The 57,671-nt window shown below is 58.9% G+C and carries 49 protein-coding genes and 1 pseudogene (1 of these 50 running past the window's edge); 26 read left to right on the forward strand and 24 right to left on the reverse strand.

Going from position 1 to position 57,671, the window contains the following annotated elements; all coding sequences use genetic code 11:
* Positions 1-93 precede the first annotated feature (93 nt).
* The 4 genes from AC1D2P_RS01885 to AC1D2P_RS01900 all read left to right on the forward strand — a co-directional run bounded on the left by AC1D2P_RS01885 (position 94) and on the right by AC1D2P_RS01900 (position 8,204).
* Positions 94-1,092: an AraC family transcriptional regulator gene (locus AC1D2P_RS01885; RefSeq protein ID WP_109786779.1), complete on the forward strand. Its 999-nt coding sequence runs from the start codon at positions 94-96 to the stop codon at positions 1,090-1,092.
* Between the two features lie 265 nt (positions 1,093-1,357).
* Positions 1,358-2,389 carry a histone deacetylase family protein gene (locus AC1D2P_RS01890; RefSeq protein WP_109786781.1) on the forward strand — a complete coding sequence of 344 codons (1,032 nt, stop codon included), beginning with the start codon at positions 1,358-1,360 and terminating at the stop codon, positions 2,387-2,389.
* A 12-nt stretch (positions 2,390-2,401) separates the two neighbouring features.
* Complete coding sequence (locus AC1D2P_RS01895) at positions 2,402-3,502, forward strand: polyamine ABC transporter substrate-binding protein (RefSeq protein WP_109786782.1); 1,101 nt, start codon at positions 2,402-2,404, stop codon at positions 3,500-3,502.
* A gap of 151 nt (positions 3,503-3,653) precedes the next feature.
* Positions 3,654-8,204 carry a dermonecrotic toxin domain-containing protein gene (locus AC1D2P_RS01900; protein ID WP_109786783.1) on the forward strand — a complete coding sequence of 1,517 codons (4,551 nt, stop codon included), beginning with the start codon at positions 3,654-3,656 and terminating at the stop codon, positions 8,202-8,204.
* A gap of 21 nt (positions 8,205-8,225) precedes the next feature.
* Here the strand turns inward: AC1D2P_RS01900 and pdxR are convergent, their stop codons facing one another.
* Positions 8,226-9,776: a MocR-like pyridoxine biosynthesis transcription factor PdxR gene (pdxR, locus tag AC1D2P_RS01905; RefSeq protein ID WP_046030783.1), complete on the reverse strand. Its 1,551-nt coding sequence runs from the start codon at positions 9,774-9,776 to the stop codon at positions 8,226-8,228.
* A 90-nt stretch (positions 9,777-9,866) separates the two neighbouring features.
* Between pdxR and AC1D2P_RS01910 the strand changes: the two genes are divergently transcribed.
* The 3 genes from AC1D2P_RS01910 to AC1D2P_RS01920 are packed head-to-tail and all read left to right on the forward strand — an operon-like array spanning position 9,867 to position 11,635.
* Positions 9,867-10,490: an FMN-binding negative transcriptional regulator gene (locus tag AC1D2P_RS01910; protein WP_109786784.1), complete on the forward strand. Its 624-nt coding sequence runs from the start codon at positions 9,867-9,869 to the stop codon at positions 10,488-10,490.
* 9 nt (positions 10,491-10,499) lie between these two features.
* The gene (locus tag AC1D2P_RS01915) at positions 10,500-10,946 is read left to right on the forward strand and encodes a GNAT family N-acetyltransferase (RefSeq protein WP_109786785.1); all 447 of its coding nucleotides are present in this window, start codon (positions 10,500-10,502) and stop codon (positions 10,944-10,946) included.
* A 17-nt stretch (positions 10,947-10,963) separates the two neighbouring features.
* Complete coding sequence (locus tag AC1D2P_RS01920) at positions 10,964-11,635, forward strand: GNAT family N-acetyltransferase (protein WP_109786786.1); 672 nt, start codon at positions 10,964-10,966, stop codon at positions 11,633-11,635.
* Between the two features lie 117 nt (positions 11,636-11,752).
* Here AC1D2P_RS01920 and AC1D2P_RS01925 read toward each other — a convergent pair whose 3' ends face one another.
* Together AC1D2P_RS01925 and AC1D2P_RS01930 are read right to left on the reverse strand one after the other, a co-directional pair.
* On the reverse strand, positions 11,753-11,980 hold the full coding sequence (locus AC1D2P_RS01925) for a helix-turn-helix domain-containing protein (RefSeq protein ID WP_109786787.1): 228 nt from the start codon (positions 11,978-11,980) through the stop codon (positions 11,753-11,755).
* Positions 11,977-12,540 (reverse strand): annotated as a pseudogene (locus AC1D2P_RS01930) (HipA domain-containing protein); the annotation flags it as partial. The gene AC1D2P_RS01925 and the pseudogene AC1D2P_RS01930, both read right to left, overlap by 4 nt.
* A 450-nt stretch (positions 12,541-12,990) precedes the next feature.
* On the opposite strand from AC1D2P_RS01930, the gene AC1D2P_RS01935 reads away from it, so the two are divergent.
* Positions 12,991-15,147, forward strand: a complete 2,157-nt coding sequence (locus AC1D2P_RS01935) for an autotransporter outer membrane beta-barrel domain-containing protein (protein WP_109786788.1) — start codon at positions 12,991-12,993, stop codon at positions 15,145-15,147.
* Between the two features lie 78 nt (positions 15,148-15,225).
* Here AC1D2P_RS01935 and oadA read toward each other — a convergent pair whose 3' ends face one another.
* Positions 15,226-17,034, reverse strand: coding sequence for a sodium-extruding oxaloacetate decarboxylase subunit alpha (gene oadA / locus AC1D2P_RS01940; protein ID WP_046030796.1), 1,809 nt, complete (start codon positions 17,032-17,034; stop codon positions 15,226-15,228).
* An 11-nt stretch (positions 17,035-17,045) separates the two neighbouring features.
* Positions 17,046-18,461 (reverse strand): acetyl-CoA carboxylase biotin carboxylase subunit, encoded by a 1,416-nt coding sequence (locus AC1D2P_RS01945; protein WP_046030798.1) that lies wholly within the window; start codon positions 18,459-18,461, stop codon positions 17,046-17,048.
* A gap of 191 nt (positions 18,462-18,652) precedes the next feature.
* Here AC1D2P_RS01945 and AC1D2P_RS01950 point away from each other — a divergent pair, with 191 nt between their 5' ends.
* Positions 18,653-19,615, forward strand: coding sequence for a LysR family transcriptional regulator (locus AC1D2P_RS01950; RefSeq protein WP_046030800.1), 963 nt, complete (start codon positions 18,653-18,655; stop codon positions 19,613-19,615).
* On the opposite strand, the gene AC1D2P_RS01955 is transcribed toward AC1D2P_RS01950, so the two are convergent.
* The 3 genes from AC1D2P_RS01955 to AC1D2P_RS01965 form a co-directional block, all read right to left on the reverse strand.
* Positions 19,557-19,766, reverse strand: a complete 210-nt coding sequence (locus tag AC1D2P_RS01955; protein ID WP_077431000.1) for a PA3496 family putative envelope integrity protein — start codon at positions 19,764-19,766, stop codon at positions 19,557-19,559. The two genes, AC1D2P_RS01950 and AC1D2P_RS01955, sit on opposite strands and share 59 nt — an antisense overlap.
* A 207-nt stretch (positions 19,767-19,973) precedes the next feature.
* Positions 19,974-20,840, reverse strand: a complete 867-nt coding sequence (hexR, locus tag AC1D2P_RS01960) for a transcriptional regulator HexR (RefSeq protein WP_077430999.1) — start codon at positions 20,838-20,840, stop codon at positions 19,974-19,976.
* A gap of 157 nt (positions 20,841-20,997) precedes the next feature.
* Positions 20,998-23,868, reverse strand: a complete 2,871-nt coding sequence (locus tag AC1D2P_RS01965; protein WP_077430998.1) for an EAL domain-containing protein — start codon at positions 23,866-23,868, stop codon at positions 20,998-21,000.
* 258 nt (positions 23,869-24,126) lie between these two features.
* Between AC1D2P_RS01965 and uvrD the strand changes: the two genes are divergently transcribed.
* From uvrD to AC1D2P_RS01985, 4 genes are all read left to right on the forward strand, one after another.
* Positions 24,127-26,310 carry a DNA helicase II gene (uvrD, locus tag AC1D2P_RS01970; RefSeq protein WP_046030804.1) on the forward strand — a complete coding sequence of 728 codons (2,184 nt, stop codon included), beginning with the start codon at positions 24,127-24,129 and terminating at the stop codon, positions 26,308-26,310.
* Positions 26,311-26,460: 150 nt separating this feature from the next.
* Positions 26,461-26,901 carry an EamA family transporter gene (locus AC1D2P_RS01975; protein WP_109786789.1) on the forward strand — a complete coding sequence of 147 codons (441 nt, stop codon included), beginning with the start codon at positions 26,461-26,463 and terminating at the stop codon, positions 26,899-26,901.
* Between the two features lie 179 nt (positions 26,902-27,080).
* A complete protein-coding gene (locus tag AC1D2P_RS01980) occupies positions 27,081-27,956 on the forward strand; it encodes a Tim44 domain-containing protein (protein ID WP_046030807.1) in 876 nt (291 codons plus the stop codon).
* 137 nt (positions 27,957-28,093) lie between these two features.
* Positions 28,094-28,501 (forward strand): SMI1/KNR4 family protein, encoded by a 408-nt coding sequence (locus tag AC1D2P_RS01985; RefSeq protein ID WP_077430996.1) that lies wholly within the window; start codon positions 28,094-28,096, stop codon positions 28,499-28,501.
* A 151-nt stretch (positions 28,502-28,652) separates the two neighbouring features.
* Here AC1D2P_RS01985 and AC1D2P_RS01990 read toward each other — a convergent pair whose 3' ends face one another.
* Positions 28,653-30,416, reverse strand: a complete 1,764-nt coding sequence (locus AC1D2P_RS01990; protein WP_046030809.1) for a cation:proton antiporter — start codon at positions 30,414-30,416, stop codon at positions 28,653-28,655.
* Between the two features lie 202 nt (positions 30,417-30,618).
* On the opposite strand from AC1D2P_RS01990, the gene AC1D2P_RS01995 reads away from it, so the two are divergent.
* A complete protein-coding gene (locus AC1D2P_RS01995) occupies positions 30,619-31,101 on the forward strand; it encodes an acyl-CoA thioesterase (protein WP_046030810.1) in 483 nt (160 codons plus the stop codon).
* Positions 31,102-31,212: 111 nt separating this feature from the next.
* Here the strand turns inward: AC1D2P_RS01995 and pdxY are convergent, their stop codons facing one another.
* The gene (gene pdxY, locus AC1D2P_RS02000; protein WP_109786791.1) at positions 31,213-32,085 is read right to left on the reverse strand and encodes a pyridoxal kinase PdxY; all 873 of its coding nucleotides are present in this window, start codon (positions 32,083-32,085) and stop codon (positions 31,213-31,215) included.
* 120 nt (positions 32,086-32,205) lie between these two features.
* Between pdxY and AC1D2P_RS02005 the strand changes: the two genes are divergently transcribed.
* On the forward strand, positions 32,206-32,619 hold the full coding sequence (locus AC1D2P_RS02005) for a DUF3301 domain-containing protein (RefSeq protein ID WP_046030812.1): 414 nt from the start codon (positions 32,206-32,208) through the stop codon (positions 32,617-32,619).
* A 10-nt stretch (positions 32,620-32,629) separates the two neighbouring features.
* Here AC1D2P_RS02005 and AC1D2P_RS02010 read toward each other — a convergent pair whose 3' ends face one another.
* Entirely contained in the window at positions 32,630-33,595 is a 966-nt protein-coding gene (locus AC1D2P_RS02010) for a CobW family GTP-binding protein (RefSeq protein WP_109786792.1), read from the reverse strand.
* Between the two features lie 30 nt (positions 33,596-33,625).
* Between AC1D2P_RS02010 and AC1D2P_RS02015 the strand changes: the two genes are divergently transcribed.
* Entirely contained in the window at positions 33,626-33,982 is a 357-nt protein-coding gene (locus tag AC1D2P_RS02015; RefSeq protein WP_046030815.1) for a hypothetical protein, read from the forward strand.
* A 4-nt stretch (positions 33,983-33,986) separates the two neighbouring features.
* Here AC1D2P_RS02015 and AC1D2P_RS02020 read toward each other — a convergent pair whose 3' ends face one another.
* Positions 33,987-34,637 (reverse strand): DUF1826 domain-containing protein, encoded by a 651-nt coding sequence (locus AC1D2P_RS02020; protein ID WP_046030816.1) that lies wholly within the window; start codon positions 34,635-34,637, stop codon positions 33,987-33,989.
* Positions 34,637-35,845, reverse strand: coding sequence for a zinc metallochaperone GTPase ZigA (gene zigA / locus AC1D2P_RS02025; protein ID WP_109786793.1), 1,209 nt, complete (start codon positions 35,843-35,845; stop codon positions 34,637-34,639). The genes AC1D2P_RS02020 and zigA overlap by 1 nt, the downstream gene beginning before the upstream one ends.
* Before the next feature lie 143 nt (positions 35,846-35,988).
* Between zigA and AC1D2P_RS02030 the strand changes: the two genes are divergently transcribed.
* The 7 genes from AC1D2P_RS02030 (at position 35,989) to AC1D2P_RS02060 (ending at position 41,384) form a co-directional block, all read left to right on the forward strand.
* The gene (locus AC1D2P_RS02030) at positions 35,989-36,366 is read left to right on the forward strand and encodes a glutamine synthetase (RefSeq protein ID WP_109786794.1); all 378 of its coding nucleotides are present in this window, start codon (positions 35,989-35,991) and stop codon (positions 36,364-36,366) included.
* A gap of 92 nt (positions 36,367-36,458) precedes the next feature.
* On the forward strand, positions 36,459-37,355 hold the full coding sequence (folE2, locus tag AC1D2P_RS02035) for a GTP cyclohydrolase FolE2 (protein WP_046030824.1): 897 nt from the start codon (positions 36,459-36,461) through the stop codon (positions 37,353-37,355).
* Positions 37,352-38,020, forward strand: coding sequence for a metal ABC transporter ATP-binding protein (locus AC1D2P_RS02040; protein ID WP_477757423.1), 669 nt, complete (start codon positions 37,352-37,354; stop codon positions 38,018-38,020). The genes folE2 and AC1D2P_RS02040 overlap by 4 nt, the downstream gene beginning before the upstream one ends.
* Positions 38,020-38,886: a metal ABC transporter permease gene (locus AC1D2P_RS02045; protein WP_109786796.1), complete on the forward strand. Its 867-nt coding sequence runs from the start codon at positions 38,020-38,022 to the stop codon at positions 38,884-38,886. The genes AC1D2P_RS02040 and AC1D2P_RS02045 overlap by 1 nt, the downstream gene beginning before the upstream one ends.
* An 11-nt stretch (positions 38,887-38,897) precedes the next feature.
* A complete protein-coding gene (locus AC1D2P_RS02050; protein ID WP_109786797.1) occupies positions 38,898-39,773 on the forward strand; it encodes a metal ABC transporter substrate-binding protein in 876 nt (291 codons plus the stop codon).
* A complete protein-coding gene (locus AC1D2P_RS02055) occupies positions 39,770-40,330 on the forward strand; it encodes a gamma carbonic anhydrase family protein (protein ID WP_109786798.1) in 561 nt (186 codons plus the stop codon). Before AC1D2P_RS02050 ends, AC1D2P_RS02055 begins: the two co-directional genes overlap by 4 nt.
* A gap of 157 nt (positions 40,331-40,487) precedes the next feature.
* Entirely contained in the window at positions 40,488-41,384 is an 897-nt protein-coding gene (locus tag AC1D2P_RS02060) for a His/Gly/Thr/Pro-type tRNA ligase C-terminal domain-containing protein (RefSeq protein ID WP_046030830.1), read from the forward strand.
* A 24-nt stretch (positions 41,385-41,408) separates the two neighbouring features.
* Here AC1D2P_RS02060 and AC1D2P_RS02065 read toward each other — a convergent pair whose 3' ends face one another.
* Complete coding sequence (locus tag AC1D2P_RS02065) at positions 41,409-41,930, reverse strand: DUF3617 domain-containing protein (protein ID WP_046030831.1); 522 nt, start codon at positions 41,928-41,930, stop codon at positions 41,409-41,411.
* A gap of 133 nt (positions 41,931-42,063) precedes the next feature.
* On the opposite strand from AC1D2P_RS02065, the gene cls reads away from it, so the two are divergent.
* Complete coding sequence (cls, locus tag AC1D2P_RS02070) at positions 42,064-43,503, forward strand: cardiolipin synthase (RefSeq protein WP_109786799.1); 1,440 nt, start codon at positions 42,064-42,066, stop codon at positions 43,501-43,503.
* Here cls and cfaB read toward each other — a convergent pair.
* The 8 genes from cfaB to hflK (AC1D2P_RS02110) all read right to left on the reverse strand — a co-directional run bounded on the left by cfaB (position 43,500) and on the right by hflK (AC1D2P_RS02110) (position 52,804).
* Positions 43,500-44,687, reverse strand: coding sequence for a C17 cyclopropane fatty acid synthase CfaB (cfaB, locus tag AC1D2P_RS02075; RefSeq protein ID WP_477757424.1), 1,188 nt, complete (start codon positions 44,685-44,687; stop codon positions 43,500-43,502). The two genes, cls and cfaB, sit on opposite strands and share 4 nt — an antisense overlap.
* Positions 44,688-44,771: 84 nt before the next feature.
* Positions 44,772-45,560 carry an HvfC/BufC N-terminal domain-containing protein gene (locus tag AC1D2P_RS02080; RefSeq protein WP_109786801.1) on the reverse strand — a complete coding sequence of 263 codons (789 nt, stop codon included), beginning with the start codon at positions 45,558-45,560 and terminating at the stop codon, positions 44,772-44,774.
* Entirely contained in the window at positions 45,551-46,396 is an 846-nt protein-coding gene (bufB, locus tag AC1D2P_RS02085) for an MNIO family bufferin maturase (protein WP_477757425.1), read from the reverse strand. Before bufB ends, AC1D2P_RS02080 begins: the two co-directional genes overlap by 10 nt.
* A gap of 67 nt (positions 46,397-46,463) precedes the next feature.
* The gene (bufA2, locus tag AC1D2P_RS02090; RefSeq protein WP_046030837.1) at positions 46,464-46,718 is read right to left on the reverse strand and encodes a BufA2 family periplasmic bufferin-type metallophore; all 255 of its coding nucleotides are present in this window, start codon (positions 46,716-46,718) and stop codon (positions 46,464-46,466) included.
* A 119-nt stretch (positions 46,719-46,837) separates the two neighbouring features.
* On the reverse strand, positions 46,838-48,748 hold the full coding sequence (locus AC1D2P_RS02095) for a cation-translocating P-type ATPase (RefSeq protein ID WP_109786802.1): 1,911 nt from the start codon (positions 48,746-48,748) through the stop codon (positions 46,838-46,840).
* Positions 48,745-49,803 (reverse strand): protease modulator HflK, encoded by a 1,059-nt coding sequence (gene hflK / locus AC1D2P_RS02100; protein ID WP_477757426.1) that lies wholly within the window; start codon positions 49,801-49,803, stop codon positions 48,745-48,747. The genes AC1D2P_RS02095 and hflK (AC1D2P_RS02100) overlap by 4 nt, the downstream gene beginning before the upstream one ends.
* Positions 49,800-50,846: a protease modulator HflC gene (gene hflC / locus AC1D2P_RS02105; RefSeq protein WP_109786803.1), complete on the reverse strand. Its 1,047-nt coding sequence runs from the start codon at positions 50,844-50,846 to the stop codon at positions 49,800-49,802. Before hflC ends, hflK (AC1D2P_RS02100) begins: the two co-directional genes overlap by 4 nt.
* A complete protein-coding gene (hflK, locus tag AC1D2P_RS02110; protein WP_109786842.1) occupies positions 50,843-52,804 on the reverse strand; it encodes a protease modulator HflK in 1,962 nt (653 codons plus the stop codon). The genes hflC and hflK (AC1D2P_RS02110) overlap by 4 nt, the downstream gene beginning before the upstream one ends.
* 216 nt (positions 52,805-53,020) lie before the next feature.
* Between hflK (AC1D2P_RS02110) and lpdA the strand changes: the two genes are divergently transcribed.
* Positions 53,021-54,421, forward strand: coding sequence for a dihydrolipoyl dehydrogenase (gene lpdA, locus AC1D2P_RS02115; protein WP_477757427.1), 1,401 nt, complete (start codon positions 53,021-53,023; stop codon positions 54,419-54,421).
* A gap of 133 nt (positions 54,422-54,554) precedes the next feature.
* Here lpdA and AC1D2P_RS02120 read toward each other — a convergent pair whose 3' ends face one another.
* Positions 54,555-55,028: an Lrp/AsnC family transcriptional regulator gene (locus AC1D2P_RS02120; RefSeq protein ID WP_046030842.1), complete on the reverse strand. Its 474-nt coding sequence runs from the start codon at positions 55,026-55,028 to the stop codon at positions 54,555-54,557.
* A 144-nt stretch (positions 55,029-55,172) separates the two neighbouring features.
* On the opposite strand from AC1D2P_RS02120, the gene AC1D2P_RS02125 reads away from it, so the two are divergent.
* Positions 55,173-55,802: a LysE family translocator gene (locus AC1D2P_RS02125; RefSeq protein WP_109786805.1), complete on the forward strand. Its 630-nt coding sequence runs from the start codon at positions 55,173-55,175 to the stop codon at positions 55,800-55,802.
* Positions 55,803-55,805: 3 nt separating this feature from the next.
* Here AC1D2P_RS02125 and AC1D2P_RS02130 read toward each other — a convergent pair whose 3' ends face one another.
* Positions 55,806-57,671 carry the 3' portion of a hypothetical protein gene (locus AC1D2P_RS02130; protein WP_109786806.1) on the reverse strand. It continues 252 nt past the right edge of the window, so the window shows 1,866 of its 2,118 coding nt (coding positions 253-2,118); the start codon falls outside the window, past its right edge; the stop codon is at positions 55,806-55,808.

Here is a 57,671-nt window from a genome sequence, read left to right on the forward strand (position 1 = left end):
ATACCGCTATCGCGAGCAAGCTCGGCTCCTACAGGTCCTTCGCTCGGCATATAACTTGCTGCGTTCCAGCCATTCCACGGCTGGAAGACACCCATGCTCCACTCCCACCTCACTACCCTCAACGCTGTCTCTCTGGTGCTCAACACCTTCAAGGCCGAAGGCCTTTCCAGCGAGGCATTACTGGCCGGCAGCGGTATCAGCGCGGCAGACCTGAGTCGGGCGGACACGCGTATCACGACTAACCAAGAGATGCTGGTGTGCGCCAATGCTGTCGCTTTACGCCACGACATTGGCCTGGAGCTGGGCCGGCGAATGCACGTTTCGTCCTACGGTATGCTCGGGTACGCCTTACTCACCAGCGCCACTTTAGGTGACGCCTTGCAACTGGCCCTGCACTATCCGGCGCTGCTGGGAACACTGTTCGAACTGAGCCTGAAAGAAGATAACGAACGCATCTGGCTCACCGCTGGCGACTATCGGGAAAACCCGGCACTGGCACCGTTCAATGTGGAATTTTGCCTGGTGTCGATGAAAGTCATCTGCGAAGACCTGCTCGGCCGACCTTTGCCGCTACTGGGCGCACGCTTCGAGTACTCGGCACCGGACTATCAGGCACGCTACACCGAACGTTTCGACTGCCCCTTGCAGTTCGACGCCGCGTCCAACGCCTTTGCTTTCGACAAAAGCTGGCTGGATCAGCCCCTGCCGCTGGCCGACGCCATTACCCACCAGGCCATGGCCGAACGCTGCCGCAAGCAAAACACCGAATTCACCGGGCGTCAGGCCTGGCTGGGGCGTATCCGCCAACTCCTCGCCACCCAGTTGAGCGCGGCGCCGGGCCTGGACGGTCTGGCCGAACAGTTGAATTGTTCGGCGCGTACTTTGCGACGACATCTCAAGGACCTGGGATGCAGCTATCAGGAACTGCTCGATGAGCTGCGGTTCGAACAGGCCAAGCGAATGCTCTGCGAGGATCAACTGCCGATCTATCGGATTGCCGAGGCATTGGGGTTCAGCGAGACCGCGAGTTTCCGCCATGCGTTTGTGCGCTGGAGCGGCGTGGCGCCGAGTCAGTTCAGGCCACACCGATAACCCCTGTGGGAGCGGGCTTGCCCGCGAAGAGGCCAGTACATTCGACGCATCTCCATTGACTGGACCACCGCTTTCGCGGGCAAGCCCGCTCCCACAGGTTTGGCATTCCAAGCCCAATGTTGAAGCGTCGTCGCGCCATTAAGGGGCGAATTTCGGTCAAATCTTTTGGCCATATTTATCCCCTTTTGGCCTTTCCTGCCGTTCTCTCAAACCCCGCCTCCCGCAAGACTGTGATCAACCGAATCAGCCTGCGGAGAACAAGAAAATGCTGACGATCTACTCAGACGATCACCACCTTCACCATGGCCGTTGCGAATTGATCGACGGGCAACTCAAGCCGTGCTTTGAGATGCCGTCGCGCGCCGACCATGTGTTGCAACGCGTGAAAAAGCAGAATCTGGGCCCGGTCGAAGCACCCCAAGATTTCGGCCTTGAGCCGATCGCGCGCATTCACAGTCGCGACTACCTCGATTTTTTCAAAGGTGCCTGGGCACGCTGGACCGAATTCAACACCGACGGCGACTTGCTGCCCTACACCTGGCCGGCCCGAACCCTGCGCCGGATCATCCCCACCAGCCTGCACGGCCAGCTCGGTTATTACAGCTTCGACGGCGGCGCACCGATCACGGCCGGTACCTGGCAAGCGGCGTACAGCGCAGCGCAAGTGGCGTTGACCGCTCAAGCCGAAATCCAGCGTGGAGCGCGCAGTGCCTTCGCGCTGTGCCGCCCACCGGGACATCACGCTGCCAGCGATTTGATGGGTGGTTATTGCTACCTCAACAACGCCGCCATCGCCGCTCAAGCGTTCCTCGATCAGGGCCACAGGAAGGTCGCGATCCTCGACGTCGATTACCACCACGGCAACGGTACCCAATCGATTTTCTACGGGCGCAGCGACGTGCTGTTCGCCTCGATTCACGGCCACCCGGAAGCGGAATTTCCATTCTTCCTCGGCTATGAAGACGAATTCGGCGAAGGCCCGGGGGAAGGCTTCAACTTCAACTACCCGTTGCCCGCCGGCAGCGGCTGGGACACCTGGAGCGCAGCCCTGGATCAGGCCTGCCAAGAGATCGAAAAGTACGGCGCTGACATTGTCGTGGTTTCCCTGGGCGTCGATACGTTCAAGGACGACCCCATCTCCCAATTCAAACTCGACAGCCCGGATTACCTGGCCATGGGCGAGCGCATCGCGCGCCTCGGCAAGCCGACGCTGTTCGTGATGGAAGGCGGTTACGCGGTAGAAGAAATCGGCATCAATGCCGTCAACGTTCTCGAAGGTTTTGAAAGCGCCCACTGAGGAATTAGAACAATGAATCGACTCAAGCGTTTTATCATCCCCACCCTGTGCGCCACGGTGCTCAGCGGTGCGGTTCATGCTGAAGAACGAACGTTGCGCGTCTACAACTGGTTCGACTACATCACCCCCAAGGCGCTGGAAGACTTCAAGGCACAGAACACCCAGACCAAACTGGTCTACGACATTTTCGACACCAACGAAGCACTGGAGGCCAAGCTGCTGACCGGCAACTCCGGCTATGACGTCGTGGTGCCGTCCAACGTGTTCCTCGCCAAGCAGATCGAAGCCGGTGTGTTCCAGCCAGTGGATCGCAGCAAGTTGCCGAACTGGAACCACCTCGATCCGAAGCTGATGAAGCTGATTGAGGCCAACGATCCGGGCAACAAGTTCGCCGTGCCGTACATGTACGGCACCATCCTGATCGGTTTCAACCCGGACAAGGTCAAGGCTGCACTGGGCGCCGACGCGCCGGTGGACAGCTGGGATCTGATCTTCAAGGAAGAGAACATCAGCAAGCTCAAGCAATGCGGCGTCGCCCTGCTCGACTCACCGTCGGAGATCCTGCCGCTGGCCCTGCAACACCTCGGCCTGGACCCCAACAGCAAAAAGCCTGCGGACTACGACAAGGCTGAAGCGCTGCTGATGAAGATCCGCCCGTACGTCACTTACTTCCACTCGTCCAAGTACATGGCCGACATTGCCAACGGCGACATCTGCGTCGCGGTCGGTTATTCCGGCAGCTTCTCCCAGGCCGCCAACCGCGCCAAGGAAGCCAAGAACGGTGTGATCGTTGACATGCGCTTGCCCAAGGAAGGTGCGCCGATCTGGTTCGACATGCTCGCCATCCCCAAAGGTGCGAAGAATCCGGAAGACGCCTACACCTTCATCAACTACTTGCTGCAGCCGCAAGTGATTGCGCCGGTCAGCGACTTCGTCGGCTACCCGAACCCGAACAAGGACGCCACGCAATTGGTCGACCCGGCGATTCGCAACAATCCGAACCTGTACCCGACCGAAACGGCGATGAGCACGCTGTACACCCTGCAACCCCTGCCGCGCGATGCCGAACGTGCGCGGACACGGGCCTGGACCAAGATCAAGTCAGGCACCTGACACATTGATGAAATGGAAGACCCGCCAATAAGCGGGTCTTTTTTTGCCTGCAATAACTATCTACCACCTTTCACCTTCGACAGCCCTCTACCTTGCCCCGATACAACGCGGCCCAGTGGCCCGCGTCCTCATCGGCACAAAGGAAATGGCCATGCCCGACACCTCATCCACCCGCCCCGAAGATGTATTGACCCAACTGGTCACTGGCCCCTCGCTCAGGGAAGTGGCGTCGAACGCACTGCGCACCGTGCTCGACGCCGCGTACCCAAGCCTTGATATCGACCCGGTCCAGGCCATGGTCGTGACGCCAACCTGGACGGTCAGCGGCGACCAGGTCACGTCCGGCCCACATCGATACGAGTCACTGACCGACGCACTGGTGCGGCTCACGCTGTCGGCGCAGACCGCGACCTACATCGACGGGGAACACTTCCTGACCCTGCAACCAGGGGTGGAATCGGCGATCCAGTTGCCCGTCAAGATCGACGACATTGGCCGGTTGATCAACCAATTGATCCCGCTACTGTTCGTGTCCTATCAAGAGCAGCAGCTTGATTACTGGAACCAGCCAACAGAAGACGAAACACCACGCTGGCATCAACTTTCAGGCTCACTGCGCAACCTCTGGAACATCGAGCAGGTTTCAGACTGGGATGAGGATAAAAAGGCCATGGCGCTCGCCTTGTTCAACAACCCGGATAAAACCAGCCGAAACCGCAACGACGCCTATACATCGAGGGCCTGCCTGATCGACATCGATGAGCCGGACAAACATCTGTGGGTACTGGATGTGGCCGTGCTGGTGGGTACGCTGGGTACGCGCACGCTGGTGATCAGCCACTCGATCACCGAGGGCTTCAAGCGTTACGACTCACTGCAAGCATTCAGTGAAACGTTGTCCGCACGCGTTGCATCCACATCGGGTTCGCGTACTTTTCAATGGCGTTTGTATGAACCCGCTGGCCACTTTTTCGACCATCAAGCCTGTGCGCTGATTGCTCTCGAAGTCGCCGCTATCGGCCAGCTTCAAGGCACCATCACCAACGGTGGCCTTGCGCATCAAGCCATGACGGCTGCCAGAAACCGCAAAAACGTTGACGAAGGGCGCTTCAGCCGGATTGAGCGCTTGCTGCCTGAGTGGGTGCTCAGTGCTCAACCGGCGGACCTGACCTGCTATAGCCGACACTTGATGGACCTGGCTCAACTTCGGGAGCAACACGGCGGCAAATCCTTTCTGGATGACATTCCACCGCTCCCGGTATTTACGCTGCAAGCACTGAAAGACCAGGTGCTGAAAGATCACCCGGAGGCGACGGACGCCAGGCTCGAAACGATTGAACTCAGCATTACCAGCCAAGTGATCCTGGGCGCCATCGCGGTACCGGGTAAAACCGAAACCGTCACCCTGTCGCTGATCGATCTGGCCCTGCAGAACCTGATTGCCGTGCCGTTGGGCAACAAGACCGTGCGCCGTACCGATGGCAGCGCCGTTGAGTCCTGGATGACACCGGACTACCTGGAAAAGCTGGTCACCGAGGTCGACATCGGTGAAACCTATCCCACGCTGATCAAGCAAAAACTACTCGGTGACGCGAAGGAAACACAACGTCGGCAAAACCTGTTCGCCAGCCACCTGCGTATCCAGCTGCCGCTCCAGGCGTTGCAGTACAAAATTCGTGGCGAGGCAGGCATCGATGATCAGGGCTACCGATTCGTGGTCGCGGCGATGCAGGAAAAGCCCGGCGACCGCTTTGTGGACGGCCAGGAAATCATCATTCGTCCGCTGGCGTTCATTCCGGGGGGACGCACGGGCAACAAGGCTGACGAGGTTGCCAACATGTTCGTCATCGGCCCACGTCTCGCCGACAAGGGGCCCTGCCTGCTCTTTCGTCCGCTGCTTGATCCCCCGCTGTTGCAATATCCCCGCGAAACCAACCTGCTGTATGCAATCAAACATAACCAGACGCTTCGCCAATCCGTGCTGGCCTGGTTGCCGGACGATGTGCGCTTCAACTACTCACAGTACGTATTTACCGGCCAGTTGCCTTCCGTCTGGACACTGTCGCAATGGCTGGTTGATCCAGCATCGGTCCTCGGCATGATGGGGGCCGTCAGGCTGGCGGCAGTGCCACTGGCGCCACTCTCCCTGTCAGCCGTGTTCACCGCCAATGCCAACGCGATGATCACCCTGGCAGACCGGCAGTCAGTCTCCAATGCACAAAGTCGTTGGCAGACCCTCAAGCAAGGGGCGTGGGTGCTGTTCAACATTGCACTGCCATTTCTGGGCAAAACGGCTGCCAGTGCGGCCTGGATCTGGCAAATCATGAGCGACCTGGATCAAGCGAATGAAGCCAGCCAGAAAGGTGACAGTGGCGATGCATGGACGGCATTGACCGACCTGTTCCTGTCATTGGGTATGGTCCTGGCCCATTACGCCGCGACGCGCCACACGACAAGTCGCGCCATTGAAAAGCAGGCTTTGACGCTGAAGCAACAGCCCATACCGAGGCCGACAATCACCGTGATCCGGCTACCCGATATCACCGCTCAACGGCTGCCAGCGAATCACAAGTCCAGCGTTTACACCCAAGGCGCCCTGGCGCGAACGAGCCTGGTGACCCTGCTGGACGGGCTGTCCATTGCAAAACCTGAAGGCCTTTCAGCCCCCTCGACCCAAATCGGCCCCCATCGTTTTTTGAGCCCGCTCAACCAAAAATGGTACGCACAGGTTGGCCAGCGCTGGTTCGAAGTCATGGTCGACGACAACGAATTCGTGCAAATCATCGATACCCGTCAGTCCCCATCAGGGACTGGCCCCCTGCTGACCCGTACCGCGACGGGACAGTGGGTCGTCGACACACGTCTGAGGTTGCGCGGCGGAGGCCGTAGCCGAAAAGCGCTGATGCAGGAAAATACCCGGCGAAAAAACGAATTGCGAAATCAGCTGGAAACCTTCGATTCGAACAAAGCGGTATTGAAGACTGCACTCGAAACCGCAGAGAAAGCGGCTGTCTCTCTCCCTGCGGGAATCGATGATCCCAATGGACGCAGACTGATAGAAACACTGGAAAAACAGATCGCCGTCTACGGCGTCTACATTGAACAGCTCAGGGCATTCAACGCACTGGAGTCCATCATCAACTACCGCGCGGTCCTGGTCAGTTGCCTGGATCAACAGTTGTTGCTGACACAGATGTGGTTCCATCGACAAAACACGGTGTTTGGCACCTGCATGCGTCGCTCATTGGCCCTGCTTGACGCAGAGCCAATGAACGAATCCACCCTGACACGACACCAGACTCATCAACAGACCAGCGACCTGACCCAGAGGTTTATCGACAAAATCGAATTTGCCCAGGCCCGGATCGACGAGTTGAAACGGCTGGGCAGAGAAGCCACCGAAACCGCCAGGGAATACACGCGAGGACTACCCAGCTTCGACCTGCACGACCTGAAGCTGTTTCAGGTCAGCCTCGCTCAAGAGCTCTGTCTTAATGACACCGGCACAGTCACCACCGAACCTGCCCGTCGGGCACTGGCAAGCCTTGTCGAAGACGCGGGCCTCACCATCCAGTCGTCGCTGGACCTCGCCCAGGAAAATCCCCTGTCGCTACCCGAACGGATTGAGGGCTTCAGCGATCTGGTGGAGCAGTTCGCAACCATCGACCAACGTATTCTCGACTTGCCCGACGAGTACCCCGGGCAATTGCTGCAACCGTCAGTGGACCTGATGCGTCAGCGTATCGAAGCGTTCAATGAACGCGCCGTGAATCACCTGTCGGGGTTGCTGCTTGAACGCAAGACCCTCCAACCGGTGCCTGGCCCATCGCGACCGGCAATGGCCCCGCATCGCCTCATCAAAACGCGTTTCAAAGGCGCCGTCGTCGGCAAGTCCCGAACGCGCGCAAACTCTACCGACACCGATCTGGTCGACGTGACCTCCCCACTCACCGGGAAAGTGATCGCTACATTCCATGAGAAAACGCCCGGTGTCTGGGTCGAGCATGAGTCGGTCAAAACGGTCGTCCCCCCCGTCATACCTCCAACGCTGACGGTCAGCGTGCAAAACGGTGAATCGTTACTGACACAGCTGGAATCTTTCATCCGACGTACCGAGGCCCACTCAAAAGCCGATCGACGTATTCCGCTGGAAATCGAGGAGATGTTTCATCAGCAGGCCCGCCGAATGGATGCGGCAGCGGACACCATCGAAAATGCCCTGACCGATAGCAACTCCACCGAAGGCGGCCCGGGATCGGCGGTCACCGTGGCCAAAAGGCTAAACGATGAGGCGGTCGCGCTTTACAAAAAAGGCACCGATGTCCGTATCAGCATGACCAAGCGACAGCCGCCCACCGCGGGCCGCGTTGAATGGCTGCACAGCAGGGGCCAGGTGACCATCCACAGGATCGGTAAACCACTGCCGGAACATCAACGTTTGAAAGGACCACGCAAAGACTATCTGGACGAGTATGAGATTCGCGATCACGAAACCCGCAAAGTCCTTTGGTACGCGCACTTTCACTACCCGGCGTCTGACAGCCCACGAGCTGCCTTCTCTGCTGCACACTTGAAGACCGTCGAACAACGCGGTTTAGGGGGATCGCACGAAAAGCGTGATGAGTTGAACGCTCATCAGTCCATTGCCATCTATCGCTCTGAAATCAACCAACGACTGGCTGCTGCATTGTTCTTCAAGTAAACCCGGGAACCCAGGCACTGCTTATGGACGCCAGATCGCTTCCAAACGCCCGAGTGCAGCGCTGATCGCCGATTCCGGCACTGCCGCAAACCCCAGGACCAGCCCTGCGCGCTGGTCCACCGGTGTTTGCGAATCCGGCAGCCAGTAATTGCTTAATGCGTTGATCTCGACATCGGCGCTGGCCGCTTTTTCCACCAGTTCTTGCTCCCGGGCTTGAGAGTCGACCGCCACCGTCAAATGCAGCCCTGCCGCGACGCTCGGCAGGCTGCCAATCCCGGGAATGTTCTGCGGCCAACCGGCCAGCAACGTATTACGCCGGCTCAGGGCGGCACGGCGCATGCGGCGGATATGACGCTGAAAGTGCCCGGCAGCCATGAATTCGGCCATCACCGCTTGAGTGCTCACTTCGGAATGCCGCACGTCCACAGCGCGCCGTTGAGAGAATGCCTGCACCAGGGTCGGCGGCAACACCAGATAACCCAGACGCAGTGCCGGGAAAGCGACTTTGCCAAACGTCCCGACGTACAAAACCCGTCCCTGCCGATCGAGTGCCGCCAGCGGCGCCAGCGGCGCACCGCTGTATCGGTACTCACCATCGTAATCGTCCTCGACGATCCAGCCTTGGGTGCGTTCGGCCCATGCCAATAATTCCAGGCGCCGTGCCAGGCTCATCACCACACCGGTCGGGTATTGATGCGACGGCGTGACATAAGCGAGGCGACAATCCTTGAGCCCTGCCAATTCGCGACAATCGATACCCTCGCTGTCCACCGCCACACCGTGCAATCGCGCACCGGCCACGGCGAACGCATGGCCCGCTGCCCGATACCCCGGATTCTCGATCGCCACCCCATCACCCGGCTCCACCAGCAGCTGTGCACAAAGGCTAATTCCCTGTTGCGCGCCACTGGTGATCACTATTTGCTCAGCCGAACACTGCATGCCCCGCGAGCTGCGCAAATACGCAGCAATCAGACCGCGCAAACGCGCATCGCCCGCCGGATCGCCGTAACACAACTGCTGTAAATCCGGTTTGCGCCAGAAAGCCGCGTTCAGCTTGGCCCAGACTTCGAAAGGAAACAGATCAAATGCCGGAACACCGACCCGGAAGGCACGCGGCGGTCCACTCGGCGGCAGGGCTAAATGGTTCTTTTCAACGCGACCCAATGCGCCGCTGTGGATAACTTTACTGGATGGAATCACAGGTAAATCCAGCCAATTTGTGGATAAAGCTGTGGGTAACCCTGTTGAAAACCCTGTGGATACTTTTGTGGATAATTTTTTCGACGGTAACGCGGCCTGGGGCAGTTGCGCGACGTAAGTCCCGTCGCCCACTCGGCCTTCGATAAAGCCTTCGGCATAGAGTTGATCGTAAGCGCGGACCACACTGTTTCGGGAAATCGCCAGCGCCGCCGCCAGATCCCGACTGGCCGGCAGTCGCGTGCCGCTGGCCAGTCGCCCGTCGAGCACTCGCACCCGTAACGCCTGATACAGCTGGCGACTGAGGCCCTGGCGACGATCGAGTTCGATGCCTGCCGGGTTGAATGAGAGGGAAAGCGGCGCGTCCGTCATGGTAATGGACCTATGAAATTGGTCGGTAATGGCTCTTACAACAGACCAATAGCCTGCCTAGGATGGAGGCATTCGCCAAGGGATATTTCCATGTACAACCCCAGCAGCTTTGCCATCAAAGATTTGGATGAACTGCGCCAGCAGATCCTCGGCACCCGCCTCGCCATGGTGGTTACCCACGGCGAGCAAGGCCTGCAAGCCAGCCACCTGCCGTTGCTATTCAATCCTGACCAAGGCCCGAAGGGCACGCTCTACGGCCACTTCGCCCGGGCCAATCCACAGTGGAAGGCATTGCAGGACGGCGCTGAAGCCCTGGTGATCTTTGCCGGTGCCGATGCCTACGTCAGCCCGGGGTTTTATCCGAGCAAAGCCGAGCACGGCAAAGTCGTGCCAACCTGGAACTACGTCGCGGTACACGCCTACGGTACCGCCGAAGTGTTCAGCGATACGGATCGCCTGCTCGACCTGGTCAGCGCGCTGACCGATCGCCACGAAGCCAGCCGCGCGCAACCCTGGAAAGTCGCCGACGCCCCCGCTGATTACATCGACGGCATGCTCAAAGCCATTGTCGGGTTTGCCCTGCCGATCCAGCGCCTGGAAGGCAAACGCAAACTCAGCCAGAACCGCAGCCCTGAAGACATTGCCGGTGTGCGCGAGGGGCTCACCGCCAGCCCTGATGTACACGACCAGGCCCTCGCCCACTTGATGCGTTAAGGAATAAACATGAGTCAGATTGAAATCCGCCAGGTCAGCGCCGACGATCACGCCGCCTGGCTGCCGCTGTGGCAAGCCTACCTGCGTTTCTATAACACCGAGTTACCCGAGGCGGTCACTGACAGCACTTGGCAGCGCTTGCTTGACCCGAGCGAACCGACCCACGCCGCACTGGCCTGGGCCGATGGCAAAGCCGTCGGCATGGTGCATTTCATCTACCATCGCTCGAACTGGAGCATCGAAAACTCCTGCTACCTGCAAGACTTGCTGGTGTCGCCTGAAACCCGTGGCACCGGGGTCGGCCGCCAGCTCATTGAATTCGTCTACACCACTGCCAAAGTGGACGGTTGCTGCAAAGTCCACTGGCTGACACACGAAACCAACGCCACCGCGATCCAGCTCTACGAGCGCATCGCCGAGCGCCCCGGTTTCATTCAGTTTCGCAAAGCCCTTTAAGGTTCAAGGAGAACACCATGTCGACTTCACTCGCAGACTGGAAAGGCGTCCCGGCGCCCACCGTTAAAGCTCTCGAAGGGCGCTTCATTCGCTTGGAAAAACTCGACCCGGTGCGTCATGCCGACGGTTTGTTCAAGGCCTTGCAAGGCCCCGGTGCCGACCCGAAGCTCTGGGACTATTTGCCCTACGGACCGTTCCCGGAACGGAGCGTGTTTAACGATTGGTTGAACAACCATGCAGCCAATAGCGATCCGTATTTCTTCAGCGTGATCGACCGTGCCAGCGGTGAGGTGCAGGGCATTCTCAGCCTGATGTCGATCGTCCCGGCGCAAGGACGCATCGAAATCGGCCACGTGACCTTCGGCGCCCCCATGCAGCGCTCGCCGAAAAGTACCGAGGCGATTTACCTGCTGGCCAAGGAGTCGTTTGCACTGGGATACCGACGCCTGGAGTGGAAATGCAACAACGGCAATGCCCGCTCGAAGTACGCCGCCGAGCGATTGGGGTTCAGTTTTGAGGGGGTCTTCCGCCAGCACATGGTGGTGAAAGGACAGAACCGGGATACCGCCTGGTATTCGATTCTGGACTCGGAATGGCCGGCGATTGGCGCCGGGTTCGAGCGGTGGTTGAGCGATGAAAACCAGACGGATTCGGGGCAGCTGAAAACGTTGGTGGAGTGCCGCGCGTAATCCTCGTGTCTGCCAGCACGCCTTCGCGGGCACGCTAGCCCGCGAAGCTTTTGATGTGCGTTAGTTTCAGCTCAAATCGCGCCGAATCCGCACGACGCCCATCTTCAGCCCAAATGGTCAAAACACTGCATTCAGCGATTTCAGCGTTTGATTCCCTTCCCCAAGTTCGATATGCACCAGCGTGCGCACTGAGATTTTGCACATTTTTGCAAATTGAGTCTGGTGCAGGCCTGTGACTTCTACCCGTAATCGACGAACCGCCTCGCCTATTTCAAGAGTGCATTGAGCCAACCCTTCTTGAATACTTTCGATGAGCACGGTGCGCTCTGCAACGGTCATGCTCATGTCAGGTCCCACTCTTTCAAACGCTGCTCCAGATTTTTCAAGGCAATCGCCGGGTGATTCATTGTCGCGTCGGGCAAGCCACTGGCAGTCAAAATATCGGGGAGTGCCGCCAGGCGTTTGGCATCCTCGCGCAATCGTGCGAAGGGTTCCGACAGGTCACTCAATGCGGCCAGCGGATCATTCGGATCGGCGATGTCAGCCAGTGCTCGACATACTCCTCGCCAATCAACATCACCCGCTCTCTCCAACTCTTTTGGCCACTTGGTGGTTCGTGTGACACCCTCGTCGTCCATTGCCATCGGTGCCAGGTCATAGATAGGTGCCAAGCGGAACGAGGCGGTGTCGTGAATGATTGCGGTGTTGCGCCCGTGGTTATCTGAGTTACCAAGGATTTTATTGAGCAGATCACGTCGCAGATAGTCAGCCACGAGATTCGGGATTTGGTCCATCTGCCCAGCATCACGCCAGAGTCCGGCACGCATCCGGATGACGTCCATGTGGTCCATCAGGCTACCGGGCGTGGTTATTTGTGCCAGAGAGTAGATCGACTCAACTGCAAAGTGCATTCAACTTCTCAAAAGCACTTTGTAAAATGCATTAAATTGCGCATAAAGGACGGCGGATGGTTAAAAACCGCAGAATAATGCAGATTTCAACTGCATACATCATTCTGTAAAAACCCTCCGGCATGCCATCCGAAGCACGCAACCTCAATGACCAAAATGCGCCAGGCCGACTCTGGCTGTAAGCCATCGGCGGCTATGGCAAGCCGTAATCATGGGCTGATAGGACCGTGGCGGATAAGTTTCTACATTGCGAAAGCCAGCCACGTCTCGATTAGCTGTAAGAAAGGTCTTCATTTCAAACGGCTAAAAATTGCCGAATTCCAACGGTGGGTAATTTTCTACTTATCTATCTGACACCGCCTGCATACCCGCCGGAAGCGGCTGACATCGGTATCCAGGCGCTCTCCATAGAGTTTGGTCTTCTTTTCATGAAGGCTAAATTCAATGTCTGTTCAGCACAAATACCGACCCCATCACTTGGCGCTGGCCATCGCACTTGCGCTGGGTTGCACTGAAGTTTTTGCCCAACAAAGTCCTGTCGAAAACACGGCCCCCGCGCTTGAAACGCCGGATCAGGTCTTGGCAGCGCTTGATGTGTTCATCAGTGCCCCTGACACCAATAAGGTCATCATCGGCAAAACAGTGGACGGTGTTAACCGAGTCTTCAGTGACGACAATGATCTGGTCACCGTATCCCGCCACGGGAGCATCACCGGATTGATTGACGGTGGTGGCGGCACCAATATTCTGCAACTGGATACGGCGAGCGCTGGCACGTTAGGCGACAGTCGAAATTTCGAAGGACTGGATCTCAAACGTGGCACCTGGACCTTGAATGGTGCCGAGGGTGACTTCAACTCAGGCGCCTTGGTGCGCCCCAAAACGAAGCTAGTCAATAACAGTAACGTCCTGGGAGATGCCTTGACCCAAGGCACGCTCGTCAACAACGGCAGGATTGGCGGCGGAGTCACCGTGCAATCAGGTGGCATCCTGAATAACCCGGGTACGATCGAAGGCGACGTCTTTATTCACGAAAAAGGGGTATTTGCGGGCGGTGGTCGCACGGGTTCGCTGGAGGTAAACGGAAAATTTTTGGTGGATAAGGTGCACGGCGCCCCAAAAGTTAAGGGTGACCTGAAGCTTTCCAACACTGCCGAACTGGTCTACGAGGTCCACCCTGAACGCAAAAGTGAAACGATAGTAGTCGATGGCACCGCCACGCTCGGTGGCGCCACACTGAACATCGCTGCCGCACCCGGTGACTACCCGACAATCAGCGCAAACAGCATTCTTGTGGCCGATAAAATCGAGGGCCGATTTGGCAATGTGATCAACAACCTTGTCTTTTTGACGCCTGTTGTCCTATACGACGATCCTAAGAAAGTCGACTTGGTCTTGACCCGAAACGATGTACCTATCGAAAGCATCGCGACTTCGAAGAACGGACAGGAATTAGGAGCAAGTATTGAGGAGCCGAGAGGGCAGACGCCATCTGAAAACACCTCCCCCGTTACTGCCAATGAATCATCTTCGACCCCAACGCCATCCAGCCCCAAAAACGCCGCAGTCGTGGCCCTGCTGGCCAGCGACAAGACAACCGCATCCCATGCCATCGAGCAACTGGCCGGCGGCACCACCGCCAATCTCGCCAAGGCAACGCTCTCCAGCGCCAACCCGGTGAGCACAACCATGCTCTCGGCCATGCGCCAACTGGACAGCGCCAGCAACTACAACTCCGGCAGAAACCGCAACAACGCTCCACGGTTGGCCGCGGGCAGCGAAGACAACGGCAGGGTCTGGCTTCAAGCGTTAGGTCATGGCGGAACACTGGATCGTGAAGTTGACCCCTTGAAACACGCCACCCAAGGCCTGGTGCTGGGCGCCGATTGGGGCATCGATGATGAATGGCGTATCGGGATGATGGGTGGCAAATCCGAAACACGCCTCGATAGCCGCGACCTCGATGGCGATCTCGACAGCTGGTATCTGGGCGCCTATGCCTTGCGCCAGAACGGCCCCATGTCGCTGCGATTGGGCGCGACTTATGGCAATCACGACGGCAACACCAAACGCCGGGTGGCCTTCAAAGGTTTCAGCGATCGCCCGGAAGGCCGTTACGACGCCAACACCCAGCAGGCTTTCGCTGAAGTGGGTTACAACCTGGGGCGTGCCAACGTCAGCATCGAACCGTTCGCCAGCCTTGGCTACGAACGCTATCAGCGTGACAGCTACACGGAAAAAGGTGGCGCTGCGGCGCTGAAAGTTCAGGGCCAGACCCAGAACAATATGAGCACCACGTTCGGCCTGCGCCTGGCGAAACTCAATGTGCTGAATAACGGCATGCAACTGACGCCGCGATTCAGTGCCAGCTGGAAACACACCTACGGTGATGTCGCCAGCGATTCCCGTCAACGACTGGCAACGGGCGGTAGAAACTACACCGTTTCCGGTGCGCCGCTGGACCGTAACAACCTGGCAGTCGATGCAGGACTGGACCTTGGATTATCAGCAAGACATACGCTGGGTGTCGGCGTTAACGGCGAGATGGGCACCGACAGTCGAAGCCATGGTGTCACCGGCCAATGGCGGATGAATTTCTGACCACCACAAATTAGCGGCGAAAAAAAAGGGGAGCACATGCCCCCCCGAGGTTTAAAGCGGTCAATCGAGGCTGTTAAATCAGCCTTCGATTTCGATCAGGATTTCGCCCGGATTGACCCGGTCGCCCTTGGCCACGTGAATGGCGGTGACTTTGCCGGCGATGGCCGATTGGACTTCGGTTTCCATCTTCATCGCTTCGGTGATCAGCACGGCCTGGCCGGCTTTCACGGTATCGCCTTCCTTGACCAGCACATCGACGATGTTGCCCGGCATGGTGGTGCTGACGTGGCCCGGCGCAGTGGCTTGCTTGCGCTTGCTGCTGCCGCCGCCGACGAATTCGTTGAGCGGCTCGAACACCACTTCTTCCGGCATGCCGTCGATGGACAGGTAGAAGTGACGCTTGCCCTCAGCCTTGACGCCGACACCGGTGATGTCGACGCGGTAGGTCTCGCCGTGAACGTCGATGACGAACTCGGTCGGCACGCCTTCGCCACCGGCCGAGGTCACGCGACCGGCTTCAGGAATCGGTAGCAGCACTTCAGGGGTCAGGGTGCCGGCAGCGCGTTCTTCGAGGAACTTGCGACCGATGTCCGGGAACATTGCGTAGGTCAGCACGTCTTCTTCGGACTTGGCCACGGTGCCAATTTCAGCACGCAGTTTGGCCATTTCCGGCTTGAGCAGATCGGCTGGACGAACGTCGATCACTTCTTCGCTACCGATTGCCTGGCGACGCAGTTGTTCGTTAACAGTGCCCGGCGCCTTGCCGTAGCCGCCTTGCAAGTAGAGCTTCACTTCGTTGGTGATGGTTTTGTAGCGCTCGCCAGCCAGCACGTTGAAGAACGCCTGGGTGCCGACGATTTGCGAGGTCGGCGTTACCAGCGGCGGGAAGCCGAGGTCTTCGCGAACGCGCGGGATTTCAGCCAGCACTTCGCTCATGCGGTTCAGCGCGCCCTGCTCTTTCAACTGGTTGGCCAGGTTGGAAATCATCCCGCCCGGTACCTGGTTGACTTGAACTCGGGTGTCGACGGCGGTGAACTCACTTTCGAACTGGTGGTACTTCTTGCGCACGGCGTAGAAGTACAGACCGATCTCTTGCAGCAGCTCCAGGTTCAGGCCGGTATCGAACTCGCTGCCTTTAAGGGCGGCGACCATCGATTCGGTGCCAGGGTGGCTGGTGCCCCAGGCGAAGCTGGAGATCGCGGTGTCGATGTGGTCGGCACCGTTTTCGATGGCCTTCATTTGGCACATCGCGGCCAGACCGGCCGTGTCGTGCGAGTGGATGAACACTGGCAGCGACTGCTCGGATTTCAATGCCTTGACCAGCTCACCGGTCGCGTACGGTGTCAGCAGGCCGGCCATGTCCTTGATCGCCACCGAGTCGCAACCCATGGCTTCCATTTGCTTGGCTTGCGCCACGAATGCCTCAATGGTGTGCACTGGGCTGGTGGTGTAAGCGATGGTGCCTTGAGCGTGTTTGCCCGACGCTTTCACCGCTTCGATGGCCACGCGCAGGTTACGCACGTCGTTCATTGCATCGAAGATACGGAACACGTCGATACCGTTGACCGCGGCTTTGGCGACGAAGGCTTTGACCACGTCGTCGCTGTAGTGGCGGTAACCCAGCAGGTTCTGGCCACGCAGGAGCATTTGCAGACGAGTGTTAGGCAGTGCCGCGCGCAGCTGGCGCAGACGCTCCCACGGGTCTTCTTTCAGAAAGCGTACGCAGGCGTCGAAGGTCGCGCCGCCCCAGCATTCCAGCGACCAGTAGCCGACTTTGTCGAGCTTGTCGCAGATCGGCAGCATGTCTTCGGTGCGCATGCGGGTGGCGAGCAGCGATTGGTGGGCGTCGCGCAGGATGGTGTCGGTTACGTGAATCTTCTTAGTCATTGTTATATTCCTCACAGGCCTGCGTGGGCGGCGATGGCGGCGGCGATGGCCAGGGCCAGCTCTTCGGGTTTGCGCTTGATCGAGTAGTTGGTCAGTTCAGGATGGCTTTCAACGAAGCTGGTATTGAACTGGCCGCTACGGAATTCCGGGTTACGCAGGATTTCCTGGTAGTACGCGGCGGTGGTCTTGACCCCTTGCAGACGCATGTCGTCCAAGGCACGCAAGCCACGGTCCATCGCTTCTTCCCAGGTCAACGCCCACACCACCAGTTTCAGGCACATGGAGTCGTAGAACGGCGGAATGGTGTAACCGGTGTAGATCGCCGTGTCGGTACGCACACCGGGGCCGCCGGGTGCGTAGTAACGGGTGATCTTGCCGAAGCTCGGCAGGAAGTTGTTTTTCGGGTCTTCGGCGTTGATCCGGAACTGCAGCGCGAAACCGCGGTGCTGGATGTCTTCCTGTTTCACCGAAAGCGGCAGGCCCGATGCGATGCGGATCTGCTCACGCACGATATCGATGCCGGTGATTTCTTCGGTGATGGTGTGTTCCACCTGCACCCGGGTGTTCATTTCCATGAAGTACACCTCGCCCTCGGCGAGCAAGAACTCCACGGTGCCGGCGTTCTCGTAACCCACGGCCTTGGCTGCACGCACCGACAGGTCGCCGATGTAGGCGCGCTGTTCAGGGGTCAGCTGCGGGCTCGGGGCGATCTCGATCAGTTTCTGGTTGCGACGCTGGATCGAGCAATCACGCTCGAACAGGTGCACCACGTTGCCAAAGCTGTCGCCGAGAATCTGCGCTTCGATGTGCTTTGGATTGACGATGCATTTTTCCAGAAACACTTCCGCCGAACCGAAGGCCTTGGTGGCTTCAGAGATCACGCGCGGGAAGGCTTGTTCAAGTTCTTCGCGGCTGTCGCAGCGACGGATACCACGACCACCACCACCGGAGGTTGCCTTGAGCATCACCGGGTAACCAATACGGTCGCCTTCGACCAAAGCTTCGGCGATGTCCGCGACGTTGCCTTCGGTGCCAGGCGTAACCGGCACGCCGGCCTTGATCATGCTGCGGCGGGCTTCTGTCTTGTCGCCCATACGGCGTATGACTTCAGCCGATGGACCAATGAACTTGATGCCGCGCTCTGCGCAGATATCGGCCAGTTCAGCGTTTTCCGAGAGGAAGCCGTAACCGGGATGCAACGCATCACAACCGGTTTCCACGGCCAGGTTCACCAATTTTCGCGCATTCAGGTAGCCGGCCAATGGCTCGGCACCAATGCTGTGGGCCTCATCCGCACGCTTCACATGCAAGGCATGACGGTCGGCGTCTGAATAGATCGCGACCGAGCGAATGCCCATCTCGGCGCAGGCACGTACGATTCGTACGGCAATCTCACCACGGTTGGCGATCAGGATCTTTTTTATCACTTTTGGAGGTTCCCTTGAGCCTGTGGTACCCACGACCTGCTAGACCAGGTCGACGCGTGACCAAATGTTTCAATTCAGTCGCGGCCCCACACTAGCCCCCACAAGGGATTAACAAAAATGATTAATAATTGGGTTAGGCATAAGTAAAGACTTATAGTTAAGGCATCAGCCTTTGGCGAGAGTCCTTAGATATGCGTAAGTCCTTGATGCGTATGACATTGCGTCAGTTGCAGATTTTCAATGAAGTCTGCGACCTGAGGTCCTACAGCCGAGCAGCCGACGAAATGTCACTCACACAACCAGCCGTCAGCCTACAGATTCGGCAACTTGAGGAGCTGATTGGTCAGCCCTTGTTCGATTATGTCGGCAAAAAACTCTACATGACCGAGGCCGCCGAAGCACTCCAACGTGCCAGCCGGGACATTTTCGGGCGCCTGGAAAACCTCGACATGCAACTCTCGGACATGCAGGGATCTCTTCAAGGGCAGTTGAAGCTGGCGGTGGAATCCAGCGCCAAGTATTTCGTCCCGCACCTGTTTGCCGCGTTCAAGCGCCAGCATCCAGAAGTGAATCTGCAACTGACAGTGGTCAACCGAGGACAGGTGATTCGTCGACTGTCCGATAACCGCGACGACCTGGTGATCATGTCCATGGTGCCCCAGGACATGGGGCTGGAGTTTCTGCCCTTCCTCAACAATCCGATCGTGGCCGTGGCGCCACCGGATCATCCGCTCAGCCACATGGGGCCTCTACGCCTGCAGGACCTTGAGCCTTACACCCTCTTGCTGCGCGAACCCGGTTCCGGAACGCGACTGGCGTGCGAAGAGTATTTCAAGGAAAAGCGCGTGCACTTCAACCAGACCCAGGAAGTCTCGTCAGCCGAAGCCCAGCGTGAATGTGTGTTGGCGGGTCTGGGCGTAGCGCTGTTGACGCGTCACGCCCTGAACCTTGAGTTGGCGACCGGCGGACTGATTGAGTTGCCGGTCGAAGAGCTGCCGCTGTACCGCAGTTGGTGCCTGGTGCAGGCCAAGGCCAAACGGCTGTCACCGGTGGCGCACGCATTCCTTGCGTTTATCCGCAGCGAGCGGATACAGATCAGCGCCCTGGTTGAGCGTTTCGACGGGAAGCTGTCGGCGCGGCCTGCCAGTAGTTGAGCTCCAGCTCAGGAAAATCACCAATCTCGGCCAACAACTGGCGGCGCTCGCAGCGATCTTCGATCGCGCGGCGAAATTCCATGCGGCGCTGATCTTCTTGCTGACGGCGAGTTTTGGCAGCGCTGTTGCGTTCTTCGTAGGGCTGGGCCATTTCGAGTCTCCCAAGGCGATTACGGGAGTTTCAAGATAGGCGCGGGGGATGACGGGCTGGCGGCGGGTGGGTTACAGGCAGATGAAAGTTGTCATGTTTGAGGGCGCCTTCGCGAGCAGGCTCGCACACAGGAGAACGCGATCAAATGTGCGACCCTGGTCCGGGCGGCGTTCCGACGATTAAGGTCGGTACGACCTTACGACGACGTCAGTCGTCCAGCGCTTTCACCGACTTGGGTGACAGCCGCAAGCTGCGAAGGCTGCGCTTGACGCTCTTGAGGTGATTGACCAGGCTCGGCCCGCGCGCCATGGCCACGCCCATCGCCAACACATCGATCACCACCAGGTGAGCGATACGCGAGGTCAGCGGCGTATAGATTTCGGTGTCTTCGTGCACATCGATCGCCAGGTTGACGGTCGACAGCTCAGCCAACGGTGTCTGGCTCGGGCACAAGGTGATGAGCGAGGCGCCACTTTCACGCACGATGTTGGCCGTGATCAGCAGGTCTTTGGAGCGCCCCGACTGGGAAATACAGATCGCCACGTCCGAGGGCTTCAACGTCACTGCCGACATCGCCTGCATATGCGGGTCGGAATACGCCGCCGCTGTCAGCAGCAAACGGAAGAACTTGTGCTGGGCATCCGCCGCCACTGCACCCGATGCGCCAAAGCCATAGAACTCGACACGCTGGGCCTGGGACATGAGCGTGACCGCACGCTGCAACTCCACCGGATCGAGTTTCTCGCGAACCTCCATCAAGGTGTGCAGGGTGGTGTCGAAAATTTTCAGGCTGTAGTCAGCGACGGAGTCGTCTTCATGGATCGCGAACTGGCCGAAGCTCGCACCGGCCGCCAGACTCTGCGCCAGCTTCAGTTTCAAGTCCTGGAACCCGGAGCAACCGATGGCGCGGCAAAAGCGCACGATGGTCGGCTCGCTGATGCCAACGCTGTGGGCCAGGTCGGCCATGGAACTGTGCATCACCGCCGCAGGATCAAGCAGCACGTGGTCTGCGACCTTGAGCTCCGACTTGCGTAAGAGGTGGCGTGACTGGGCGATGTGTTGCAGCAGATTCAAAGGGCTGGACTCTTTGTTATTGGCAGGTGCCGGGGATGTAGCAAGCTTGTAGTTATACTACAAGAATTGGCTTTTTGCCTGCTCAATGCGTAACTCGATGCCCCCATTCCACGCGACATGCGTTCCATGTAGCACTGTGGCCCGAGTTTCGGAGCTGCTACTGGGAATTTGTGTCGTTGCGTAAAAGCGTAGCCAGGTCGTCGGCCTCGACTGGGCGACTGATCAGATAACCTTGCACTTCATCGCAGTGCTCGGTTTTCAGAAACTCCAACTGTTCCTGCCGCTCCACGCCTTCGGCCACCACTTTGAGCGACAAACCGTGCGCCATCGCAATGATCGCCCGGGTAATCGCCGCATCCTCGCTGCCCTCCCCCAGGCCGCGGATAAACGCCTGATCGATCTTCACGTAGTCCACCGGGATGCGTTTGAGGTAGCTCAGGGACGAATACCCGGTGCCGAAATCATCAATCGCCAGCTTCACGCCCAGATTTCGCAGTTGCTGGAAGGTCGCGATGATGTGCTCGACGCTGTCCAGCAACTGGCTTTCAGTAAGTTCGAGTTCCAGGTAGTGCGGCGCCAGGCCGGTTTCTTCCAACACTTGACGCACCAGGCTGACCAGCTTGCCCTGGCGCAATTGATGCACGGACAGATTGACTGACACGCGAATCGGGTCCAGCCCCTGCCGCTGCCACTCGCAGGCTTGCCAACAGGCCTGACGCAAGACGAATTCGCCGATCGGGCCGATCAGGCCGGTTTCCTCGGCCAGGCCGATAAAGTCTCCCGGCGGTACCCGGCCCATGGTCGGGTGATCCCAGCGAACCAACGCTTCAGCGGCATTCAAGCGCCCCGTGGCAAGGCAGAGTTTGGGTTGGTAAAAGACCTTCAGCTGCTTTTCGTCGATGGCTTTGCGCAACTGGTTTTCAAGCTGCAAGCGCTCAAGGGTGCTGGCTTGCAGGCTTTCGGTATAGAACTGGAAGTTGTCTCCGCCCAAGTGCTTGGCGTGCTGCATGGCCATGTTCGACTGACTGACCAACGCGGATATTTCCCGTGCGTTGTCCGGCAGCATGCTGATGCCCATGGACGCACTCACCACCAACTCATGGCCATCAATGGTGACGGGCAACCGCAGTTTGGTCGACAAACGCGTCGCCACTCGCGCCAGGCTGGACAAGTTGCCGTAAGCATCGAACAGCACCGCAAATTCGTCGCCGGAAAGCCTGGCGATCGTGTCAGCCTCTGGCAACGCGTTGACCAGGCGCCGGGACATTTTCTGCAGCAATTGGTCGGCGACGTCATGCCCCAGGCTGTCATTGAGTAGTTTGAAGCGATCCAGATTGATGTGCAGCAATGCCAGGCTACGTCCGCCCTGACGCACCCGTTGATGGGCTTCGTGCAGCCGTTCCCGGAACAGCGAGCGGTTCGCCAGGCCCGTCAATTCGTCGTAGTGAGTCAGATAGCGCATGCGTTCTTCGGATTCGCGGCGGGCCGACAGATCGGCGAAGAAGCCGACGATATGACTCACATTTCCCCGCGAATCGCGCACTGCGTTCAGTTGCAGCCACTGCGGATAGAGTTCGCCGTTTTTCCTGGTCTCCACCAACTCGCCTTGCCACGTCCCGTGCTGCTCCAGCGCCTGATGAATCGCGCCGTAGTGCCGGCGAGCATCGCGACTGCACGGGAGTTCGACAACATTGCGCCCCAGCATGTCGCCGATGTCATAACCGGTGAGGCGGCTGAACGCCTGATTCACAGCGATCAAGGCGTAATTCGGATCGAAAATCATGATGCCTTCGCTGGCGGCTTCGAACACCGTCGCCGCCAGTTGGCGCTGCTCTTCCTGACCTTTGGTTGCGCTGATGTCGCGACGGGTGCCGACCATGCGGATCACCCGGCCGCTTTTACTGCGCTCGACGGCCCGGCCACGGTCTTCGATCCATACCCAATGACCGTCGCCATGCCGCACGCGGTACTCGATCTGGTAATCCTCGGTGCGGCCTTTCAAATGCTCGACCAGTGTGTGCTTCAACACCGGCAGGTCTTCCGGGTGCAGGCGCGGCTTGAGATGGCGCAGCATGGCCGTTACATACTCCGGCGCCAGGCCGAACAATTCCTGAATCTGCGTGTGGTGGACTTCATCGGTTTGCAGGTTCCAGTCCCACAGACCCAGTTCGCTGGCCTTCAGCGCCAATGCCAGGCGCGCTTCACTCTTGCTCAGGGCCTGATTCGCGGCGTCCAGCTCCATGCTGCGCTGGGCCACACGGTTTTCCAACTCGACCTGGGCTTCACGCAATCGGTCTTCGGCGCAGCGGCGCTGGTCGATTTCCTTGGCCAGTTCGTGATTGAGTTGATCGCTGCGGCTTTGCGCTTGCTGCAAGTGCTCGATCAGCGCCTGATTCTGGAAGCGGCGCAGCAACCCGCTGTCGATCAGCCGATTGACCTGCCAGGCGATCACGCTCAACGCGCCCAATAAAATCAACCCGAACCAACCCCAGCCCTGATCCTGTTTATCACCGCCCCAAAATAGATAGGCGATGGCCGGCAACAGGCAGGGCAAGGTAAAGGACAGGAATGCTGGCAGGCTGACGGCGTACGCAACGCTGGCGGAAAGGGCGGCGGCACCGATCAGGCCAAACACCCACGCTTGCTGCATGAAGTTGTCGGCGGGCACCAACGCAATCCCGGCCCCGGCCAGGGTCAGGCCGGTGAGGCCAGAGCCCAGCAAAAACATACGCCACCAAATCGGATGTGCCTGCCGGTCAGGAATCGCCGAATCGAAGGCTGCCACTTGAATTACCCGCAACGCCACCAGCGACAACAGCCACACCAGCCAGATGCTGACCAGGAAATAGCGCTGTGGGCTCCAGAGCAAACCGGCACAGACCAGACCATTGATTAACATGAACAACGTGGGCAGCAGCGACCCCTGGTAAAGCAGTCGCGTGCGTTCGACCGCCATTTCCATTGCGTACTGCTTGCGGATAACCCGAGGCTCCACTGTGGGGCCCGACAGGTCGGTGCTGAGGGTCATAGGCAATGTTCTTGTTCTTATAATGATGAGCATGGGCCCGAAACGTCGACGGAGCATACACAAGCCGATGCACTTGCCAAACTGCTCCAGATCATAAATTCGACAATATTTACGCACCCCGCCACCCCTCCAAAACCCTTGGAGCGCGGCCCGCCAACGCCTGCAGCCAGTGACTGACCGGTCGTCCTTCGTGCATCTTTCATCGGCTAATGCAAAGCTCGGTTTGCCCGGTGTGACGGCGCACCCTAGAATGCCCCGATGCGCGATGATCTCTCCCTTCTGCTGAACTCCCTCAACGATGCCCAACGCCAGGCCGTAGCTGCCTCCGTGGGTCGTCAGTTGGTCCTGGCCGGTGCTGGCTCCGGTAAAACCCGAGTGCTGGTGCACCGTATCGCCTGGTTGATCCAGGTCGAAAACGCCTCGCCCCACTCAATCCTGTCGGTGACCTTCACCAACAAGGCCGCCGCCGAGATGCGTCATCGCATCGAGCAGCTGATGGGTATCAACCCGGCCGGCATGTGGGTAGGTACCTTCCACGGCCTGGCGCACCGCTTGCTGCGGGCGCATTGGCAGGAGGCCGGGCTGAGCCAGACGTTCCAGATTCTCGACAGCGACGATCAGCAACGACTGGTCAAGCGCGTGATCCGCGAGCTGGGGCTGGACGAACAACGCTGGCCGGCCCGGCAGGCCCAGTGGTTCATCAACGGGCAGAAAGACGAAGGTCTGCGTCCGCAACACATTCAAGCCAGCGGCGACCTGTTTCTGGCGACCATGCGCAGCATTTATGAGGCCTATGAGGCCGCGTGCCTGCGCGCCGGCGTGATCGACTTCTCCGAATTGCTCCTGCGTGCCCTCGACCTGTGGCGCGACCATCCGGGCTTGCTGGCTCACTATCAGAAGCGTTTCCGCCACATTCTGGTGGACGAGTTCCAGGACACCAACGCCGTGCAGTACGCCTGGTTGCGTTTGCTGGCCAAGGGCGGCGACAGCCTGATGGTGGTGGGCGACGACGATCAGTCGATCTACGGCTGGCGTGGCGCGAAAATCGAGAACATTTATCAGTATTCCGATGACTTTCCGGATGCCCAAACCATTCGTCTGGAGCAGAACTACCGCTCCACCGCAGGCATTCTCAAAGCCGCCAACGCCCTGATCGCCAACAACACCGGGCGCATGGGCAAAGAGCTGTGGACCGATGGCGGCGAAGGCGAAGCAATCAATCTGTACGCGGCGTTCAACGAACACGACGAAGCACGCTACGTGGTGGAAACCATCGAAAGCGCGCTGAAAACCGGCTTGGCCCGCAGCGATATCGCGATTTTATACCGCTCTAACGCCCAATCGCGCGTTTTGGAAGAAGCCTTGTTGCGCGAGCGCATTCCGTACCGCATCTATGGCGGTCAGCGCTTCTTCGAACGGGCAGAAATCAAGAACGCCATGGCCTACCTGCGTTTGCTGGAAGGCCGGGGTAACGATGCGGCGCTGGAACGGGTGATCAACGTGCCGGCCCGAGGCATCGGCGAGAAAACGGTCGAAGCGATCCGCGACCATGCGCGGCACAGTGATGTGTCGATGTGGGAAGCCATGCGCCTCCTGGTGGCGAACAAAGGCCTGACCGGTCGTGCCGCTGGCGCACTCGGCGCCTTTATCGAGCTGATCGAAAACCTCGCTGCCAAGTGCATGGAAATGCCCCTGCACCTGATGACTCAGACGGTCATTGAGCAATCGGGACTGATTGCTTATCACCAGGCGGAAAAAGGCGAAAAGGGCCAGGCTCGGGTAGAAAACCTTGAGGAACTGGTCAGCGCCGCGCGCAACTTCGAAAACGCTGAAGAAGATGAAGAGCTCACGCCTCTGGCGGCGTTCCTCGGCCATGCGTCGCTGGAAGCCGGGGATACTCAGGCCGACGAGCACGAAGACAGTATTCAGTTGATGACGCTGCACAGCGCCAAGGGCCTGGAATTCCCTTACGTGTTCCTGGTGGGCATGGAAGAAGGCCTGTTCCCACACAAGATGAGCCTGGAAGAGCCTGGCCGTCTCGAGGAAGAACGTCGCCTGGCTTACGTTGGCATCACCCGTGCGATGCAAAACCTGGTGATGACCTACGCTGAAACCCGACGCCTGTACGGCAGCGAAACTTACAACAAGGTCTCGCGTTTCGTACGGGAAGTACCGAAAGGCCTGATCCAGGAAGTGCGGCTGTCCAACAGTGTCAGCCGTCCGTTCGGTGGCAATCAATCGATGAGCGGCAGCAACCTGTTCAGCGGCAGCGAGATTCCGGAAACCGGCTTCAGCCTGGGTCAGACTGTAAGGCACTCGATCTTTGGTGACGGCGTGATCCTCAACTTCGAGGGTTCCGGCGCGCAGGCACGGGTGCAGGTGAACTTCAGCGAAGGCAGCAAGTGGCTGATGCTGGGTTACGCGAAGCTGGAAGCTATCTAATAGCTTTTCTGTGGGAGCGAGCTTGCTCGCGATTGAGATCGCTGCGGTGTATCTGTTAAATCGCGGTGTGGCTATCGCGAGCAAGCTCGCTCCCACAGGGTTTTGTGTTGAGCCTGCCTCAACGGGTTGATCTGACATAAGGCGTAAATCATGGGCTCAGGCTTTTTTTCTTCCTGGACATTCTGGGCCCTGATGTCGGCGGCGTTTGCAGCCATGACCGCGATCTTCGCCAAAATCGGCATCGAAAACGTCAATTCCGACTTCGCCACCCTGCTACGCACCGTAGTGGTATTGGTCAGCCTGGCCTTGATTTTGTACGCCACGGGCCAATATCAGTCATTAGGATCAATCTCTGCCAGGAGCTATCTGTTCCTGTTGCTCTCGGGACTGGCGACGGGCGCCTCCTGGATCTGCTACTTCCGCGCGCTGAAATTGGGGCCGGCCTCGTTGGTCGCTCCGGTGGACAAGCTCAGCGTGGTGCTGGTGGCAGTGCTGGGCGTGATCCTGCTGGACGAAAAACTCGACCTGCGCCAATGGAGCGGGATCGGCCTGATCACGGCCGGTGTGGTCATGCTGGCGCTACGACGCTAGGCAAATCTCCAACAGACCCTATCCACTCGTCCGACGGACCGACATCAAAAGGCCTTATTGCGCTGACCGAAGCTGAACGCAACCTGTCAGGCAAAAGCCCGAAACACTCTGCCGCTAGCCAGTAACACTTCAGCTGTGCAACATGGCGCGCGTGCCATCCACAAATGGGATTACCCTTTATGAAACGTTTTCTTAGCATCGCCATGGCGTTGTGCATCGGCCTGACGATGAGCCTCGACGCCAACGCCAAGCGCTTTGGTGGCGGCAAAAGCGTCGGCGCTGCGCCGACCCACCAAACCAGCCAAATGGCGCCTTCTTCTCCAGGCATGGGCGGCGCTGCGGCGACCGCTGGTGCTGCCGGTGCCGCGGGCGCAGCTGCCAAGGCTGGCGGTGCTTCGCGCTGGCTCGGCCCTCTGGCCGGCATCGCCGCCGGTGGCCTGCTGGCCTCCATGTTCATGGGCGGCGGCTTCCAGGGCATGCAGATCTTCGACATCCTGATCATGGCGGTCATCGCCTTCCTGGTCTTCCGCTTCATCGCCGCTCGTCGTCGCAAGCAGCAGGAGCACATGGCGCCGGCTGGCCACGCGCCGATGCAGCGTGAAGTATTCGAGAACAAGCCTGCGGGCGGTTCGATCTTCGGTGGCTCGGCAGCACCTGCCGCCGCTCGTCCAGTGATCAACGCGCCGGCCTGGTTCAATGAAAAGAACTTCATTGAAGCGGCACGCAACCACTTCCAGTCCCTGCAGCAGCACTGGGACGCCAACGAAATGGACAAGATCGCCGAGTTCGTGACCCCGCAAATGCTCGAGTTCCTCAAGCGCGAACGTGCGGACCTGGGCGACGGTTTCCAGTCCACTTACATTGATAACCTCAATGTTCAGCTGGACGGCGTGGATGATCGTGCCGACAAGACCATCGCCACCCTGACCTTCAGTGGTGTGTCGAAGACCTCGCGTTTCGACCAGGGTGAAGTGTTCAGCGAAAGCTGGAACATGGAGCGTCCACAGGGCGAAAACCAGCCTTGGCTGGTGGCCGGTATCCGCCAGAACGGCTGATCTCCGCTGCGTTAAGCATGCGGCATAAAAAAACCCCAGCTTCGGCTGGGGTTTTCTATTTCGCGGTTGCATCTATAGCGAGCTACTGTATAAACCGCCCCAACTAAACCGCGCCATCAAGCAAGAGGATCCCGGACGTGGAAGAAATCATCGAACAACTGCGTGAAGCCAACGAACCGGTACCGGTCCCCTTGGAGCTGCCTGACGAAGACCTGCTGGTTGAAATCGAAGAACAGCTGTTCATCGACATTCCTTTCGTCTTCAGAGAATTTTTGCTGACCGTCAGCGACGTCGTCTACGGCAGCCTGGAGCCGGTGACCGTCACCGACCCACAATCCCACACCTATCTGCCGGACGTTGCCGCCAACGCCTGGGACGCTGGCGTTGACCGCAGCATGATCCCGATCTGCCAGGACGGTGATGACTATTACCTCGTCGAAGAAGACGGCACCGTGGTGCTGTGGCAAGCCGAAGAAGAACTGATTGCCGAAGAGACTTGGGAATCGGTATGGCACTGGGCGCGGGACGTCTGGCTGGAAAGCTGATTTAGCCTATCCCGACTTTGTAGCAGCTGGCGTAGCCTGCGTTCGGCTGCGCAGCGGCCGCAATATCAGACAACGAGGTGCTGCAGGAAAACCGAGTCATCCGGGTTTACGACTGCTTCGCAGCCGGACGCAGGCTGCTACAGGTCAAATGTCAGTGGCCAGATGCATCGCTGTGGTTGTCCAGGGTTTCAAGCAAGGCCACTTGCATGCGCGTGTGGACGCGGATGAACCAGCGCCAAAGCAGTGCAGCTACGGCGGCAGCCACCACGATGATCAATACCAGCAACTTGTTGGTCGGCAAAATGCTGGCCGACAAGGCTGCCAGTAGCAGGAAAATCACCAGCAGCGAGAGGATCGGAATCACTTCGGCGATCACCCGACGCACTCGCTGTGTGTGGCGGCCGGCCATCTCCGGTTTCACTCCCATCTCTGCCAATAGCATCGACAGCGCCTTGAGCTTGCGATAGGCGGCAATCAGAAACGGCAGCGACAACAGCAGCGCTCCACCCCAGATCAATGCTTTTTGCCAACTCGGGTCGATGATCCAGTCTTGCAGCCAGGTGGACATGTGCCCGGCGAAATACGCGCCAGAGAAGAAGATCGCAACCACCAGCGCCAGATTGACTCCCACCTGCAACAAAATCCGCCGAATCATCGACGCCAGCAATGCACCCTCTCCTTGCGGCTGGATGCTGCGCAGCCATTCGCCGTACATCCCCATCACTCTGCCCAGCCGTTGTGGCATTACGGCAGCCAACTTGAGCGACAGCGGATCGGCTGCGCGAATCAGATACGGTGTCAGCAGTGTGGTAATCACCGAAACAGCCACAGCGACCGGATAGAGAAAGTTGCTGGTGACCTGCAGCGTCATCCCCAGCGCGGCGATGATGAAAGAAAATTCGCCAATCTGCGAAAGTCCCATCCCCACGCGCAGTGAGGTGCGTCCGTCATTCCCGGCGATAAAAGCACCGAGGCCGCAGGACAGCATCTTGCCGAGGACCACCGCCACGGTAATCACGGCGATCGGCCAGGCGTATTGCAGGAGGATCATCGGATCAAGCATCAGGCCGATGGCGACAAAAAAGATCGCACTGAACAAGTCGCGAACCGGCTCGATCAAGCGCTCTATTTTCAGCAATTGCCGAGATTCGGCCATGATCGCGCCAATCAAAAATGCACCCAGCACCATGCTGTATTCCAGCTTCACTACCAGCAGACAGAACCCGAAACACAGCCCCAACACGGTGATCAGCAGCATCTCGTTGCTTTCAAACCTGGCCACGTAAGCCAGCAGCCGCGGCACTAGCAGAATCCCGATGACCAGGGCGACAATCATGAACAGCGAGAGCTTGCCGACCGTGGAAAACACTTCACCGGAGCTGACTGTGCCACTGACCGCGATGCTCGACAGCAACGCAATGATGCCAATACCCAGGATGTCTTCGACAATCAGCACACCGAAAATAAGCTGGGCGAAACGCTCGTTTTTCATCTTCAGGTCGTTGAGCGCCTTGACGATGATGGTGGTCGAGGAAATCGCCAGGATCGCGCCGAGAAACAACGAATCCATGGTGTTCCAGTCAAACCATCGGCCGATCTCGTAGCCGATCCAGATCATCAGCACGATTTCCAGGAACGCAGCGATGAATGCAGTGGCGCCCACTTTGAACAGCTTGCGCAGGCTGAACTCCAGGCCGAGGCAGAACATCAGGAAAATCACCCCCAACTCCGCCAGGGTCTTGATGGTTTCTTCGTCGTGGATCAGGCCGAAGGGCGGTGTGTGCGGACCGATGATGAAGCCGGCGACGATATAGCCCAGCACTACCGGTTGCTTGAGCCGATGGAACAGCACGGTCACCACGCCCGCGATCAGCATGATCACTGCCAGATCCTGAATGAAACTGATGGCATGCATGGGTAGGCCTCCTTGAGCTGGGCTTTTTGGAGGTTAACACCACGACTTGCGCTGCAAAGGCGGTGCAATATATGGAAACAGATGGATGCGGGCGTGACGGCAGCCGCTTGCCCGGCGTCCCGATAACTGTTGGTTTGAAAAAGCTGACAAGGCACCCGCAGAGGTGCGCCCCTGAAATTCTGCCTTGAACCGTGAGAGCGCTATGGAACCCGGAAACGCACAACTGTCGATGACGGTATTGATGACCCCCGACATGGCCAACTTCTCTGGCAATGTCCACGGAGGCACCCTGCTCAAATACCTCGACGAAGTGGCCTACGCGTGCGCCAGCCGTTATGCCGGCCGGTACGTGGTGACCCTGTCGGTGGACCAGGTGATTTTCCGCGAGCCGATTCATGTCGGCGAACTGGTGACCTTTCTGGCTTCGGTCAACTACACCGGCAACACGTCCATGGAGGTGGGCATCAAGGTGGTGACCGAGAACATTCGCGAGCGCTCGGTGCGCCACACCAATAGCTGCTTTTTCACCATGGTCGCGGTGGATGACAACCGCAAGCCCGCAGCCGTCCCGCCGCTGCAACCGCACAACAGCGAAGAAAAACGCCGCTACATCCAGGCGCAGCAGCGTCGGCAGATTCGTCAGGAGCTGGAAAAGCGGTATCAGGAAATCAAGGGTGATGCCTGAGGTCTGTGACCTGCTTTAGATAGCCATCGCGAGCACGCTCCCACATTTGATCTGTGTCGTTCACACATTCAATCTGGGAGTGAGCCTGCTCGCGATGAGGTCAACGCGGAATCAGAGGCTGATCGCCGTCGCTTCGAAACGCACTCGCGGATGCGCAATCCGGTCCTGCGCCCGCACCAGTTCCAGTTCATAGCTGGCACAGGCCTGAGTCTCCAGCAGCACTTCATGCACCGCCGCCGCTGTGAATTCGAAGGCGGCAACCAGACTGTCGCCCAACAACACACGCGCCAGGAACAACCCGGAAGTCAGGTCGCCCACACCCACCGGCTGGCGCGGAAACGCCAACAATGGACGGCGCAGGTGCCAACTGCCCTCGTTTGTCACCAGCAACATCTCGAAGCCATCTGCCGGTTTGCCGGGATAGTCCAGATGCTTGACCAGTATCGCCTTCGGCCCACGCGCCAACAACGCTCGCGCCATGGCCAGGCAATCGAACAACGATTGCGGTTTGCGCCCCGAAAAGCTGTCCAGCTCCAACTGGTTCGGGCACATGAAGTCAGCCACCGAGGCCGCCTCTTCCAGTAGAAAATCGCTCACTTCCGCCGGTACGCTGCAGCCTTTCTCGGGATGCCCCATCACGGGATCGCACAAATACAGCGCTTTGGGATTCATCGACTTGATGCGCGCCACGCCGGTCAGGATCGCCCGCCCCTGAGCCGCACTGCCGAGGTAGCCGGACAGCACGGCATCGCAATTACCCAATTCGCCAATCGCGGCAATGCCTTCTACCAGATCGGGAATCTGGTGCGGTGCCAACACTTCGCCAGCCCACTGACCGTACTGGGTGTGGTTGGAGAACTGCACGGTGTTGAGCGGCCAGACATTCACCCCGACCCGCTGCATCGGGAAAACCGCGGCGCTGTTGCCAGCGTGGCCGAACACCACGTGGGACTGAATGGCGAGCAGATGGGGCGTACGTTTCATGCGGTGAGTTTTCCGTAAAACGATTGAAATTCGAGCCGCGCAGTATGCGACGAAACACAGCCTGTACGACAGACCGGCGACGCAGTTAAGCTGGCACTCTCAAGTTGGAGCAACCTGTTGATGCTGACCCTCGGAAATATCTTCGTGCTTATGTTGCTCGCCACCGGTGGCGCGTGGCTGTGGCACAACCACGGCTTGCGCGAGCGTGCGCTGGAGCGGGTCAAACAGCATTGTGCCAAGCTCGGCATCGAGTTGCTGGACGGCAACGTGGCCTTGAAAAAGATTGCGTTCATCAAAGACGCCAATGGCCGTCGGCGCCTGGCCCGGGTGTATAACTTCGAATTTACCGTGACCGGCGAAACCCGTCACAACGGCACCATCACTCAATTCGGCGCCCATAGCGCGCAGATCGAACTGGCGCCCTATCCGATGCCGTTCGATGACACGCCTGTCGTAGTCGATGTAGCGAAGCCGCGCGCAGAAGTCATCGAGTTGAGCCAATGGCGGCAGGAACACACCAAGTGGCGTCCTTGAATCAAAGGCCTTAACGCACCCGGCAGTCATTCAGGTTTTTTTGCAGCACTTCAACATCTTGCTGCTCACTGAAAATCAGCTCGATCCGCGAATCACCGCGCCATTCGCTGGGCTGCCATTGCAGCGCCGAGTTATCCAAGGCGTTCGCCGATACCCACCCGTCGATGCTGTGGATAACCAGCTTCGCCCGCCGCCAGGCGAGACGTTCAAGCCACTGGCCAATGAGTGCCTTATCAAACGTCTGGCCAGGATGCCAACGCCAACCAATACTCCACCCCCCAGCCTGTTCCTGACTCAAACAAATCGGTAGCGCAGGATCAGTCCAGATAGCCGGCAACTGCGCCAATCCCTTGGGTAAAACGAAGTTATCCACACCCTCTACAGCCTGGGCCTTGAGACCGGGCAATTGGCTCAACGGCAATTGCGCCTGCTGCGTCCAGTACAGAGGAAGGGAAGGCAACTGCGCTGTGATTCGCTGGCGATCATTGTCGTCGAGACCTTCCGCCTTGTTCAGCAACAGCAAACCGGCGCTGTTTAACGCCTCCTGTTGCGCCGCAGGCAGCGGTTTACCGGCGGCGAGCGATTGGGCATCCAGCACCAGTACGCAACGCTGTACCGACAGTACACCGGTCCACGGAGCCTCACTCAACTGCTCAAGCAACCGGGCCGGATGTCCCAGGCCAGAGGGTTCTATGAACAACCGATCCGGCTTCGCCTTGCGCAACAACCGTCCGAGTCCGATCTGAAACGGTGCACCATTGACGCAGCACAAACAGCCGCCGGCCACTTCACCCAGTGCGATACCATCGGCATCCGAGGTCAGTAGCGCAGCATCCAGGCCAATCTGGCCGAACTCGTTAATCAACACCGCCCAACGCTCATTGAGCGGCCGCTGCATCAGCAGGTGCTTGATCAGACTGGTTTTGCCGGCACCCAAAGGGCCTGCAATGACATGAGTGGGAATGTTCTGCAACATGGTCGGCGTTTTCTGAAGAGGAGGTAAATGATGCGTTTGATGGGGTTGTCGTTGCTGCTGGCGCTCAGTTCAGGTGAAGCATTGGCTCAAGCCTGCGTAGTACATAGCACAGCTGAGAGACTCGACGTAAAAGTGTGCCAGCAAAACCGCACCATCCCGGAAAAACTCTTCGCCGACGGTTTCTGCCAGCCCAACCTTCCGGGCCAGAAGGTCGACGTGCAGTACGTCGACCAATGCCCCAGTGGCAGTTTCGGCGTATGCAGCAACGCCCAAGTCGCCAATATGCCTTACCGTCAGGATATTCACTATTACGGCGTGGCCACCGATGCGGCGTATCTGAAGCCTTTTTGCGAAACACAGAGCCAGGGAAACTGGCTCAAGCCGTGAGGCATCAGCTCAGCCAGTCAAGGGTCAGGATCAAACGACGCTCACCCAATGCGGGTTGCGGCGAGCGGTGAATCAGGCCGAAACCTTCGTTGCCGTGCCACTTCTCGCCCTTAAACAGTGCCACATGCCCGCTGGCGATTTGCTCGATCAGCGAATCCTGTACAGGCTCAGCCTGAGGTTGGCTCAATTGGCGACGATCCATAACACCCTCTCGCAGCCACTGACTGCCGATGCCGGAATACGTAGTGATTAACCGCACCGGCACATGATCGACGTGGAAACGCGGGCACATGGCCTTGTCCAGTGCCCGTAAACGCAGGCCGATGCGCTTGGCGCCCAACAAACAGGCAAACGCGCTGACCAGCCAGGACACGTCGGCGACGAACGCTCCATACCCTTCCAGATCGCTGAAGCCCGAAGCTAATCCTCGCAGATCGGGTTCAGTCTCATCGTCGAGTAATTCCAGAACCCGTGATTCGGCCAGCGGCTGATTCTGCGACAGCAGCAAGTGGCCGAAATCGGCGATATGTACCGGTAATTGACGCTGCCAAGTGGCTAGATTGACCCCGTCATCAAGAATTCGGGTTAGCGTTTTCGGCGTTTCACCCTGGACTTGTTGAACGACAGAACGCCGCTTCAGAGTCGGCGCCAGCATCAGGCAGCCGCCTCGTCATGCCATGGACCAAACGGATCGTGCAGCGCTCGCCAACCCTCGGCTCCCAAAGCCATCTCCGCGTCGGTCAGCAGGCAATCGTCTAGTTCAGCGGTGAGTTGTGCGAAGTCGATGTTTTGGCCGATGAACACCAGTTCCTGGCGGCAATCGCCGGTGGCGGCGCTCCAGTTTTCCATGATTCCAGCGGTGCTTTCTTCATCTTGCGGCCACTGGGTTTTCGGCACAAACCGCCACCAGCGCCCGGCGAAACCGTGACGCATCAAGCCGCCGGCCTGAGACCAACTGCCGGCGTCCAAAGGTTTGCTGGCCAGCCAGAAAAAACCCTTGGAGCGCAGCAGCTTTCCATTCGTCCATGGACGGTCGATGAAGCTGAAAAAACGCTGCGGGTGAAAGGGGCGGCGGGCTCGATAAGCGGTCGAAGCGATCCCGTATTCCTCGGTTTCCGGCACGTGCTCGCCACGTAGCTCCTGCAACCAGCCTGGCGCCTGAGCCGCTTTTTCGAAATCGAAGCGACCGGTGTTGAGGATGCTCTGCAGTGGAACTTCACCCATGACCATCGGGATGATCTGCGCCTGTGCATTGAGGCGCTGAAGAATCTCGATCAGCTCCTGGCGCTCACGACTGCTGATCAAATCGATTTTGCTGATCAGGATGACGTCAGCGAACTCGACCTGCTCGATCAACAGGTCGGTGATCGAGCGCTCGTCCTCCTCACCCAGGGTTTCTCCACGGGTGGCGAGGCTTTCGGCGGCTTGATAGTCGAGCAAGAAATTCATGCCATCGACCACGGTGACCATGGTGTCGAGCCGCGCGATGTCGGCCAGGCTTTGCCCTTGTTCATCACGAAAGGTGAACGTTTCGGCCACGGGCAGCGGTTCGGAAATGCCGGTGGATTCGATCAGCAGATAGTCAAATCGCCCGTCCTTGGCGAGCTTGCTGACCTCTTCGAGCAAGTCTTCGCGCAAAGTGCAGCAAATGCAGCCGTTGCTCATTTCAATGAGCTTCTCTTGCGCACGATTCAGGCTGACATCACGCTGGACTTCGCTGCCATCGATATTGATTTCACTCATATCGTTGACGATGACGGCGACTCGCAGGTTGTCGCGATTACGCAGCACGTAGTTGAGCAGCGTACTTTTTCCGGCACCGAGAAAGCCCGACAGGACGGTCACGGGAAGTCGATTGGGCATCAGGATTTCCTCACAGGGATGCCCGGTCGCAGTGTCGGGCTTAATTTGATGTTATAGTATAACAATGCAATCAAGCCACCCTCCTATTGCTCGTGACGACAAAGCGTCCGATGCTGAACCCCATTCAATCCCCGAGAAATCCTATGCGTATCGCCCTGAGATCGGCGCTGATGTGCGTTTCGCTGATGGCTGCTACACAAGTCCCGGCGCAGACTCCGAGCCTGGCTAAATGCACACGCAGCGCCAATCTGCTCGCCTGCGTGGATGCCGATGGCAATGCGTATAGCGTCAACACCGTCGGTAGCACGATCTATCTGCGCGGCTTCGAAATGGCGGGCAACCGCTACTGGGCGCAGACCAACAGTCGCTATGGGCAGCTGACGTTCTTCACCGGTATCGCTTCCGACGGCGAAGCCTGGGTTGGCTACAACCGTCGGGTTGGCTGGACAACGATCAACCGCTTTTCCAGTTCTGGAGGCAGTAGCGCCACATTCACCTGTAGCAGGATGACCGGTTGCTAGGCCTGAAGTGACCAAGCGTCGTGAAAAAGGCGTAGTCGAATTTTATGTAATAACATAACATATAAAATCGATTCCCCTCGACGGACCTGCTCATGAATGCGCTGACCTTGCCCGATATCGCCGCGCAAGCTTCTCGCCAAGCCCTGCCACTCGACTGGGTAGGCATGTGCGGCATTGCTCTTCCTGTTGTATTCGATGGCCAACGCATAAGCGCGAAAGTGGACGCGGGCGTGAGCCTCGATGATGGCGCAGCTCGCGGGATTCATATGTCGCGGTTGTACCTGGCACTGGAGATGCTCGAGCAGCAAGACCTGAGCCCCGCACTGTTGCGACGAGTCTTGCAGTGCTTTCTCGACACTCACCAAGGACTGTCTACTTGCGCGTACTTAAGAATTCATGGCGATCTACTGCTAAAAAGGCCGGCGTTGATCAGCCCATTGGCCGGCTGGAAAACGTATCCAGTGAGCATCGAAGCGCGGCTGAAAAACGCGATGTTCCACGTGGAACTAAAAATCGACGTTGCTTATTCCTCCACCTGCCCCTGTTCAGCCGCACTTTCCCGGCAGTTGATTCAGCAACAATTCGTCGATGATTTCGCCAACAAGTCGCTGCAACACGCCGAAGTATTGGCATGGCTCGGTTCCACAAAAGGCATCGTTGCGACGCCCCATAGCCAACGCAGCAACGCGGAGTTACGCCTGCGTCTCGACGATTATCTGGATGACCTGCCGCTGATCGCTCTCATCAATGACGCCGAAGCAGCCCTCGGCACTGCCGTACAAACCGCGGTAAAGCGCGCCGATGAACAAGCCTTCGCCTTGGCCAATGGTCAGAACCTGATGTTCTGTGAGGATGCTGCACGACGTTTGAACCTTGCCCTGAAACGCTCCCCGGGCATTCACGCATTTCACATTCGCGTGGTCCATGCCGAAAGCCTTCATGCCCACGATGCCGTCGCTGAAAGCCGATGGAACTGGGAGGCGGCATGATTCGCTGTCAGGCATTGCGTTGGGGCGCACCCGGACAACCGCTCACACCTGCGCTGGATGTCTATTTGCCGAAGGGAAGCCTGACCGCCGTCATCGGCGCCAACGGCTCGGGTAAAAGCAGCCTGCTGAAAGTCATCGCCGGACTGCAAAGACCTCTGGCAGGCAACGTCATCCTCAATGTTCCACGTAAGGGCGCCCTCTCCTTTCTCCCCCAGCAACAACACTTGGACCGGCAATTTCCCATCAGCCTCCAGGAGTTGGTGGCTGCCGGTTTTTGGGGCATCAAGCTATCGCCTGAATTACGCCGCCAACACCTCAATACCGTGCTGGAGGATTGGTGCCTGAGCGGTCTGGAACAACGCCCGTTAATGGCATTGTCGGGCGGGGAACTGCAACGTGCCCTGCTCGCCCGACTAAGCCTTGCACAAACGCCACTGGTGTTGCTGGATGAGCCGCACGCAGCACTCGATGAACTCGGTCAGTCGCTGCTCTGGAAACACATCCACGAATGGCACGCCCAAGGTCGAACCCTGGTTGTGGTGTGCCATGACCTGGCCGCCGTTCGCCAACACATTCCACAGACACTGCTGATCAAAAACACTGGCTGCGTGCTTGGATCGAGCACCGAGTTGATCCGCCAACAACCTCAAACGCAGGTGGCCTGATGCTCGCCACCGCTCAACTTTGGCAACCGTTCCACGAGTTTGTGTTCATGCGCCGGGCCCTGCTCGGCGGGCTCTTGCTGGCGGGCAGCACGGCACCGCTGGGGGTGTTTCTGATCTTGCGACGCATGAGCCTGATCGGCGATGCAGTCGCCCACGGCATCTTGCCCGGTGCCGCACTCGGCTTCTGGTTCGCCGGGTTGAGCCTGCCGGCACTGACTATCGGCGGGTTAGGCGCAGGGTTGTCCATGGCCGGGCTGGCAGCATGGATCACCCGTCGCACCGGCCTGCGAGAAGACGCCAGCCTTGCCGCGATCTATCCGATCTCGTTGGCCAGTGGTGTGTTGATTCTTGGCATCGCCGGAAAACGCCTGGACCTGTTGCACCTGCTATTTGGCTCCGCGCTAGCCGTCGATGGTCCGACGCTGACCGGCATGTTGTGGGTCTCGGGCTTCAGCCTGTTCGCCATGGCCCTCATCTACAAACCACTGTTGCTGGACACCCTCGATCCGCTCTTTCTGCAAACCGTCAGCCGACTCGGACCGCTGGCCCATGGCGTGTTCCTGATGCTCGTGGTGTTGAATCTGGTGATCGGTTTCCAGGCCATCGGCGCGCTGATGGTGGTCGGTTTGATGATGTTGCCTGCCGCCGCGTCGCGCTTCTGGAGCCGTCGCTTGCCGGTCTTGATGGGTATCGCCGCGTTGCTGGGTTGTCTCTCGGTATGGCTTGGATTGCTGCTGTCGTTCTACTACTCGCTACCCAGCGGCCCGGCCATCGTATTGGTCGCGGGTGGTCTGTATCTGCTGTCCGTGGTGTTCGGACCGGTGCATGGCCTGCTGCGCCGCCCTCCTTTACTCACATCCCAATGAGGTGTTTTCCGATGCGCGCTTTACTCGTGCTGTTCAGTTTGATGCTATCGATGTCGCTGTCTGCTGCGGAAAAACTTCAGGTGGTCACCAGCTTCAGCATCCTCTCCGACATGACCCATCAAGTCGGCGGCGACCATATCCACATCACCAACATGGTCGGCCCCGACGCCGATGCTCACACTTACGAGCCGACGCCGGACGATGCCAAAGCGTTGCTCAGTGCCAAGCTGATCATCAAAAACGGGTTGGGTTTCGAACCCTGGCTGGACCGCCTGGTCACCAGCACCGAGACCAAGGCGCCGATCATTAGCGCAAGTCACGGCGTCATCCCGCGCGCCCTGGATGAAGACGGCGAAACCGTTCCCGACCCTCACGCCTGGCACAACCTGGCGAACACCGAGCTGTACATCGCCAACATCACCAAGGCGCTGATCGCTGCGGATCCGGCGAACAAGGCTGACTACCAACGTAACAGCCAGGCGTACCTGAAACAGATCTACGCGCTGCTTGCCGAAGCCAAGGCCAAGCTCGGTTCACTGCCGCCGGGCAATCGCAAAATCGTGACCTCCCATGACGCCTTCGGGTATCTCGGTCAGGCCTACGGAATCGACTTCATGGCACCTCAGGGCCTGTCCACCGAACGCGAACCTTCAGCTGCCGAAGTAGCCGCGCTGATCACTCAGATTCGTCAGGCCAAGGTCAAAGCGGTGTTCATGGAAAATATCAAGGACGCCCGCCTGCTGAAGCAGATTGCCGATGAAAGCGGCGCGCACATCGGCGGCACGTTGTACTCCGATGCCCTCGCCGCCACCGGGCCGGCCAGCACCTTTGCCGGGCTGTTCGAGTACAACCTCAATACCCTGTACGAGGCGTTGAGCACGCCATGATCCGCAAGAACCCTTCAGGTGATTTACCGCTGATTGCGCAGTCCGCCTATGTGGACAAGACCGCAATCATCTGCGGCAAAGTGGTGATCGGCGAGAACGTTTTCGTCGGCCCTTACGCGGTGATTCGCGCCGACGAAGTAGATGCCGACGGCGAAATGGAACCGATCACCATCGGCGCCAACTCGAACATTCAGGACGGCGTGGTGATTCACTCCAAGTCCGGCGCGGCAGTCACTATCGGCGAGTTCAGTTCGATCGCCCACCGCTCCATTGTCCACGGCCCCTGCAAGGTCGGTGATCGAGTGTTCGTCGGTTTCAACAGTGTGCTGTTCAACTGCGTGGTCGGCGATGGCTGCGTGGTGCGGCATAACTCGGTGGTCGACGGACGCGATTTGCCCGAAGGGTTCTACGTGCCCTCCACTACCCGTATCGGACCGAACACGGACCTGTCGCAATTCCCGCCGGTCAGCGTCAGTGCCTCGGAGTTTTCCGAGGACGTGGCCCGGACCAATGTCGATCTGGTGCGCGGTTACAAAGCGCTGCAAAACGAGTTCTGACGATGAGCAGCGTGCTGATTCGCACTATCCACCTTGTTGGAATTAATGGCAGACGAAGTCCTGCCGATAACCACCCCTCATAGCGAAGACCCGTCAGCGCAGTTCTCTACGGTTAATGCGCTAGCGCGAATAATAGAAGCACTCGAGAGCATCACCCATGATTCAAATCCGCCTGCCTGATGGTTCACTGCGTGAATACAACCAACCGCTGTCCGTGTCCGAACTCGCTGCCAGTATCAGCCCCGGGTTGGCGAAAGCGGCGGTGGCCGGTCGGGTGGAGGGTGTGTTGGTGGATTGTGAATACATGATCAGGAGCGATGCGCGGGTCAGCATCGTCACACCTCAGGAACCCGATGGCCTGGAAATCCTTCGGCGGTCCTGCGCGTTGATCCTGGCAATGGCGGTCAAGCAGCTTCATCCCAATGTGCAGCTGCAGTCTGGATCGGCGTTGGGTGACGGATTCTTTTACGGTTTTACCCTCGAGCAATCGTTAACCCGCGACGACCTGCCACTGATCGAAGCTCGCATGCAGATACTCGCGGCGACCAACCACTCGATCCGTCGACGAACAATGAAGTCGACAGAGCAACTGTCGTTATACCGCCTGGGGGACTTCGAACAGTTGACGACTGGCCCGCACGTTCCGGCCACGAAGGTGTTGCAGGCTTTCTCCCTCGACTCCATTAGCGGAACGTCTGAGCAACGAATCTACGGCACGTGTTGGTCTTGCCAACAGGAACTGGACAACTGGCGAGCCCCTCCGCTTGTCATCATTGTCAGCATGGCTGAACGCCAAGCGAGTTATGCCCAGTCGGTGACCGAGACATTGCGTCGTAGCGGTGTGCATGCTCATGCGGATCTGCGGCATGAAAAGGTCCGCCACAAGATTCGCGAACACAGTCAAAGAGTGCCGTACCTGATGGTCGTGGGCGAGAAAGAACAGGAAGGGGAATTCGTCAGTGTGCGCAGCGGTGCCGGTGAGGACCTGGGCAGGATGGATGTTGAGGCTGCGTGTCAGTGGCTGAATCGGGTCCGCCCCCACACGATCATGTAGGGAGCGGCTGTACTGGCAAAGGTTTCAGGCTCGAGGCTTGACCGTTCCGCAGTCCTGCCCCAGCCACACGGCGCGACTTTCGAGACTGCCCTTTTGCTGGATACCGGTGGCATTGAAGGTACCGTTGACCTTGGTCGTGAACTCACGGTCGCTGAGGAACGTGGCAACACCGGCACCTTGCGCTTTGGGGCAGCTGAAACGGAATTTCCACTGGTTACCGCTGCGGTCGGTGATTTCCTGCTTGCAGCCCGATTGCGGGTCGGTCAGTGGAATGTTGTCGGTCTTCACTTGCTCCGGGGTCAGGCAAGCCCGAATCCCTTTGCCGCCCATGGTGATGCCCTGCTTCTCCAGTTGAGCACGTTGCTCCGGCGTCATCTGGCTCTGCAACTGACCGAGGATCAGCTGCAAGTCCGGCAGGTTCTGGTCATCGACCTTCATGTTGCTTGTGGTCATTTCCCACAACCCGGGTTGCAGCATCTGCGCCTGAGCAACCACAGGAAGTGACACACCAATGGCCATGGCCAAACCCAGCAGACGAACGTTCATCGACAAACTCCTGATCAGTAGTGGCCGTTAGACGCCAGCCTTCGGCTTCGGTTCATGGGCCAATTAAATAGCGACATTCTGCACGGAACATGGTCTGTTAAGCACTGTATCTTCAGGAGCAGGGCTGCCCCCCATGGATTACTTCGGACCGCACATTTTCGGCTACACCATCGCACTGCTTCACTCGCTGGGCACGATTGCGGCGATACACGCCGTACTCACCGTCCGGACTGCTCAAGGTTCAATCGCCTGGGCCCTGTCGTTGGTATTCATGCCCTACCTCACGCTTATTCCGTACCTGGTTTTCGGTAGCAGCACGTTCGATGGTTACATCAAGGCTCGGCGACAGGCCAACGAAGAAATGCGCAAAGCCATCTCCGAGCTCAACTGGCGCCCTTGGGTCGAAGAGGCGCTGACTGCTCGCGCCTCCAACGCCTACGCGTCGCTGCGGGCGATGCCAAAGCTGGGCCGAATGCCTTGCCTGGCGAACAACGAAGTCCATTTGCTGATCAATGGCCAAGCCACGTTCGATTCAATTTTCGAGGCCATCAGCAAGGCAAAAGAAGCTGTATTGATTCAGTTCTTTATCATCCACGATGATCGTCTCGGCCAACGCCTGCACCAACTTCTTTTGAAAAAAGCCGCCGAAGGCGTCGCGATTTACCTGCTGTATGACCGTATTGGCAGCCACTCCCTGCCCCACAGCTATGTGCAGGCGTTGCGCGACGGCGGCGTCGAGGTCAAGGCGTTCGCCACCCGCAGTGGCTGGCTCAATCGCTTCCAGGTCAACTTCCGCAACCACCGCAAGATCGTGGTGGTCGATGGGGTGCTGGGGTTCGTGGGCGGGCATAACGTTGGCGACGAATACATGGGCGAGAAACCTCCGCTGGCGCCTTGGCGAGACACTCATGTTCGAGTGCGCGGACCGGTGGTGGCCTGTATGCAGGAGTCTTTTGCCGAAGACTGGTTCTGGGCAGCACGATCGCTACCGCCACTGATTCTGCCGGATGTGTTTCCGGATGACGGTGTTCTGTGCCAATTGCTTGCGAGCGGCCCGGCAGATTCCTACGAAACCTGTTCGTTGTTCTTCGTCGAAGCCATTCATGCCGCAACTGAGCGCGTGTGGATCACCAGCCCCTATTTCATCCCCGACGAAGCTGTGTTCGCGGCACTCAGGCTTGCGGTGCTGCGAGGCGTCGATGTGCGACTGCTGCTGCCCTCGCGTCCAGACCACCGAATCGTCTACGCCGCCTCCAGCCTTTACGCCTTCGAGGCCGTACGCGCCGGTGTACGCGTGTTCCGCTATGAGCCTGGTTTCCTGCATCAGAAAGTAGTGTTGATCGACAGTGAAATCAGCGCCATCGGCAGTGCCAACCTGGACAACCGCTCGTTCCGGCTCAATTTCGAAGTGATGTTGCTGACGGTCGACAGCGCCTTTGCCGCCGAAGTGGAACAGATGCTCAACGACGACTTTTCCCAGGCCCACGAAATCGCCAAAGAAGAAAGCCGGGAGACCCATCGCCTGCAACAAATTGGCATGCGGGTCGCCCGGCTTATCTCACCGATTCTCTAAGGGTTGTAGATGTCGTCGCGCGCCCATGGCAATTCATGGCTGCCATCGGGGTGGGCTTTAACCGCGAGGATCTGGTGCAGGTTGATCCAGCCCCGGGCAAACGCATAAGCGCATCCTGCCAGGTACAGTCGCCAGATCCGCAAGGCTTGCTCCGGCACTTGCCTGGACGCCGCCTCAAGGTTGTCTTCGAGGCGCTCGCTCCAGTGGTCGAGAGTACGCGCGTAATGCAGGCGCAGGCTTTCGACATCGACGATCTCCAGCCCCGCTTCACTGATCTCGGCAGAGATCATCGACAGGTGCGGCAACTCGCCGTTTGGGAATACATATTTTCCAATGAAGTCGCCGGCACCGCGCCCCACAGGACGACCGTCGATGTGTTTGGCGGTGATCCCATGGTTCATCACCAGGCCGCCCTCTTTCACCGCGCCGAACAAGGTTTTGCAGTATTCAGCCAGGTTGGCGTGGCCCACGTGTTCGAACATGCCGACACTGACCACTTTGTCGAAGCGACCGTCCTGAGGCAGGTCGCGATAGTCGAGCAGTTGCAGCTCGACCAAATCCTCCAGACCTTCCTCTTTAACGCGTTCACGGGCCAGGGCCAGTTGTTTTTCGCTGAGCGTAATGCCAAATACCTTCGCACCGAACTCCCTCGCCGCATACCGAGCCAGTCCGCCCCAACCGCAACCGACGTCCAACAAATACTCGCCCGGCTGCAACCGCAGCTTGCGGCACAGGTGCCTGAACTTGGCCTGTTGGGCCTGCTCCAGGGTTTCACTGCCGGTCTCGAAATACGCACAGGAATACGCCATGTCGCTGTCGAGCCACAGCTGATAAAACTCGTTGGAGAGGTCGTAATGGTAGGAGATGGCCTTGGCGTCGGTTTCCTTGTCGTGGACGGTACGAACCGGTTGATTGCTATCGTCCTCGTTTAACAACGCCTGACTCCATTCATCGCAGACGCGGATGACGTCGCTGATGGAACCTTCCAGCTCAAGCTTGCCCTCGACAAATGCCGCACCGAGCGCATCCAGGCTTGGGTGGGTGAACTGGGTAACCATTTGTGGGTCCTTGACCACAATCGTGACGCTGGGCGTCGGCCCCAGATTGAATTCATGGCCGTCCCAGAGTCGCAGGCGTAGCGGTAGCTGCAGATTCTGTAAGGCCGGTGGAAGTTGCGCGAGCATGGAAAGTCCCCCTTGTTTCAGACGTCTGATGTGAGGGTAGACCATCTTAGAAAATTAGCTGGCTATCGAATTAATAGCCAATTTCTATGATTTGTGACGCTGCAACCAACCGTCGTGAACCCACTGCTTGAGCCAGGTCACAGCTTGAAATGGCGCACCCTCTCCACAGATGACTGTCAATTCGGAGCACAGTTCAGCAAAACTCCATTCACGCTCAAACAGGCCTTTTAGCGCATTGGCCTCTTCCGGCTCCAGGCTTCGATACTGGCAAACGAGATCATTTCGACAAATCACCACCGTGTGAGAACTGTCGAGTGGCGTGCTGCCAGGAAACTGCGCTTGATCCTTTACCGATCGCCAGATCGCCACACTGTTGAAGGCACACTCAAGCCATTGCAGCGAGGGACTGGGGCTGACTTGCAGCGTCGGCCAGTCTTGGGGTGCCAGTTGCGCCATGTCTTGCATCGTCAGGGGCGTTCCGGGAGGCGCGTCGAATGCCAGCGTAAAGGCCCACTCAAGTGCTGCAAGCTCTGCCAGCGGCGCACTCTGTTCAGGCACCAGATGCTGACGAATAAACAGTTCGAAGCCTTTGCCGAGCCAACGAAGGTTGTAATGATCCGAAGGATTCTGGCGGATGTAAGCCGCGGTGAGTTGTTCGAATTCATCGTCACCCAACCAATCGTGGATGGCGGGAAAGTCTGCGCGTAGCACTTCCTGTAGCCGGGCCTGATAAGCATTGTGATAAATCGCCAACCCTGTGCTGACATCCAGCGTCGGGCCACCCATAAGGCTGGAGCCAAGCGTGACATCAGCCGCCACCGGCGCTCCCAACAGGTAGCGTTCAAAGGCCAGTTGCCAATCGATCAGGCGCATTTCTGCCTCCGGTTCAGCACGCTCGCCCCCAGTTCCCGGGCTTTTTGCAATTCATTGAGCAGTTCTTCAAACAGCGGGAAATGGTCATCGCGCTCCAGCAGCGTGGCGACCGGGCCGAGGTAATCGAGCGTGCGTTGATAAAGCGCCCAGACCGGGTCGCTGACAGGATGGTCATGGGTGTCGATGACGTAATCGCCGTAGTCGCTGTGGCCCGCCAGATGCAGTTGGCGAACCTTGTTTGCCGGCAAACCTTGAATGAAGGTCCAGGGGTCAAAACCATGATTGCGTGAGCTGACATAGACATTGTTGACGTCCAACAACAACTCGCAATCGCTCAACCGGCTCAACGCTTCGAGAAACGCCCACTCGCTGAAATCATCGTCAGCGCTGCGCACATAACTGGAGACATTTTCCAGCACCAGTGGCCGCTGCAAAACGTCTTGTACCTGGCGCACCCGATCAGCGACGTAAGAAAGGCTTTCTTCGGTGTAAGGCAGCGGTAACAAATCATGAAGCTGATGGGCGTTGCCACGGCTCCAGCACAAGTGATCGGAAATCCACGCCGGTTTGACCCGATCAGCCAGAAGCTTGAGTTGTTGCAGATAGCCCTGATCGAGGGCATGCGGCCCGCCGATGGACAACGATACGCCATGCATCACCAGCGGATAACGCTCGGCGATGGCGTCCAGGTAATAAAGGGCTTTGCCGCCCTGCACCATGAAATTTTCGGAGACGACTTCGAACCAGTCCACGGCCGGCGACTGATCAAGAATGTCCTGGTAGTAAGCACTGCGTAAACCCAGGCCATAGCCCAGACAAGGAAGGGATGCAGACATTGGTGGGCTCCTCGCAAAATGGCCGCAGTGGCTGGGGGAAGCCACTGCGGCGCCAAACGGTAGTCGGTTACTCGCCGACCTTGCCACCTTCCTTCATGCACTGAGCCTGAGTCATGGCCTTGAAGCCGTGACCTTTGCAAACTGCCTGACCCTTACAGGCGTTTTCCGCGGTTTTGCAATCGTTCATGCCTTTGCACGAGGTCACGCCGTAGCAGTGAACCTGAGCAGCGTCGGCAGCCTGAGCCGTCGTCGCAACACCGGCAAACAGAGTCGCCGCAGCGAAAGCGAGAGCGGCACCGGTGGAAGCAGTTTTGAAGTTCATTTTTGTATCCTCAGTCATCGTCAGGGTTGTCGGCTGGAATGTTGTTCAGTCCCGACACAGCACTAGAGAGCGCTCCCCCAATGGCATTACAGAGGCATCCAAAAAAGTTTTCGATTCACTCAACTGTCTTCTTTGAGCTTGAGTAACGGCTCCTGGAACCGCAGCAAACGTCCGGCATTGCCCAACACCAACAACGTGCTCAAGTTATGCAGCAACGCCGCGATCATTGCCCCTGCCGCGCCAAGCCAGCCAAATGCCGCGAATGCGACAATCGCCAGTGTCCAGCCCAAACCGATGATCACATTGACCTGCAAGGTTTGGCGGCATTGGCGGCTCAAACGCACACAGGTGCCGAGCCGACGCAGGTCGCTGCCGATCAGCACGATGTCTGCCGAAGCCAACGCAATGTCGGCCCCGCCCGCGCCCATGGCTACACCCACGACACCCGCCTTGAGCGCCAGGGAGTCATTGATCCCGTCCCCGACCACCATCGGCCGGAAGCCGCTGCCAATTTCCTTGAGCACTCGATTCAACTTGTCCTCAGGCAATGCCTGGGCCTCGACATCGCTGATGCCGACATCGCGGGCCAACGTGCGGGCAACGCTCTGCCGATCCCCGGTGAGCAGCAGTTGTCGACCCAAGCCCAATTCACGCAGCTCACTCAAGGCAAATCGCGCCTCGGGTTTGACGCTGTCGGCCAACAACAGCCAGGCGAGAAATTCACCATCCAGCGCCAGTCCGGCAATCGGTCCGTCGTGTTCAGGAACCGCCGACGTCACAATACCCAACTGCGCGAACAACTCGGGCCGACCGAGTGCGGCCTCGCCCTGTTCGGTCATTGCCACCACGCCCAACCCCTGACGCTCGTGGATATCAGACAGCAGCAGAAAGTGCTCCTGCGTGACCAGCCCGGCGAGCGCACGACTGACCGGATGACTGCTGGCCGAACCGAGACTAGCGGCCAACTTGAGCACATGGCTGCGGTCTTCCAGCGGACTATCGATCGACTGCAAGCGCAAGGTACCGAACGTCAGCGTGCCGGTTTTGTCGACCACCAGCGACGTCAGGTCCGCCAGTTCCTCAAGAAAAGCCGAACTGCGAATCAGAATGCCGTGGCGCGCAGCCACCGCCACGCCGGCAATTGCCGTCGCCGGCGCCGACAGCACCAGCGCACAAGGGCACGCGGCGACCAACACCGCAAGCATCGCCTGAGCATCATTGGTTACGAACCAGGTGACTGCAGCCAGCAACAACACCAGCACCATGTAGCTGCCGGCATAACGCTCCAACAAGCGAGTAATCGGCGGCTTGGAGCGCTCGGCGCTTTGCATCAGCGCAATGACTTTGCCCAAGGTCGATTCGTCGCCGGTGCGGGTCACTTCAATGCGCAGCAGACCATCGAGATTGATCGCCCCGCCAAACACCTGCATACCAACTCCGGCTTCCATCGGCACTGACTCACCGGTAATAGAAGCCGTATCGAGACTCGCCTGACCGGACAACACGCGACCATCCGCCGGCACGCGATCGCCGGCACGCACCTCGACCAGGTCCCCGGGTTTGAGTGTGCGATTGTCGACTTCGAGGATCGAGCCATCGGCCTGAACCTTGCGCGCATGACTGCGGGTCAGTTTGCCCAGCGCATGAATCGCTTCCTGAGAACCGATCACGCTGCGCTCTTCCAGCACATGGCCGAAGATCATGATGATCGGCAACAACGCCGCCGTCAGCAGATCTCCCGTGGCCCAAGCGCCGAGCATGGCAAGCGCGATCAACTGGTCAGTGATTCCGTGCAAGCTCGGGTAGCGCAGGCTGTACCACGCCGAACGCATCACCGGCACAGCCACCAGAAGCGAGGCAAAACCGAGCAGTAACTGACTGACACCGGTCTGCTCCGGCGACAGCCAGCGCCAGACCAGGCCGAGCCCGAGCAGGCCCAGTGCGAGCATGGCCAGCGTCAGTTGGCGGGCAGCGCTGCGTTGTTCGGCCGAGGACAACATGCTCGGTGCAGCGGCGGTTTGCGTGGTCATTGGGCAGCTCCCTGAATGATCAGGCGGGAATCGTCTTTGGGATCAACCGTGGTCACAGAACCGGCCTGACCAAGAATTTTCGGCATCCGCTCACGGTAAATGCGCAGCAGCATTTGCGGATCGGTGCCCTGTTGCTGCGCCTTAGCCAGGCTCAATACGGTGGCGGTGTCGGCAGACGCTTTCGCCAGCCGTTCGCATGCTTGGGCATGGGCCACTTGCAGCGTTCGATCCGCTTGTTCGTTGGCGGCCTGAGTCGCCTTCTCTGCTTCAGTGCGGGCGTTCGCCACCGCTTTGTCGGCCTGCTGGCTCGCGGTCAATACCGCGTTGAAAGCGTTCACCGCAGGACCGGGCAAGCTCGACTGCACGTCGACACGCGCGACTTCGATACCCAGCCCCTGCCCCGTCGCCGCCAGTTCGGTCAGACGTTGATTGATGCTCTGCACCAGATCGCCGCGCAGACGTTCACGGCGTTCGGCGGCCTGATTGTCCGCGCCGATCAGTTCAGGACGCGCCACCAGAATAGTGTCCAAGTCTCGCGCCGCAGTCAGGGCAACGGCACTTCGGGTCACCAACCGATCCAGCGCTGGCAATACATGTTCACCTTGCAGCACGAAGGCATAGGGCTCGGTGACTTTGTAGAAGACTCGCACATCGAGTTGCACCACACCGGCGTCACCCGTCAGTAAATAGCCGGAACCGGCGAGTGCATCACTGATGGGTGTGGCAAACGTCGCCGCGCGATCAGCCTGCAAGGCGACGTCGCTGCGCAACAGATTTCCCACTCGACGTTCGATCACCCGATCTGCGGCCGGTAATAAAACCACCTGCTCAAACGGTCGCGGCCACGCCAATAGCAACCCGGCGTTCTGGATGCGATCCAGTGCGCCGAAGTGCAAAACCACTGCGCGATTCTGTGGATCAATCTGCCTTACGTTCGAGAACGCCCACGCTAATGCCGCGAGAACGGTCACGGCGTACAGCGCCAGAAAAGCCAAGCGCCCGGCCTGAATCCAGGGACTGCTCAATGCCTGTGTTCCACGTGGAACTAATTTCATGGCTGCGATCCGGACTTGTTTTCGAGAGCAGGCGGTCCATCCACCAACACCCGAAATGGCGCCGCATCTGTGCGCAATATCAGTTTTGTACCCGGCGAAACAATGGTGCCCAAGGTGTCGAGTGAGCGCAGCAAGTTGTACAACTGCGGCGAGCCGGCATAAGCACGGCCGTAAATCTGCGCCGCCTCGACACGCGATTGAGCTTCGATGTCAGCCGCTTTGACCGTCGCATCGGCTTGCACGATTCGCGCATCACGCTCAGCGGCGGAACGAATTTGCGCCGCTTCACGTTTGCCGATGGCCGTTCGTTCCGTCGCAATGGTTTCACGCTCGGCGCGCATGCGATCGACCGTGGCGGTCAAAGTGACGGAGGGCAAGGTCAGGCGTTCGATGCCGACTTGCAGCACGCGCACGCCATAAGTGGTGAGCAATTGCTGATCGATCTGCTGACGCAGCTGCGCCTCAAAATCAACAATGTGAACTTGATTGGCATCGGTGTTGACCAGGTTTGCCAAGTCAAAACTGCTGGCGGTGGTTTCCAGTGCCGAGCCGACAAACGTGCGAATCTGTCGCGCCGCTTCATCCGGCTGATTCTGCACCGCACGCATAAAGCGTTGCACGTTGTCCGGGTCGCCCTGCACCTGCCACGCCACATACGCCTGAACGATAATGCGCAAACCGTCGCGGGTACCGACATCCTGCAAACCACTGGAGGTTGTGCGCAGCCGCAAGTCGACGGGTATGGCTGCCTCAAACGGTGCCGGCCAACGCCAGCCAAGCCCCGGCTCCAGTAGAACCCGCGATGGATTACCAAAGCGCGTGATCACTGTCGCCTCCCCCGAGCGCACTTGAACAAGACTCGCGGCGGCAATGGCAAATGCCACGAGCAACGCCGCCCAACCCATGCGTCGCCATGGAAACGGTCCGGCTTCTTGCGGATCACCATGGTGGTGATGATGGTGACCGTGATGATGCCCGTGTCCGCCATGGCTATGATCGTGGCCGGCGTGGTCATCGTGATCGTGTGTATGCGACTGGCTCAATGGGCAGCTCCTGGCTGGGCGCTGGTACGCGGCGACGCAGGATCGGCCGGCAGCGTGAAAGTACGGAGGTCGATGGTCGGCGCATTACTGCTGCCACCCATACGATGATCAAGAATCAGCAGCTTGGCGTTGGCCAGGCCTTGGGTCAGTTGGCCAAGGTATTGCTCCAGCACAAAAGCCTGGCCAGCACTGGCGTAGGCTTTCTGTTCAGCGCTGAACTTGAGGTCCGTCGCCTGCGCTGTAGCATTGATTTCATGGGCGCTGGCGGTCGCTTGATCGCGGGCAATGCTGGCTTGCAGTTGCGCCTGATTGGTCGCCTCCACCGCAGCACCGCGCTCTCGTGAGATCAATGCTTGAGCACCAATCTGCGCTGCCTGCACGCCGTGATAAGCGTTGGCGGCGCCGGCCGGTGGGTGAATCGCTTCCACCACGGTCGCGAGAATTTCCACACCGCTGTCGAGCGTGTTCAAGTCCGCCTGCACCGCGCGACCGATCTCATCAGCCAGACCTACCCTGTCCTCGCCGAGCAAACCATCAAGGGTTCGCGAGGCGAAGTCGTGCACCAGAATCCGGCTGGCGGTGCTGCGAATCAGCGTCGGCACGTCAGCACTGTTGTAGGTGGCCACCAATGCTGCTTGATCGGTCAGGCCGATGCGATAGACGAAGCGCACGTCCATGTTGACGATCTGGAAGCTCTGCTTGTCGGCGCGGCTGCTGGCGATGACTTGGGATTTGTCATTCACATGGCTGGCATCCCACAGCCGATTGGCAATCGCCGGCGCGGGGCCTTCGGCTGGTTCAAGTACGACGGGGGCCGAGGCTTCGCCAACGCTGGTGGCCAACTCGTGAACCACGCCGTTCTCGACATTCAGCACACGACCCAACGGCCACGGTAGACCGGCGTGCAAACCAGGACCAAACACCGCCACCGGTTTGCCAAATCGCTCGTAGATACCCCGCCCCTGCAACGGTATTTCGTGAATGCCAGTGAGCGACCAGCCGACAATGGCAACCACTGCCAGCACCGGAAAAAACGCCCGGCGCATATAGGTGAACGCCCAGATTTGTCGCAGGTCGATACCGAAGCGGTTGTGCAATTCGTGCTGCAAGGCGAGCAGCGGCTGCGGTGGCCAGCGCAGCATGTCGGCGACAAAACTGCGGGCCAGCAATGCAGGCTCGAGTTGTTCACGCTGTGGGCTGAACAGCGACAACACCGCACGCAGCAGCAACTCGACCGCGACCAGGCCTGGCAACAAACCGATCAGCACCGCCAAACGCACCGGCCAGATCGACTCTTCGCTGGCAAACAACAGACACAACGCACCAAGCACCAGGCAAATAATCGCAACCCGAGTCAATTGCGCCAGTGCACCTGCTTCCGGCCATTGGGCGACGTTTTCCTGGGCCAGTTGTCGTTCAACCACCAGCAGACCGAACGCCAGCAGCAAGGCCAGCGCCGCGCCGACGCTGGCGGACAAACCCAGCGCGGCGGGCGGTAACGCGAGGTTCCAGAACTGACTGACACTGAACGCCGCCAACAGCGCCCAGGCGCCGAGCCAGAGTGTCGGTGCGCCGATCTGACCGAGCATTCGCACCGAGCGCTGACTGAATCGCTCCAGCAGTCGTTCATACCAACCTTCAGGTGCAACGGTGTCGTCAGCGACAATGACCACCGGCAGCGTCGGGTTCATGGCTTCTGCGCGCCACCGGGTTATCCACCCCGCTGATTGCAAACCCGCCACCAGCACCAGCAACGCGGCACTCTGGTTCACCAGCAAGGGCGCCCACAGCGACAGCGGCGCGAACAATCCGACAAATAATGCCAACACCAGCCCGGCCGCCGAAAGAGCACCAAGGCCGATGGCGAATTGTCGTAATCGCCGCCCCTGAAAAACCGCCTGCTGAAAGCGCGGCAGCCCTGCTACCTGCGCCCCATCGACTTCGAGATCGACTTGCATACCACCCCAGTGTTTATTCAATGCGGACATCACATTTCGTTACGATATAACGAAAACCATGAAATTTTCGTCGTAAATCGCAACATCTAAAGGCGCTGAACCTGTCGCTAAGCTGAAGCCTTGACCGAAACAGCCGGAAACGCACATATTACGTTCGTAATTTTTATCAAAGACTACCTTCAATCAGCCCGATCCCTTCACTTCAGGAGTACATCCATGAGCAGCTACGACGTCGTGATTCTGGGCGGTGGCCCCGGCGGCTATAACGCAGCGATCCGAGCCGGCCAGCTGGGTTTGAAAGCGGCGTGCGTCGAAGGTCGCGCCACCCTGGGCGGCACTTGCCTGAACGTCGGCTGCATGCCGTCCAAGGCGTTGTTGCACGCCTCCGAACTCTACGAGGCGGCCATGGGTTCGGAATTCGCCAACCTGGGCATCGAGGTCAAACCCACGCTCAACCTCGCTCAGATGATGAAACAAAAAGATGAAAGCGTGACCGGGCTGACCAAAGGCATCGAGTTTCTGTTTCGCAAAAACAAAGTCGACTGGATCAAGGGCTGGGGCCACATCGACGGGCCGGGCAAAGTCACGGTGACCGATAATGCAGGCAGCAAGACCGAGCTGAGTGCCAAAGACATCATCATCGCCACCGGCTCCGAGCCCACTCCCCTTCCAGGCGTCGACATCGACAACAAACGTATCCTTGACTCCACCGGCGCGCTGTCGCTGACCGAAGTGCCAAAACATCTGGTGGTGATCGGTGCCGGCGTCATCGGCCTGGAGCTGGGTTCTGTTTGGCGACGCCTGGGCGCTCAGGTCACGGTCGTCGAATTTCTCGACCGCATCTGTCCCGGTGTCGATGTTGAGGCCGGCAAAACCCTGCAGCGCTCGTTAAGTAAGCAAGGCATCAGCTTCAAGTTAAGTTCAAAAGTCACCAGCGCCGCGTCCTCGACTACCGGCGTTCAACTCAGCATTGAACCGGCGGCGGGTGGCACGCCTGAGTTGCTGGAGGCTGATTACGTGCTGGTGTCTATCGGTCGCCGGCCTTATACCCAGGGCCTTGGGCTGGAAAATGTCGGCCTCGCCACCGACAAACGCGGCATGCTCGCCAACCAGGGCCACCGTACCGAAGCGGCTGGCGTGTGGGTGATTGGCGACGTGACGTCCGGGCCGATGCTCGCCCACAAGGCCGAAGACGAAGCCATGGCCTGCATCGAACAGATCGTCGGCAAGGCAGGTGAGGTGAATTACGACCTGATTCCCAGCGTGATCTACACCAAACCGGAGCTGGCCAGCGTCGGCAAGACTGAGGAGCAACTCAAGGCCGAAGGTCGCGCGTACAAGGTCGGCAAATTCCCGTTTACCGCCAACAGCCGGGCCAAGATCAACCACGAGACCGAAGGCTTCGCCAAAGTGCTGGCCGATGAGCGCACCGACGAAATCCTCGGCGTCCACCTGGTGGGGCCCAGCGTCAGTGAAATGATTGGCGAGTATTGCGTGGCGATGGAATTCAGCGCCTCGGCTGAAGACATTGCATTGACTTGCCATCCGCATCCGACCCGGTCCGAGGCGTTGCGCCAGGCGGCGATGAATGTGGAGGGGAAGGCGACGCAGATGTAGGCCTTAAAATTCTTGTTGTCGGGTCTGCCGCTATCGCGAGCAAGCTCGCTCCCACAGGTTCTTGGGTGGGCACGCGATTTGTACTACACCGCAAATCATTGTGGGAGCTTGCTCGCGATAGCGGCGACTCGGTCTAAAGCGGCAAATGTCCCAACGGCAACGCACCCGGCGTCTTCACCGTGTGAATCGCGAAGTTGCTGCGGATATCGCTCACACCCGGCAACTTCAACAGCCGCTCCGTGAGAAAACGGTCGTACCCGCGCAAATCCGGCACCACCACTTGCAGCAGAAAATCTGATTCTCCCGACACCAGAAACGCCGAAATCACTTCCGGTAACGCCGTTACGGCCACACGGAAAGCTTCAGCCTGTTCGTCGTTGTGGCGCTCCACCTTGACCCCGACAAACACGGTCAACCCAAGCCCCACCTCGTCGCGATCCAGATTGGCCTGATAACCCCGAATCACACCCGCCTCTTCCAGCATCCGCACCCGCCGCAAGCAAGGTGAGGCGGACAAGCCGATTTCTTCTGCCAATTGCACATTGCTCAGTCGACCGTCCCGTTGCAGGGCCGCGAGGATTTTGCGGTCGTAGGCATCCAGTTTCATGATTTGGCAGATCCTGATGGTTGGTACATCGTAAAGCAGCAGGTTATGCCAAATTCATTGGCTTTAGAAGCTGACTACGCAACCACCTGCCCTGCCCTTGCGGCCTAGACTGGCCCTACCAAATCGACATCGAAGGGGTGCAACGTGGAAGGACTCTGGCTGTTTTTCATGGCGCTGGCCGTGGTGTATTTGTTACCCGGGCCAGACATGATCCTGCTGCTGCAAACCGGCGCCCGTCAGGGGAAAGGGGCTGCGTTGGCCACCGCAGTAGGCCTGGGCATCGCTCGGGGTTGTCATGTGGCATTGGCCGCGTTGGGGCTGGCGGCGTTGTTCAAAGCCGCGCCGTGGACCTTCGATGTGGTGCGACTGGCCGGGGCCGCGTACCTGCTGTGGATTGGTATTCAGTGCCTGCGGACCACGATGCTGCCGAGCCTGAATGGCGAAGACGCCACGCCACAGAAAACACGCTGGTCGAATGCCATCCAGCGCGGCTTGCTCACCAATCTGCTCAATCCCAAAGCGCTGCTGTTCTGCTCGGTGCTGCTGCCACAGTTCATCAATCCACACGCCGGATCAGTCCTCACGCAATTCGCGATCCTGGGCATGGTGCTGGTCTGTGTCGGCTTTCTCTTCGACAGCGCTTATGCGCTGGTCGGCGCGGCGCTGGGCCGTTGGCTGCAACGCAGTCCTTCGGCCCAGCGGCTCCAGCAATGGCTGTTTGGCAGCCTGTTGATCGGCTTCGCGGTGCGGCTGACCTTTGTGCAACAGGCTTGAGCCTTACTGCCCCCGACGACGGCGGCGGTTGATCAACAGCAACGCCACCGCCGAGACAGCGACGACACCGCCGATTTGCAACGGCCACTTATAGGGCCGCAAAACCGAACGTGTCGCGTCAGTCACCTGGGTGACATAGCGTTTGCTGGCGTTTTCGAAGTCGGGATAAGGGCACTGGTGACCGAAATCCACCGCCCAATCCACGTAAGGCCCTTCTTTCACATAGCGTTGGTACAGAGCACGTTGCTCTTCAACGCTACTGTTCCAGCCCGCCGCCGCGCACAGCACCGCAGCGAAGGCCTGGCTGGTGTGAGGCAAATTATCGGCGGCGCGACTGGCCAATGCCGTGGCCACAAATCGATAGTGATAGCGCTCATCGGGTTTGGCGGCGCTGGCCTGTTGGCGCTGGACTTCACCTTCGGCCACCAACGGTCCGACCTTCAGCTCAGTGTTTTCGAGGCTGTAACTGCCTCCAAACGTGGCGTAGTCCGGGGCCATTTCATAACCAAGGATATCCATCCCCCATTCGCGCGCCGTCCAGGCGGCATTGAACAGGGCGGAGGCACGTTTGGTCGGCCACCACGCCGCATCAGCCAGCTGTCGTTGTTGCGCATACAGTCGGGCTTTTTTCTGTAGATCGGTATTGTCGAAGTACCCCAGCGCTTCGTCATAGCGCTCTTCGCGCAACAAACGCCGCCCCAACAGATTGCGCAATTGTGCCGCTACCGGCAACGGCACGTAGTTGTCGCGTTCCTGCTGGGTTAACGGTGGTGGCGCGGGCACTTGCGTGTCGACGTAATGCTTGAGTTCATCGACAGTCAGCACCCGTTCAGCAACCGTCGCGGCATCGAACCAATAGATACTTTGGCTGCGATAGAGCTGATCGAAGGCTTGCAGATAATCCCCGCGTTGCAGCGCAAGAATCGCACTTTCACCCTCGACCCGGCACTTGGGTTGAAGCGTTTCGTAATCGTAGTCTGGCGTGCGGCGCTCACCCCATGATTCATTCTGCGGGAACGCCTTAGCCGCCTTGGCATACGCGGTAGCCGCCGCGTTTTTATCGCCCTCGCGCAACGCCAGTTTCGCCCGCAGCCACCACGCCAGGCCACCGTCACCGGCGTGTTCAAGGAACGTCTTGGCGCTGGCGTAATCACCTTGTTGATAATTCATCGCGGCCAATCGATCCGCGTTATCCAGGCTGCCGCGCGTGCTGCTTTGCAGCAGTTTGATCAGCTTCAACTCGTTCGGCGGTTGATCACCAAATGACCAGCCCAGGCGACTGATCAACGACGCGGTAACCAGTTGTTGCACCGGTTTACCCTGAAGCAAGGTGCCCAGTTGATCGTCAGGCATTGCCAGCAGGTCCGCCATCAGTAACTTCAACGAGCTGTAACCCACCGCCGAACCGTGAAGATTTTGCGTGGCGTAGAGTTCGATGGCGCTGTTCCAGTCACCCATGGTTCGGGCCACGCGCGCTTCTTCGCCAAGGCTGGCGACCCCCAGCTCCAGCGGGTCGCTGAAACCGTCGATGCTCAACTGACGGGTCTGTTCGAACGCCTTTTTCGACGGTGCCAGCAGATCGGACGGAGCCCCTGCTTCGCTGCTCCCGGCAAACAGCGCCCGCCCCAGCGAATAGGCAGCCCAGGTGCTGCGCAAGGCGCGTTGGTCGGCCGGCAGCGCCAGCACTTTCTGGAAGTAATCGGCAGCCAATCCATGATCGCCCGCACTGAACGCCACAGCCCCCGCCAGATAAAGTTTGAGCTCGGCCGGCAGGCTCGCGCCTTGCTCTTCGACCTGCTGTGCATCCGTCAGGCTGCGCAGTTGTTTCACCAGCGCTTGCTGCTCCGGCGTCAGCCCGGCCTGCTCGGC

This window comes from Pseudomonas sp. P1_F1_2, assembly GCF_056405815.1.

Excerpts from the sequence above, each read along its gene's own strand:
- AC1D2P_RS02005 (WP_046030812.1), top strand. The coding sequence starts at position 32,206 with ATGCTGACCCTCGGAAATATCTTCGTGCTTATGTTGCTCGCCACCGGT.
- cfaB (WP_477757424.1), bottom strand. The coding sequence starts at position 44,687 with ATGCTCGCGCAACTTCCACCGGCCTTACAGAATCTGCAGCTACCGCTA.
- bufA2 (WP_046030837.1), bottom strand. The coding sequence starts at position 46,718 with ATGAACTTCAAAACTGCTTCCACCGGTGCCGCTCTCGCTTTCGCTGCG.
- AC1D2P_RS01890 (WP_109786781.1), top strand. The coding sequence starts at position 1,358 with ATGCTGACGATCTACTCAGACGATCACCACCTTCACCATGGCCGTTGC.
- zigA (WP_109786793.1), bottom strand. The coding sequence starts at position 35,845 with ATGCCCAATCGACTTCCCGTGACCGTCCTGTCGGGCTTTCTCGGTGCC.
- uvrD (WP_046030804.1), top strand. The coding sequence starts at position 24,127 with ATGCGCGATGATCTCTCCCTTCTGCTGAACTCCCTCAACGATGCCCAA.
- AC1D2P_RS02015 (WP_046030815.1), top strand. The coding sequence starts at position 33,626 with ATGCGTTTGATGGGGTTGTCGTTGCTGCTGGCGCTCAGTTCAGGTGAA.
- AC1D2P_RS02045 (WP_109786796.1), top strand. The coding sequence starts at position 38,020 with ATGCTCGCCACCGCTCAACTTTGGCAACCGTTCCACGAGTTTGTGTTC.
- AC1D2P_RS01950 (WP_046030800.1), top strand. The coding sequence starts at position 18,653 with ATGCGTAAGTCCTTGATGCGTATGACATTGCGTCAGTTGCAGATTTTC.
- cls (WP_109786799.1), top strand. The coding sequence starts at position 42,064 with ATGGATTACTTCGGACCGCACATTTTCGGCTACACCATCGCACTGCTT.
- hflK (WP_109786842.1), bottom strand. The coding sequence starts at position 52,804 with ATGCAAGTCGATCTCGAAGTCGATGGGGCGCAGGTAGCAGGGCTGCCG.
- AC1D2P_RS01910 (WP_109786784.1), top strand. The coding sequence starts at position 9,867 with ATGTACAACCCCAGCAGCTTTGCCATCAAAGATTTGGATGAACTGCGC.
- AC1D2P_RS01965 (WP_077430998.1), bottom strand. The coding sequence starts at position 23,868 with ATGACCCTCAGCACCGACCTGTCGGGCCCCACAGTGGAGCCTCGGGTT.
- AC1D2P_RS01900 (WP_109786783.1), top strand. The coding sequence starts at position 3,654 with ATGCCCGACACCTCATCCACCCGCCCCGAAGATGTATTGACCCAACTG.
- AC1D2P_RS02030 (WP_109786794.1), top strand. The coding sequence starts at position 35,989 with ATGCGTATCGCCCTGAGATCGGCGCTGATGTGCGTTTCGCTGATGGCT.
- AC1D2P_RS01975 (WP_109786789.1), top strand. The coding sequence starts at position 26,461 with ATGGGCTCAGGCTTTTTTTCTTCCTGGACATTCTGGGCCCTGATGTCG.
- AC1D2P_RS02010 (WP_109786792.1), bottom strand. The coding sequence starts at position 33,595 with ATGTTGCAGAACATTCCCACTCATGTCATTGCAGGCCCTTTGGGTGCC.
- pdxR (WP_046030783.1), bottom strand. The coding sequence starts at position 9,776 with ATGACGGACGCGCCGCTTTCCCTCTCATTCAACCCGGCAGGCATCGAA.
- hflK (WP_477757426.1), bottom strand. The coding sequence starts at position 49,803 with ATGAAATTAGTTCCACGTGGAACACAGGCATTGAGCAGTCCCTGGATT.
- AC1D2P_RS01995 (WP_046030810.1), top strand. The coding sequence starts at position 30,619 with ATGGAACCCGGAAACGCACAACTGTCGATGACGGTATTGATGACCCCC.
- lpdA (WP_477757427.1), top strand. The coding sequence starts at position 53,021 with ATGAGCAGCTACGACGTCGTGATTCTGGGCGGTGGCCCCGGCGGCTAT.
- AC1D2P_RS02120 (WP_046030842.1), bottom strand. The coding sequence starts at position 55,028 with ATGAAACTGGATGCCTACGACCGCAAAATCCTCGCGGCCCTGCAACGG.
- AC1D2P_RS01895 (WP_109786782.1), top strand. The coding sequence starts at position 2,402 with ATGAATCGACTCAAGCGTTTTATCATCCCCACCCTGTGCGCCACGGTG.
- AC1D2P_RS01920 (WP_109786786.1), top strand. The coding sequence starts at position 10,964 with ATGTCGACTTCACTCGCAGACTGGAAAGGCGTCCCGGCGCCCACCGTT.
- AC1D2P_RS02095 (WP_109786802.1), bottom strand. The coding sequence starts at position 48,748 with ATGACCACGCAAACCGCCGCTGCACCGAGCATGTTGTCCTCGGCCGAA.
- pdxY (WP_109786791.1), bottom strand. The coding sequence starts at position 32,085 with ATGAAACGTACGCCCCATCTGCTCGCCATTCAGTCCCACGTGGTGTTC.
- oadA (WP_046030796.1), bottom strand. The coding sequence starts at position 17,034 with ATGACTAAGAAGATTCACGTAACCGACACCATCCTGCGCGACGCCCAC.
- folE2 (WP_046030824.1), top strand. The coding sequence starts at position 36,459 with ATGAATGCGCTGACCTTGCCCGATATCGCCGCGCAAGCTTCTCGCCAA.
- AC1D2P_RS02065 (WP_046030831.1), bottom strand. The coding sequence starts at position 41,930 with ATGAACGTTCGTCTGCTGGGTTTGGCCATGGCCATTGGTGTGTCACTT.
- AC1D2P_RS02080 (WP_109786801.1), bottom strand. The coding sequence starts at position 45,560 with ATGCGCCTGATCGATTGGCAACTGGCCTTTGAACGCTACCTGTTGGGA.
- AC1D2P_RS02055 (WP_109786798.1), top strand. The coding sequence starts at position 39,770 with ATGATCCGCAAGAACCCTTCAGGTGATTTACCGCTGATTGCGCAGTCC.
- AC1D2P_RS01915 (WP_109786785.1), top strand. The coding sequence starts at position 10,500 with ATGAGTCAGATTGAAATCCGCCAGGTCAGCGCCGACGATCACGCCGCC.
- AC1D2P_RS02040 (WP_477757423.1), top strand. The coding sequence starts at position 37,352 with ATGATTCGCTGTCAGGCATTGCGTTGGGGCGCACCCGGACAACCGCTC.
- AC1D2P_RS01990 (WP_046030809.1), bottom strand. The coding sequence starts at position 30,416 with ATGCATGCCATCAGTTTCATTCAGGATCTGGCAGTGATCATGCTGATC.
- AC1D2P_RS01935 (WP_109786788.1), top strand. The coding sequence starts at position 12,991 with ATGTCTGTTCAGCACAAATACCGACCCCATCACTTGGCGCTGGCCATC.
- AC1D2P_RS02050 (WP_109786797.1), top strand. The coding sequence starts at position 38,898 with ATGCGCGCTTTACTCGTGCTGTTCAGTTTGATGCTATCGATGTCGCTG.
- bufB (WP_477757425.1), bottom strand. The coding sequence starts at position 46,396 with ATGTCTGCATCCCTTCCTTGTCTGGGCTATGGCCTGGGTTTACGCAGT.
- AC1D2P_RS01885 (WP_109786779.1), top strand. The coding sequence starts at position 94 with ATGCTCCACTCCCACCTCACTACCCTCAACGCTGTCTCTCTGGTGCTC.
- AC1D2P_RS01955 (WP_077431000.1), bottom strand. The coding sequence starts at position 19,766 with ATGGCCCAGCCCTACGAAGAACGCAACAGCGCTGCCAAAACTCGCCGT.
- AC1D2P_RS01980 (WP_046030807.1), top strand. The coding sequence starts at position 27,081 with ATGAAACGTTTTCTTAGCATCGCCATGGCGTTGTGCATCGGCCTGACG.
- AC1D2P_RS02020 (WP_046030816.1), bottom strand. The coding sequence starts at position 34,637 with ATGCTGGCGCCGACTCTGAAGCGGCGTTCTGTCGTTCAACAAGTCCAG.
- AC1D2P_RS01925 (WP_109786787.1), bottom strand. The coding sequence starts at position 11,980 with ATGAGCATGACCGTTGCAGAGCGCACCGTGCTCATCGAAAGTATTCAA.
- AC1D2P_RS02060 (WP_046030830.1), top strand. The coding sequence starts at position 40,488 with ATGATTCAAATCCGCCTGCCTGATGGTTCACTGCGTGAATACAACCAA.